This window comes from Cupriavidus numazuensis (genome assembly GCF_905397435.1).
Classification (GTDB): Bacteria; Pseudomonadota; Gammaproteobacteria; order Burkholderiales; family Burkholderiaceae; genus Cupriavidus; species Cupriavidus numazuensis.
Genome location: NZ_CAJPVI010000007.1, coordinates 1 through 57,671, shown reverse-complemented (window position 1 = coordinate 57,671; position 57,671 = coordinate 1). Strand labels below are relative to the sequence as shown.

Here is a 57,671-nt window from a genome sequence, read left to right as displayed (position 1 = left end):
CCATGCCGGCGGCGACGCCGTTGCGCGCGGTGGCGTTGAGGATCGCGATCGTACCCGGACCGGGAATGAGCTGGAACACCAGGATTGCAAGCAGGAAGCTGTAATAGTTCTGGATGTCGAACATGAAAGTTTCCGGTGGATATTGCCGCGCAGGGGGCCGATCAGGCATGGTACTGCACACCGGCGTCGGTGTGCGCCGCGCCGTCCTGCTGTCCTACACTAAGCTGTCGGCCACGTCGTCCCACTGACCCGCCGGGCAAGCCCCGCCATCAGACAGGAGACCGCCCCCATGTGGCGTCGTTCGCTGCCGCAGCCGCGCTGGCTGCCCCGTCTTGCGGTCATGCGCCCCCATCGTGTGGTGGTCGGCTGCTTTGCCGTGGTCTTGCTGCTTGCGCTGGTGGTCGGATTGCGCGACGTGTCCTTGGTGCGCGAGCGCGACCTGCGGGCTCGCCAGCACAATCTCGAACTGCGCGCCCTCGGCGTCGAAGCGGTGCTGGAAGGCGAACGGCGACGGCTCCAGTACCTGAGCACCTATGCGGAGCGCCTGTTCGAGATCCAGGCGAGCGCGGATGCAGTGCCGCCCGATGCTGCGATACGCCAGGCCTACGCGCAGCGCAATGCGCCGGTCTGGCAGATGAAGCTGCCACTGGATGGCCCGGCCCTGATCGGCGTCGGGCCGGCGGGACTGACAGGCCTGCGCAGCTTCGATCGCCGCGACCCGGACCTCATGGTCGATCTGTACGTGGGGAGGATGATCAGCGAACTGCTGGGCCTCAGCATCCGCGCGGACCATGTTCAGGGCAACGCGATATTCATCTCGAGCAACGGCTTCTTCGTGGCCTACCCGGGGATCGACCCGGCCATGGCCGTAAGCATGATGCAACGCTTCGACAGCATGCCGTACTACCGTGGCCAGACGCCCGAGGTGAACCCTGGCCGCGAGCTCTACTGGGTACCGATGTACGACGATTTCCAGAGCAAGCGGCGCATGACCACGCTCAGTGTGCCGATCTATGCCGGCCAGCAGTTCCGCGGGGTGGTGGCGATCGACGTCGAACAGAAGCGTCTGGACGAGCTGCTGCGTGCTGCCAGCGATCCCGGCACGGTCCAGTACATGATGAACGCCCATGGCGATGTGCTGGCGATCAGCGATGACCCGGTCCGGAAGGTGCAGAAATGGCCCGACGCCGTACCCGGAAACTGGAAGGATTTCGCGCCTGCGGACTTGTTCGCGCGCGGGAGCGGCATGGTGAAGCACGACGGCGACTATCTGCTGTTCCATCGCGCGCCGCAGAGTCCCTGGCTGCTGATGGACGTGGTGCCGGCGCGCGAACTGTACGCAAGCATGTTCGCGAGCATGAGCCGGCCGCTGCTGATGATCTGGGTGCTGCTGCCCTTGCTGCTGTGGATCACGCTCAAGGTCGTGACGCAGCTATTCGACCATTACATCGCGCTCGGTGAAAAACTGCAGGAAATCGCGCGGCAGGACCCGCTTACGGGGCTGTCCAACCGGCGCCGCATGCGCGAGCTGGCGCAGTATGAGTTCGAGCGCCAGAAGCGCGACGGCCAGCCGCTGGCACTGGTCATGATCGATATCGACTTCTTCAAGAAGGTGAATGACCACTGGGGCCATGCGAGCGGCGACAAGGTACTCGTTGAACTCGCCCGCACGATGCGTGCAAATCTGCGCAACGTCGATCAGCCCGCGCGTCTTGGCGGCGAGGAGTTTGCTGTGCTGATGCCCAATACGAGCCTCGCCGAGGCCGCGCAGAGCGCGGAGCGCCTGCGACGCGCCATCGCGGCATGCGTGGTCGAAGCCGATCCCGAGGCTCGTGTCGAACCGGCCGACCGCATCATCCGCTTCACCATTTCCGTGGGTGTCGCCGAAGCGCCGGCCGAGGTTGCCGATGGCGTGCCGATGACGCTCGATGGCCTGGCCGCCATCGCCGACCGGCGTCTCTACGACGCCAAGACGCAAGGCCGCAACCGCGTGGTCAGCGACGACAGCGCGCACGCCGCAACGGTGCCGCAGGTGCAGGCGTAAGCGGGCGCAGGCGGGCCAGGCGCCGCTGCGCTCAGCGCAACAGGAACGCGATATCGTCGACGCCGATCCGCGCGACCGGAATGCCGCGGCGCCGCTGGAACAAGATGTGCTGCTGCACGCGGCTGCGTTGCTCGGCAAATTTGGTGGGATCGATCGGCGTGCCGATGCGCATGTAATGCTGCACCAGCAGCTTGTATGCGCGGTGGCGGATCTGCAGCGTCTCGGCTTCCGCACGCAGGCGCTTCATCTCGGCCGGGCTGCGGTCCACGGCCTGGTGCAGCTCGTCGACGGTGCGCTGATGCAGTTCGCGGTAGACATCGCGTTCGGCTTCGGCGTGGTGCAGTTCATCGCGCAGGGCGCGGATCTTCTGCTGCAGCTTCAAGGTCTGCGCCATCGCCTGTTGCACATTCCTTGCCGCACCCAGCGCCTGGCTGGCTGCAGCCATCGTGCTCTTCCAGATGCCGCGCTCGGCGGTGTCCGATTCCTGCGGCCAGCCGATTCCTGCTTCGGACAGCGTATCCATAGTGACCCCCAGTAGAAACAGCCTGACCCGGCCGCGCATTCTATGTACGCGATACCGATACCCGTCGTGTGTCAGGCAATCGTAGAGATATGTCTATCGACCGCCAAGTCAAAAGTTTTTAGATCTGGTTTGTGCCGGGCGAACGGATGGCCGCTTGCTGAACCTAGGGGAGGACGCAAAAACAAAAAGCCCGACTCGAAGAGTCGGGCTTTTGATGTTCTGGTGGCCTGGGACGGAATCGAACCGCCGACACAAGGATTTTCAATCCTCTGCTCTACCGACTGAGCTACCGGGCCAAAGAAGCGAAACTATAGCAACGGATTCAGCGCCCGTCAAGCGTTCGTTGCATCACTGCTCGGCAGGTTCCTGCTTGTTGCGGCCCAGCTCCACGCCAAGCTGCTTGAGCTTACGGTAGAGGTGCGTGCGTTCCAGTCCGGTCTTCTCGGCCACGCGCGTCATGCTGCCGTGTTCGCGCACCAGGTGGTACTCGAAGTAGGCGCGCTCGAACAGGTCGCGCGCCTCGCGCAGCGGCATGTCGAACGAGAAGTGCATTTCGGCTTCGGGCGGGCGCGCGGCATTGCTGCCGTTGGCCGCGGCGTCGAGGCTGGCCTCTGCAGAGGCTGGTGCCAGTGCGGCTTCGATAGCCGGCGCCGCCGGTGCGGGCACTGCCGCCGGCGCTGCGCGCGGGCGCTCGATACCACGGGCCAGGCCCTGCTCCACCGCCGACAGCAGTTTCTGCAGCGCGATCGGCTTTTCCAGGAAATTCAGTGCGCCGATCTTGGTGGCCTCGACCGCGGTGTCGATGGTGGCATGGCCAGACATCATGATCACCGGCATTGTCAGCTGACCTTGCGCGGACCACTCCTTGAGCAATGTCACGCCGTCGGTGTCGGGCATCCAGATATCGAGCAGTACGAGATCAGGGGTCGTGCCCGCACGGTATTCGCGTGCCTGCTGCGCGTTCTCGGCGACTTCGACCACATGGCCTTCGTCGCTCAGGATTTCCGAGAGCAGTTCCCGGATTCCCATTTCGTCATCGACTACGAGGATCGTTGCCATACTTCCCCTCTTAACCCCACCAAAGCGTTCCGTGACGGACCGCCAAGTTGACTATGCCAGTTTAACGAACAGGATCGAGATCTGTGCACCGACGATCTCGGCACCTTCCATTCGATTGCGCAGTTCTATGCGCGCGCCGTGTTCGTCAATGATCTTCTTTACCATCGCCAGCCCGAGCCCCGTACCCTTGGCCTTGGTGGTCACATAAGGCTCGAACGCACGGCTCAGGATGCGAGGTGCAAAGCCCGGACCATTGTCCGCAATGGTTAGCTTGACTGCCTGGCGGTTTTCGCCGGCAGAATCTTTATATTCTACCGTCTCGGTGTGTAGAGCGATATGGGGCGCCGCCCTACCCGCCGCGACGTTCTCGGTCGCGGCATCCTGCGAGTTCTGCAACAGGTTGTGGATCACCTGGCGCAGCTGGGTCGGGTCTCCCTTGATCTCGGGGAGGTCCGTGTTCAGCGTCGCATGGATCACCGGATGTTCATGCACCGCCGGGTCATCGATGCCATACAGGTGCAGCACTTCAGTCACCAGCGCATTGATCTGCAGCGACTGCAGCACCGCGGGCGGCGTGCGCGCATAGTCACGGAAATCGTCCACCATGCGTTTCATCGCCGCCACCTGGTTAACGATCGTGGCCGCGCCGCGCTTGAGCACTTCGGCGTCTTTATCTTCGAGTTTCGGCGAAAGCTTCATCTGCAGGCGCTCGGCCGAGAGCTGGATCGGCGTGAGCGGGTTCTTGATCTCGTGCGCGAGGCGCCGCGCGACTTCGCCCCACGCCACGGAGCGCTGCGCCGAAATCACGTCGGAGATGTCGTCGAACACGACCACGTAGCCGGGCTCGTCGCGCTCGCCGCCGGGCAGGTGCGCGCCGCGCACGAGCAGCGTCAGCGGCTGCTCTTCATGGCCCTGCGGCAGCTCGATCTGCTTCTGCCAGTGCTCGGCGCCGCCCAGCACTTCGCGCGTGCTCTGATCGGAAAACGCCTGGCGCACGATCTCGCCGAACGGCCCCATGCCTGGAATCTGCTCGACCGGCAGTCCCAGCACGGCCACGAACGGCTGGCGGAAGATGCGTTCGGCGCCGGGGTTGGCGGTAATGAGTACAAAGCGCCGGTCGAACACCAGCACGCCTGCAGTCAGGTTCTGCAGCACGCTTTCCAGATACGCCTTGGATTGCTCCAGCGCCACGCGGTTTTCTTCAACGGCCAGGCGCGCCTCCGCAAGCTGGCGCGTCATCTGGTTGAACTGCTGCGTGAGCATGCCGAGTTCGTCGCGGCTCTTCAGCTCGCGCTTGGGCGAGAGGTCGCCCTCGGCCACTTCCTTGGTTCCCTGCAGCAGCATCAGCAGCGGGCGCGCAAGCTGGCCGCCGAGCAGCAACGCGAGCATCACTGCGATGAATACGGCGAGGAACAACGTGAGCGTCAGCGTGCCGATATACATCTTGCGCAGGCCAGTGCGGCCCAGCGCTTTTTCCTGGTATTCCTGGTAGGCACGCTGCACTTCGTCCGCATTGCGCGCGAGAACGGCCGGCACGGGATGCACCACCTGCAGGTAGCGTTCCTCGCGCACGGTGTCGCCCACCAGGCCGAAGCCGCTCGATGGCGAGTCTTCGGGCCGGCGTTCCACCGACAGGCCGGAACCCGCCCAGCGCGCCTTTGGCGCGGCGGCGACACGTGGGGCGCTGGCCTCGGCTGCGGCTGCGGTGGTGTCGCCCGCTGGCGCTGCGCCGAGCGGAATGATGACGCGCAGGCGGTACAGGTGGCTGCTGTCGGCGCGCGGATCGGGATGGTTGCCGTCCACGGATGGATCCGTACCGCCTTCCACTGCAGCGTAACCGCCGGCCAGCCGCGCCTGCTCGGCAAGCACGCCGGAAGGCAGGTCCGGCACCAGCGTGGCATAGTTGCTCGACGCCGTGGCCAGCACGCGTCCGCTGCCCGTGAAGATCGCCGCTTCCTGCACGCCGTATTGTTCGCGAAGGCGGTTCAGTTGCAGCGAGGTGGCCATGCCCGACGGGCCGCTCAATTGCTCCGCCATCAGGCGAGCCTTGCCCTGCAGGTCGGCCAGCGCGCTGTCGATCGTGGAGCGGCCCAGGTTCAGCCCTGCTTCGAGCGCGGTTTCCACGCGCACGTCGAACCACGATTCGATGCTGCGTGAAACGAATTGCAGCGACACCAGGTAGATCAGCACACCGGGCAGCACGCCGACCACGCCGAAGAACACGGCGAGCTTGGTCATCAGGCGCGTGCCGAACTTGCCCCGGCGATAGCGCAGCCATAGCGTGACCGCGAGCGCACCGACAGTGATCACCAGCAGTGCGCCGATCACCAGGTTGACCTTGAACAGCAGCGTGAAGTAGCGATCGAAGAATTCCGTGTTGGCCGATGCGCCGGCCAGCAGGCCGACCAGCACAAGAGCAAGGAAAACAATGATCCCGGCTACCACCCGGTAGAGCACGCGGCGGAACCGGCTGTCCCAGAGACTGCTGGTGTTCATGGCTGGCCCGGCACCGACTGCACGAGCGTGGCAGGCGACAGCGCCGTCGACACCGTCTGGACGAAGGGGCCGATGCGCGGATCGGCCGATGCGGACGGCGCCGAAGCGGGCATCGGTGGCGATGCCGGCATGGCCGGCGAAGCTGGCAGCGCGGGCGCCGTCACAGGTGGTGACGGCGGCGGAGGTGGCGGCGCGTTCAGATCGGTCGGCACGGTATAGATGAAGCGGCGCCAGTCCGACGCGAGGTTCCATTCACGCGTATTGACCGCATTGATCTGGAACGGTTTGGGCAATTGGGACAGGTCGAGCTTCATGCGCACTTCCGCATGGTAGGACTCGCCGGGTTTGACCGCGTTGCGGTCGAATACGCGCCAGCCATGCACGCGCTGGATAAACTGCAGCGCGCTCTTCAGGCGCGGGAACGGAAGCTGCAGGCCGCCGGTGGAAACGCGGTACTGGCGCGTCAGCGGCTGGTATGACAGTCGAATGGTACGGCTGGTATTGACGGGCTTTTCGTCGAACCAGTACCAGCGCGGACGGCTCAACTGGAACTCGACCGTGAAATACAGCGAGATGCCCTTGTTCAGCGCGTCTTCCAGTGGCGGGGGCAAGTCGAAGTCAAAGCTTGCCGTCAGTTCGAAGCCGTTGTCCTGGTATTCGATGCGCGCCTCGGTGGCCTCGATGACTTGCGCGCCGACGGCGCCGGGCCACAGCACCAGGCAGGCCAGCACCAGCATCAGGCCCGCGCACGCGCGCCGCAACAGGCTGGCAGTATCACTGCACCACGCCCCGGCAACCGTGTGCGCTTGGTCGGCAGGGGCGCGGAAGGCTGACAGGCGCAGCGTGCTCACCATCGGATCGGATCAGGCGCGTAATCAGGCGCGTTTCTGGAAGCGGGCGTAGAAGAAGCCATCATGATCAGATGGCAGGCTGACCTGGCCAGCATGGTTGTCGCCGGCAGGCTGTGTTGCATGCGTGCCGGGCAGCAGCTGCCCCGGCGCCTGCAATCGTATCGCATCTGCCAACTGTGCACCAAACCAGCGCGCCTGCTCCTCCCCTTCCGTTGGGAAAATAGAACAGGTGACATAGACCAGAATGCCGCCAGGCTTGAGCAGCGGCCAGAGTTGCGAAACGATGCGCCGCTGTTCATTGACAAGCCGGGCAATATCGGCTTCACGGCGCAGCCAGCGAATATCGGGGTGGCGCCGCACGATGCCCGATGCGGAGCACGGCACGTCGGCCAGGATGCGGTCGAACTGCTGGCCGTCCCACCAGTCGCCGGGGCGGCTTGCGTCGCCCACGACGATGCTCGCGCGCTTGCCGAGGCGCGACAGGTTCTCGTCGATGCGCGATGCACGTTGCGCGTCGCTCTCCACGGCAGTCACGTCGATATCGGCCAACTCCAGCAGATGCCCCGTCTTGCCGCCGGGCGCGGCGCACGCGTCGAGCACGCGCATGCCGTCGGCAACCTCGAGCAGCGGCGCGGCGAGCTGCGCGCCGGCATCCTGCACCGAGACATCGCCGCGCTCAAATCCCGGGACTTGCGAGACGGGTACGGCGCGAACCAGTCGCACGGCCTGCGTACCGATGGCCTGCCCGGCCAGTCCGGCATTGGCGAGATCCGTCAGGTATTGCTGCAACGGGATGCGTGCCGTGTTGACGCGCAGTGTCATCGGCGGACGCACGTTCGCGCTTTCGGCGAGCGCTGTCCACTGGTCGGGATAGGCTTCGCGCAGCATGCGCAACCACCATTCGGGCAGGTTCCAGCGCGCCTGGTCGTCGCGGCTGACTTCGGCGAGCAGCGCCTTGCGTTCACGCAGGAAACGCCGCAGCACGGCGTTCACGAGGCCGCGCGCATGCGCAGTCTTGGGTTCGGATGCCGCGGCGCTGACGGCCTGGTCCACCACCGTAAATGCGTTGTAACCGCCGCGGCCGGCCTTGGCCGCATCGCCCTCCTCGCCTTCGAGCAGCAGCGACAACGCTACGGCGAGCAGCGAATCGACCTGGGAGCCGGGCGGACGTGTGACCAGTTGCGTGACCAGCGCGCGCGCGGTGCCGAACTGGCGCATGGTGCGGTAGGCCAGGTCCTGCACGGCGCCGCGCGTGGCGGCATCGCGCACGCGATCCAGGCGCAGGTGCGCGGCGGTATCTTCAATGGCCTGCGGCAGGGCGGTACCTTCATTGACGGCACGCACGGCCATGGCGGCACCGAGCATCTGGAAGGCAAGCGATTCGTGGGGCAGGCGCATATCGGTAAGGCTTCAGACTTCAGACAATAGAACAAAGCAGGCGCGGCAACGGCCGCCTGGCCATGCAGGCGCAGGCGGCGCCACGCAGGCAAGAAAAAGCCCGCTGGCTTGACGGGCAAGACAGCGGGCAGTTTACCTTGTGTGCGGATCGGCCCCGGATTTGCATCCCGGCGTGCCGGGATTTTGCGGCCTTCAGGCCGGATAAGTACCGGTCTGCGCCATCTGCATCAGCCGGGCGATGCGCTCCTCGGTCGCCGGGTGGGTCGAGAACAGATTCGCGATGCCGCCGCCCGACAGCGGGTTCATGATCATCATCTGCGCCGTGGCCGGGTGCTCTTCCGCGGCCTGGAACGGGATGCCCTGCGCATAGCGGTGGATCTTGTCGAGCGCGCTGGCCAGTGCCTGCGGATCGCCGCTGATCTCCGCGCCGCCCCGGTCGGCTTCGAACTCGCGCGCACGCGAAATCGCCATCTGGATCAGCGAAGCGGCCAGCGGCGCGAGGATGGCTACGGCAATGCTGGCAATCGGATTGGTGCGGTTGCCGTTTTCGTCGCGTCCGCCAAAGAACATCGCCATGTTCGCGAGCGCCGAGATCGCACCGGCCATGGTCGCGGCGATGGTCGAGGTCAGGATGTCACGGTGGCGCACGTGCGCGAGTTCATGCGCCATCACGCCGCGCAGTTCGCGCTCCGACAGCACGCGCAGGATGCCTGTCGTCGCGGCCACGGCAGCGTGTTCGGGATTGCGGCCCGTGGCGAACGCGTTCGGCGCGTCCTCGTTGATCAGGTACACGCGCGGCATTGGCAGGCCTGCGCGCTGCGCCAGTTCCTGCACCATGCCGTAAAACTGCGGCGCGCTGCCTGCGTCGACTTCCTGCGCGTTGTACATGCGCAAGACCATCTTGTCCGAGAACCAGTAGGAGAAGAAGTTCATGCCCAGCGCCATCAGCAGCGCGAACATCATGCCGTTGCGTCCGCCGATCATGCCGCCGATGACGATGAACAGCGCCGTGATGGCGGCCATCAACATGAAGGTCTTGACCCAGTTGAACATTGACGTGATCTCCGAGTAGTCGTATACCGCGCCACCGTCGCAGCGAGGCGCGCTGAGCATTAGATAGGGGCGAAACGCTGAAAATTCAACGGATCCGCACGACTCGGCCAACTGGGCGCTGCGTCGGGGCTAGCGCGAAGTGCTCGATTGTGCCCACCGTGGTGTCTTATGCGGGCACGACAAAGCGTGTTCCCGGCGGTAGCGGCGTGCCTTGCAGGAACTGTTGTGCCGGCTGGCGGCGGCCGCCGGGTTTCTGCAGTTCGGTGACCTGCAGCGCACTGCCATTGCCGCAGGCGATGATCACGCCGCTGGCGTCCGAGGCCAGCACCGTGCCCGCCGGGTGCGGCAGGCTGGTGCCGGCGGACAGCGGCACGGCTTGCCAGCATTTGATCACCGTGTTGTCGAGCTGCAGCGTGGCGCCCGGGAACGGGTTGAACGCGCGGACCTGGCTGGCAAGTTCAGCGGCCGGGCGGCGCAGATCCAGTGGCGCTTCGTCCTTGCCGATCTTTTCGGCGTAGGTGATGCCGGCTTCGGGCTGCGGCGTGGCCGGCAGCGTTTCGCCGGCAGCGAGCTTGCGCAGCGCCTCGACGATCATGCGCCCGCCGAGCGCTGCAAGCGTGTCGTGCAGCGATCCGGTGCTGTCATCCGCTGTAATGGGTACGGCTTCGCGCGACAGCATCGCACCGGTATCGAGGCCTTCGTCCATCTGCATCAGCGTGATGCCGGTCTCGGCGTCGCCGGCCTCGATCGCGCGGTGGATGGGGGCAGCGCCGCGCCAGCGTGGCAGCAGCGAAGCATGGATGTTCAGGCAACCCAGCCGCGGCAGCGTCAGGACTTCAGTCGGCAGGATCAGGCCGTAGGCGGCCACGACCATCACGTCGGGCGCGGTCTGCGCAAGCGCGTCGATGGCCGTGGCGGCATCCTCGGGATACTTACCCGCTCGTCGCAGCGAACGCGGCTGCAGCACCGGCTCCAGGCTATTGGCAACCGCATACAGCTTGACGGGGCTCGCCTGCAGTTGCATACCGCGGCCGGCCGGGCGGTCCGGCTGGCTGAGCACCGCGACAACCGGGAAACCGGCGGCATGGATGGCTTCAAGCGCGACACGCGCGAATTCGGGCGTGCCGGCAAAGGCGACACGCAGGGACTGGGCTTCGGACATGGCGGGCTCCCTGAATGCAGGACCAAGAATGCAGGGCCAAAAGCAGAACCGGCCGCATAGCGGCCGGTACGTTTTTGACTTTGGAAGCCGTAACGATAGCAGACACGGCGCGGCTGTCCAGCCGCGCAGGCGCTTGTTACATGCGCGCGCGTTCGCGCTTGTGCAGCTTGGACTTGATGCGGGTCTGCTTGAGCGGCGACAGATACTCGACAAACACCTTGCCGAGCAGGTGGTCCATCTCGTGCTGGATGCAGACGGCCAGGAGGTCGTCGGCGTCGAGCTCGAAGGTCTCGCCCTTTTCGTTGAGCGCGCGCACGCGCACGCGATCCGGGCGTTCGACGCGGTCATAGACCTCAGGCACCGACAGGCAGCCCTCTTCCCAGACCTTGCGGTTGTCGCTGGCCCAGACGATCTCCGGGTTGATAAAGACCTGGAGCGCGTCGCGCGTTTCGGACACGTCGATTACCACCACCTGCTCATGCACGTTGACCTGCGTCGCGGCCAGGCCGATGCCGGGCGCTTCGTACATGGTTTCGGCCATGTCCTTCACCAGCTGGCGGATGCGGTCGTCCACTTCTTTGACGGGCTTCGCCACGGTGTGCAGACGGGGATCGGGGTAGGTCAGGATGTCGAGTTTTGCCATGATGCTCGGGCGCAACGCCGGCTGCTCTGGGCTATCCGGCCGCGTTGCGGCGGCGGGGGTTTACATGCAGAATCGGGGCGCTAGTACAAAAATTCAAGGCGCGCCGCAGCAGGCACGCTCTCCAGGGTCAATCCGGTTGTTCTACCAGCCGGTTCACGAAAATGCGCGATCTTACCAAAGAACAGGCGGCGTCGGGCCGCAGGCTGTACGCGTTCACCCATGCCATGTTGTGTGCTGTAGGCGTCACTGCCACAGCCAGTGTTCCGGCCCTGGCGGCTGACCTCACGGTCACGCCCGCGCAGCACGCCGAGGCGCAGCGCGTGGCGCAGCAAGGGATTCCCACTTCCGCTCTGGCACCCAATGCGCCATCGCAGTATACGGTGCGCAAGGGCGATACGCTGTGGGGCATCTCCGGCCAATACCTGCGCCAGCCGTGGCGCTGGCCCGAGTTGTGGGGCATGAACCGGCAACAGATCCGCAATCCGCATCTTATCTATCCGGGTCAGGTCCTGTACCTGATCCAGCGTGACGGCCGCGCCTGGCTGTCGACCACGCCGGGCGCCAATGACACCGTCAAGCTCACGCCGCACGTGCGCGGCGACGCCGAAAATGCCGCCATCCTCAGCATTCCGGCCAAGGATATCGAGCCGTTCCTGATCCGCCCGCTGGTGGTGGACGAGGGCACGCTGGCCACGTCGGCGCGAATCGTCGCCGTGCCCGAATCGCATGTCTACCTCGGTCGCGACGATACCGCCTATGCGCGGGGAATCGCGCCCGATGCAGCTGCGGTCGGCGGCGACTGGCAGGCGTTCCGGCCGGTCACGCCTGTGTACGATCCGGTCACCGGCAAGGTCCTTGGCTATGAGGCCGAGTACGAAGGCAATGTACGCCTGACCCGTGGCCCCGAAGGTCCGAGCGGGGTTTCCACGCTGCGCGTGACGCAGGCCCAGCAGGAAATGGGGGTAGGCACGCTGCTGCTGCCCCAGCCGATGCGCGAGTCCGTGCGCTACATGCCGCGCGCGCCGGAGACGCAGGTCGACGGCCGTATCGCCAAGGTCTACGGCGGCGTGCAGTACGGTGGCGCCAAGCAGGTAGTGGTGCTCAATGTCGGTTCCAATGCCGGGCTGGAGCCGGGACACGTGCTTGCCCTGTCGCGTACCGGCGAAGTGGTGCATGACCGGACCGACCGCAACCGCAATATTGTGCTGCCTGACGAGCGCTACGGGCTGGCATTCGTGTTCCGCGTATTCGCGGGCGTGTCCTACGCGCTTGTCACCGATGCCTCGAACGTGATCGAGGTCGGCGATCGCGTCATTTCCCCGCGTTGACCGCCAGCCAGGCGCCGGCCGCCGAATGGCCGGACGTGGCGCGGAACCCGGATGACACGCTGGCGTGGTTGCGCCTGGTGGCAGCGCCGGGTATCGGCCCGGTAACGGTGCGACTGCTGCTGGCGGCGTTTGGCCTGCCGCAGCAGGTGTTCGCGCAAAGCATGGAGGCGCTGACGTCGGTCGTGCCGCGCAAGCTCGCCAGCGCGGTGCTGGCCGCGCCCGGCGCCACCATGAGCCACGCGCTGGCAAAAACCATGGCGTGGCTCGAACAGCCCGGCAATTATCTGCTGACGCTGGTCGATCCGCGCTATCCGGTTCGCCTGCTCGATCTGACGGATCCGCCGCCGCTGCTATATATCAAGGGCGACCCTGCTGCACTGTCGCGGCCGGCGCTCGCCATTGTCGGCGCGCGCGAAGCCACGGTACAGGGCAAGGTCGATGCGGAAGCGTTCGGGAGGTCGTTCTCGGAGGCGGGCCAGACAGTGGTGTCAGGGCTGGCGCTTGGCGTCGATGCCGCGGCCCACGAAGGCGGACTGGCGGGCGCCGGTGGCACGGTCGCAGTGATCGGCACCGGCATCGACCGTGTCTATCCGGCCAGCAACCTTGAACTGGCGCGGCGTATCGCCGAGCAAGGCGCGATCATCAGCGAATTCCCGCTGGGCATGCGCGGGTTCAAGGAAAACTTCCCCAGGCGCAACCGGCTGATCGCGGCGCTGGCGCGCGGCGTGCTCGTGGTGGAGGCTGCTGCCAGGTCGGGGTCGCTGATTACGGCCCGACTTGCTGCGGAACTTGGCCGGGAAGTGTTTGCCATCCCGGGTTCCATTCACGCACCGCTCTCGCGCGGTTGCCATGTGCTGATCCGTCAGGGCGCCAAGCTGGTCGAAACACCGGAAGACGTCATGGAGGAGTTCGGTCTGTCATGCCAGCCGGGAAAGGTGGCGGATGCAGTGCAGCCAGCACATAGCGCCCCGGACGATCCGCTCCTCGCCGTCCTGACGCACGATCCGGTCACCCTCGACACGCTGTGCGAGCGTAGCGGCCTGGCACCCGAGACGCTGGCCACCCGGCTGCTCGAACTGGAACTGGAGGGCCGCGCGGAGCGTCTACCGGGGAACCTCTTCCGCAGTCTGTCCTAGACTTCGCCAGTGGCCTCAGGCCCATTGCCGATACAATCGGCGGTCCCTGGTGCCCGAAGAGGCTCATGTTTGAACCGCCATGACCGTTTACTTTCCCGAACGTGACGTTGCCGCCATCAGCGCAGCGCTGTCCGCCCGCCCGCAGGGCCGGCTGGTGGCCTGCCTGTGCGCGCAGTGGTGCGGGACATGCCAGGATTACCTGAAGGCATTCTCCGCCCTCGCCGTGCGCCATCCGGAGGACTGCTATGTGTGGATCGACATCGAGACGCACGCGGACCGGCTGGGCGACATCGATATCGAGAATTTCCCCACGCTGCTGGTCCAGCCCGTAGCAGGGGGGCCGGTGCAGTTCTACGGGACACTGCTGCCGCACATCGAGGTGCTCGAGCGGATGCTCGCGCGTGGCGCTGCCATGCCTGGTGCGCAGGAGGATGTCCCGGAAGTGCTGGAGTGGTTGCTTTCCGAGGGGAGGCGCGCGGCATAGCGGCGGATTCGCCGCATTCGGCGGTGCCTGTGCTGGCTTGCACCGCCGTCGAAACCGCGCTTATGATTGGCGCCTCAAAGCCCTCCGGGGCGTTTGTCTACTTAGTTTGCAGTGCAATTCGCGTGTTGCCGGAAGCAGCCCGCAAGGACCCGTTCAATGTCAAAAGCCCTCATCATCGCGGAAAAGCCATCGGTCGCGGCCGATATCGCCCGTGCCCTCGGGGGCTTTACCAAGCACGACGAGTACTTTGAAAGTGACGACTTCGTGCTGTCGTCCGCCGTGGGCCACCTGGTGGAGATCGCCGCGCCCGACGAATACGAGGTCAAGCGCGGCAAATGGAGCTTCGCCAACCTGCCGGTGATCCCGCCGCACTTCGACCTGCGGCCGATCGCCAAGACCGAGTCGCGGCTCAAGGTGCTCAACAAGCTGATCAAGCGCAAGGACGTGACCGGCCTGATCAACGCCTGCGACGCGGGGCGCGAAGGGGAACTGATCTTCCGCCTGATCGCGCAACAGGCCAAGGCGAAGCAGCCGGTGCGCCGGCTGTGGCTGCAGTCGATGACGCCGCAGGCGATCCGCGACGGCTTTGCGAGCCTGCGTGCCGACGAAGACATGCTGCCGCTGGCCGATGCCGCTCGGTGCCGCTCCGAAGCCGACTGGCTGGTCGGCATCAACGGCACGCGCGCCATGACCGCCTTCAACAGCAAGGGCGGCGGCTTTTTCCTGACCACCGTGGGCCGGGTGCAGACGCCGACACTGTCGATCGTGGTCGAGCGCGAAGAGAAGATCAAACACTTCGTGCCGCGCGATTACTGGGAAGTGCACGCTGAGTTCATCGCTGCCGCCGGCCTGTACGAAGGCCGCTGGTTCGACCCGAAGTTCAAGAAGAGCGAATTCGATCCCGAGGCGCGCGAATCGCGCCTGTGGAGCGAGGCCGAGGCCAAGAGCATCGTCGCCGCGTGCCGCGACAAGCCGGGCACCGTCACCGAGGAATCGAAGCCGTCGACGCAGCAGTCGCCGGCGCTGTTCGACCTGACCACGCTGCAGCGCGAAGCCAACTCGCGCTTCGGCTTCTCGGCCAAGAACACGCTCGGCCTGGCGCAGGCGCTGTATGAAAAGCACAAGGTCCTGACCTACCCGCGTACCGACGCGCGCGCACTGCCCGAGGACTACATGGAAACGGTCAAGCAGACCATGACCATGCTGGCCGACAGCTCGCCCAATTACCTGCCGCACGCGAAGAAGATCCTGTCGCAGGGCTGGGTCAAGCCGAACAAGAAGATCTTCGACAACAGCAAGATCAGCGATCACTTCGCTATCATCCCGACGCTGCAGGCGCCCAAGAACCTGTCGGAGCCGGAACAGAAGCTGTATGACCTGGTCGTGCGCCGCTTCCTGGCGGTGTTCTTCCCGGCCGCCGAATTCCAGGTCACGACCCGCATCACGGAAGTTGCCGGGCACCACTTCAAGACGGAAGGCAAGGTTCTGGTCAATCCGGGCTGGCTCGTGATCTACGGCCGCGAGGCGCAGGGTGACAAGGATGCGGCCAACCTGGTGCCGGTGGCCAAGGACGAGAAGGTCAAGACCGACAAGGTCGAGAGCGTCGGCCTGACGACCAAGCCGCCCGCACGCTACAACGAAGCGACGCTGCTGTCCGCCATGGAAGGCGCCGGCAAGCTCGTCGACGACGACGCGCTGCGCGAAGCCATGGCCGGCAAGGGTCTTGGTACGCCGGCCACGCGTGCGGCCATCATCGAAGGCTTGCTGACGGAAAAATACATTATCCGCGAAGGCCGCGAACTGATCCCGACCGCCAAGGCGTTCCAGCTGATGACGCTGCTGCGCGGGCTGGGCGTGCTGGAGCTGACGCAGGCCGAGCTGACCGGCGAGTGGGAGCACAAGCTGTCGCAGATCGAACGCGGGCGCCTGAAGCGCGACGAGTTCATGCTCGAGATCGCGCAGATGACCCAGCAGATCGTCAAGCGCGCCAAGGAATACGACAGCGACACGATCCCGGGCGACTACGCCACGCTGGACACCCCGTGCCCGCAATGCGGCGGCCAGGTGAAGGAAAACTACCGCCGCTTTGCCTGCACGGCGTGCGAGTTCTCGATCAGCAAGATCCCGGGTGGCCGCCAGTTCGAGATCGAAGAGGTCGAGGAACTGCTGCTGAAGCGGGAAATCGGCCCGCTGCAGGGCTTCCGCAGCAAGATGGGCCGGCCGTTTGCCGCCATCCTCAAGATCGCCAAGGACGACGAAGGCCATTTCAAGATGGAATTCGACTTCGGCCAGAACGATGACGAGGGCGATGGCGAGCCGGTCGACTTCAGTGGCCAGGAGCCGGTTGGCACCTGCCCGAAGTGCAGCGGTGCGGTGTTCGAGCACGGCATGAAATACGTGTGCGAAAACAGCGTGGCCAGCCCGAAGAGCTGCGACTTCACCACCGGCAAGATCATCCTGCAGCAGGAAATCAGCCGCGAGCAGGTCGGCAAGCTGCTGAACGATGGCCGCACCGATCTGCTGACTGGCTTCAAGTCGTCGCGTACGGGCCGCAACTTCAAGGCTTTCCTGGTCAGGCAGGCGGACGGCAAGATCGGCTTCGAATTCGAGGCCCGCGAGCCGAAGGCCGGTGCCAAGGGGTCGGGCAAGACCGCATCTCGCGCGGCAGCCGAGACTGGAGAGGCCGAAGCAGTTCCGGCGAAGGCGCCGGCCAAGAAGGCTGCGGCAACGAAAACCGCTACCAAGACTGCGGCGACAAAGACCGCCGCGAAGAAGGCCCCCGCCAAGACGGTAGCGGCCAAGAAGACCCGCGCCGCGGGCAAGGCGACGGTCGAAGCCGAGGAATAAGCGGCGAGGCGGTGCGGGGGCGGCGGCGTTTCAGCCGTAGCGCCCGCCCGCTCAGGAAAACGGCTCGTCCCGACCTCTGACTTGGCCTTCTTCCAGCAGAAAGTCAATGAACGCGCGGACCTTGGTTGGCAGGAACTTGCGGCTCGGATAGACCACGCTGACATCGCGCCGCGGCAGCTGGTACTGCGGTAGCACACGCACGAGATTGCCGGCCTCGATGTTTTGCCGGGCCAGGTACGATGACAGCATGGCCACGCCCATATTGGCCAGTGCGGCCTGGTGCGCCAGTTCGGCATTGCTGCATAGCAGCCCGGGGCGGATCGGCACGGTCACTTCGCCCTCCGGGCCCAGCAGTGTCCATTCGTGTTCCACGTTCGGCAGGCGCATCGCGATGCAGCGATGGCTGGTCAACTCATGCGCGTGGCGCAATGGCGCGTGCGTGCGGACGTATTCCGGCGAGGCGCACAGCACGATCTCCGCCGAGATCAGCGGACGGGCGACCAGGTGCGAACCGAGGCCCAGGTCCGACAGCATGACGGCGACGTCGCGTCCCTCTTCGACGATGTCCACGTTCCGGTCGGACAGGAGCACGTCGAATACGACGTCGGGATATAGCTGCTGGAAGCGCGACATCAGATTCGGCAACAGGTGCAAGCCGAACATCACTGGGGTCACGAGCCGTAGCGTGCCGGACAACGACTGGCTGCGGGCCGTCACCACGCCCTCGGCCTCTTCCACGTCTTCAAGGATCTGCTGGCAGCGCTGCAGGTAGGTCTCGCCGGCGTCGGTCAGGGAAAGGCTGCGCGTCGTGCGGTTCAGGAGCCGCGTACCCAGGTGACTCTCCAGGTCCGCGACATAACGTGTGACCACCGCATTGGACATCTCCAACTGCTGCGCTGCACGCGCGAAGCTGCCGAGTTCCACAACTTTGGCGAACACGCGCATCGATTGCAGGCGATCCATGACATAGTCTCCCGTCGTTTCCCTGAATTTTTCCCGGTTCAGGCGACTTTATTGTTGGAATCAGAACTAATCATTGTGGCAACCGATATTTATTGATATGAGGGAAACGCCTAATATCTAGTCATCGGATGCCGCGATGCAGCAAGTCAGACTGCCGAGACAGGCATCCCAGCTTGAAGAAATTGAACTGAGCCATGAAAACTACCCGTCACACCCTGATCGCCGTTGCCACCCTCGCCGCCGCCCTGTGCTCCGCACCGGTGTTCGCCAAGGCCGGCAAGTTCGACCCGTACGCTGACGGTGCCAAGGCCACCAAGTTCGACGTCTACAGCGACGGTGCTAAGGCCACCAAGTTCGACGTCTATAGCGACGGTGCCAAGGCCGCCAAGTTCGACACGTACAGCGACGGCGCCAAGTACGATCTGTCGTCGGACCGCATGCCCCTGTAAGCAGGGACTGCCGCTACGGTCCGGGGCCGTATCTCCCCTATGCGGCCCCCCGCTTCAACCTGGTCTCCACAGGTCGTTTGGAGAGTGTCTGAAAGACCTCTCCGTATTTATTGGAGAAGAAGCCCGCACTGGTTGCGGGCTTCTTTGTTTCTGCGCCCGACCAATACTACTCCCGTTGCCCTGGCATTATGCCAGACGATGCAAAGAAAAACGGGCCAGAGCGGCCCGTTCCTGCGTCTTGCCCGGCTGAGCGTCTGCTCAGTCGTCGTAGTGGTGGTGGTGCTTGTGCTTCTTGTGCTTGTAGTAGCCGCCGCGATAGTTGCGGCGATCATCGTCGTAGGAGTTGCTGCGCGAGACATTGCCGCCCAGTGCCGCACCTGCGCCGCCACCCACTGCAGCACCCAGCAGCCCGCCGGTGCGCCCACCCATGGCATTGCCCGCTGCCGTACCCGCACCACCGCCGAGCGCGCCGCCAATGATGGCACCGGTGCGCTCGCGACGATTGGAAGTCACCGCACCGCCCGCGCCGCCGCCCACCGCGCCACCGATCACGGCACCGGTGCTGCCGCCCAGCGCGCCGCCGACGGCCGCCCCTGCCACGCCACCGAGGGCGCCGCCAAGGGCATTGTTCATGTCGCTCGCGAACGCCGGCAGCGCCGACGCCGCAAGGGCGATAGCCAGGGTCATATTGCGAACGGGATGGCGAGACATATCTTTTCCTTTGTTTGCCATGATGTGCCGCAAGTGTAGAGAGCGATTCCCGGGCTTGCTGTAACCACGTGTAAAGGCATGTAACCCCCTGCAGAAACGTCTTATTTGAGCGACAAGGTGGTTGAGCGAAGGCTTTGCCACGGCAAACGAAAAACGGGCAACCCGAAGGTTGCCCGTCCCGTCAGCCACTCACCGCCGGCCGCGGCCAGCGGGTGGCGGGATCAGCAGCACTTGCCCTGCCCGCCGCCGTAGCGCGCTTCCTGGCGTTCCCGGAAGAATTCCTCGTAGCTCATTGGCTCGCGGTCGGGGTGGGTACTCTCCATGTGGGCCACATAGGTCTGGTAGTCGGGCAGGCCGACCATCAGCCGCAGCGATTGCCCGAGGTAGCGGCCCATCGTTCCGAGTTGTTCCAGCATGGCAGGCTCCTTGTGCTTGCGCGAGATCAGGACTGTGCCGAAGCAGCCGCCGGCAGCGGCTCGAACGGTGTTTCACTGTCGGTCGGGCGGTTCACGGCACGTGCCTGCATGGCGGTCTTGAAGCCGTAAGCCACGATCGACAGCACCACGAACATGAACAGCGCGCACAGGCCGGCGTCCAGGTAGTCATTGAAGACGATGCGCTGCATCTGCTCCAGGCTCTTGGCCGGGGCCAGCACCTTGCCTTCGGCGATGGCGGCGCTGAACTTGCTCGCGTGGGTCAGGAAGCTGACCTTCGGGTCGGCGTCGAACAGCTTCTGCCAGCCGGCCGTCAGTGTGCAGACCAGCAGCCAGACAGTCGGCACCAGCGTGACCCAGGCGTACTGGCCGCGCTTCATCTTGACCAGCACGCAGGTGCCCAGCACCAGCGCCACGGCGGCCAGCATCTGGTTGGAGATGCCGAACAGCGGCCACAGCGTGTTGATGCCGCCCAGCGGATCGACCACGCCCTGGTACAGGAAGTAGCCCCAGGCCGCCACGGTCAGCGCGGTGGCGATCAGGTTGGCCGGCAGCGAGTCGGTGCGCTTGAGCGAGGGCACGAAGCTGCCCAGCAAGTCCTGCAGCATGAAGCGGCCGGCGCGGGTGCCTGCGTCGACGGCGGTCAGGATGAACAGCGCTTCGAACAGGATCGCGAAGTGGTACCAGAACGCCATCATGGCCTGGCCGCCCACCACCTGGTGCAAGATATGGGCGATGCCTACGGCCAGCGTCGGCGCGCCACCGGCGCGCGAGATGATGGTGTTCTCGCCGACGTCCTTGGCAGTCTGGATCAGCACGTCAGGCGTGATCACGAAGCCCCAGGTCGACACGGCTTGCGCCACGGCTTCCGGCGAGGTGCCGATCACGGCGCTCGGGCTGTTCATCGCGAAGTACACGCCAGGCTCGATTACCGAAGCGGCCACCAGCGCCATGATCGCGACGAACGACTCGGCCAGCATCGCGCCGTAGCCGATGAAGCGCGCGTGCGATTCGTTTTCCAGCAGCTTGGGCGTGGTGCCCGACGAGATCAGCGCATGGAAGCCAGACACCGCGCCGCAGGCGATGGTGATGAAGAGGAACGGGAACAGGTTGCCCGACCACACCGGGCCGCCGCCCTGGGCGAACTGCGTGAAGGCCGGCATCTTCAGTTCCGGCGCGACGATCAGGATGCCGATGGCCAGCGCGATGATGGTGCCGATCTTCAGGAAGGTCGACAGGTAGTCGCGCGGCGCCAGCAGCAGCCACACCGGCAGCACGGCGGCGATGAAACCATAGATGATCAGCATCCAGGTCAGCGCCTTGCCATCGTACGTGAACAGCGGCGCCAGCACGGCGCTTTCGTGCACGTACTGGCCGCCGAGGATGGCCAGCATCAGCAGCACGAAGCCGATCACCGACACTTCACCGATACGGCCCGGGCGGATGTAGCGCGTGTAGACGCCCATGAACAGCGCGATGGGAATGGTCACCGCGACGGTGAACGTGCCCCAGGGCGAGCCGGCCAGTGCCTTCACCACGATCAGCGCCAGCACCGCCAGGATGATGATCATGATCATGAAGCAGCCGAACAGCGCGATCATGCCCGGCACCGTACCCATTTCGGACTTGACCAAGTCGCCCAGCGAGCGGCCGTCGCGGCGCGTGGAGATGAACAGGATCATGAAGTCCTGCACTGCGCCGGCGAACACCACGCCGGCCAGGATCCACAGCATGCCCGGCATATAGCCCATCTGCGCGGCCAGCACGGGGCCGACCAGCGGGCCGGCGCCGGCGATGGCGGCGAAGTGGTGGCCGAACAGCACCGCCTTGTTGGTCGGCACGTAGTCGAGCCCGTCGTTATGGCGCCAGGCCGGCGTCATGCGTTTCGGGTCGAGCTGCATCACCTTGTCGGCGATGAAGCGGCTGTAGTACCGATAGGCGATCAGGTAGATGCAGAGCGCGGCAACCACGATCCACAACGCGCTGACGGCCTCGCCGCGCGCGAGCGCGACGGTGCCGAAGGCAAACGCGCCAAGGATGGCGACGGCCAGCCACACCAGGTGTTCTCCGATGCGATTCATAGTGAGGTCTCCTCAGACCGGGGTATCGAAAGCCTGCGGCGTCGAATGGCGGAGGCTGGCAAGGGGTGGCAGCAAACTGCGTGCCGGCGGGCGCACGGGGTGCGGACAATCCTGCGGGATGTTGTCTCCTGGATCGTGCTGCGTGCGCCCGGTTTTGCCTTGTTGGCTCCGGATCTCGTCTGGCAGGCGGGCGGTGCGCCGTTCGGTCTGCACGGCCCACCCACTGCGTCGATGCATTGGCCACTGGGGCTGCATGCATCCGGCGTGTAGTATTGACACCCGCCATACCCCGCACAAGCGCGAAACTACGCAGCACTTCTGCGTAGTACTACGCAAATCGACGGTGACATGCCGCCTGCGCGGCATCGGTGTTTACCCCCGGCCAAGATGAAACTCCGCCAGAAGATCCTGTTGCTCGCCGTCGCGCCGCTCGCGGTGGCCATGCTCGGCATCGCGCTTGCCGTGCGTTTCCAGGCGACGCAACTGGCCCGGCACGAGCGCGCGCTGGTCGAGGCCGCCTATATCCAGAGCAAGGAAACCGAACTGCGCCACTACGTAGAACTGGCGCAAAGCGCCATCGCGCCGATGGTGCGTTCGGGCCGCACGGATGCCGGCACGCGCCAGGCCGCCATGGAAGCGCTGGCCCGGCTCGACTACGGACCGGACGGCTATTTCTTTCTGTATGACATGCAGGGCCGCAACCTCATGCACCCGCGCCAGCCGGAGCTGGTCGGCCAGGACTTGTGGACGCTGCGCGACCCGCAGGGAGCACTGACCATCCAGAAGCTGATCGCGGCGGCCAAGGCGGGCGGCGGCTCGGTGCGCTACCTGTGGAAAAAGCCGTCGTCGCAGCAGCTCGCGCCCAAGCTCGGCTATGTGGTGGCCGTGCCCGAATGGGGCTGGATGCTCGGCACCGGCATCTACCTGGATGACGTGGAAAGCACGCTGCGCCAACTCGATGCTCGCGCCGAGACCGATATCCGTGAAACCATGGCCTGGATCGGCGTGATCGCCGCGGTCAGCATCTTGCTGGTGGCGGCCAGCGGCCTGGCGCTCAATATCAGCGAACACCGCGAGGCCGATGCCAAGCTGCGCCAGCTCGCGCAGCGCGTGGTGCAGTCGCAGGAAGAGGAACGCGCGCGGCTGTCGCGCGAGCTCCACGACGGCATCAGCCAGCTGCTGGTGTCGGTCAAGCTTGTGCTGGAAGCCGCCGCCAACCGGCTGCGCCTGGCGCCGTCCGAAGGCGCGGCCGTGGCGCCGGTGCTCGGCATGGCGCTGAACCGGCTCGATACGGTGTTCAACGAGGTGCGGCGCGTGGCCCGCAACCTGCGCCCTGCGCTGCTCGACGATCTCGGTATCTTTGCGGCCCTGCAGCACCTTGCACGCGAGATGCAGGGCGGCAGCCAGCTCGAAATCACCGTGGCGCAGCGCGGCACGCCGCGTGAACTGCCCGACGAACAGGCCACCGCGCTGTACCGGATCGCGCAGGAAGCGCTGACCAATGTCGAGCGCCATGCCGGCGCGCGCCAGGTGACCGTCGCGCTCTCCTTCGATGCGGATGCCACCAGCCTGACCGTGCGTGACGATGGCCGCGGGTTTGACGTGGCCCGCATGCAGGTCGATCCGCAGCGCGGCATCGGCCTGCGCAACCTGCGCGAGCGCATCGCGGCGCTGGGCGGGCAGTTCGGCATTGTTTCGGGCATTGGCGGTACCGAGCTGGTGGCCACGCTACCGGTCATGAAGGCGGCCGCCCGCCCCGCCACTCCCCTTCCCGCAGAATCTTCGCAGTCATGACCCAGATATCGGACCCCGACGAACCGGAAGGCCATTCCATCGATGCGCCCGCGCGCGTGCTGCTGATCGACGACCATGCGCTCGTGCGTGACGGCATGCGCATGCACCTGACGCTGCAGCCCGACCTGCGTGTGGTCGGCGAGGCCGACGGCGGCGAGGCGGCGCTGGCATGGCTCGACCGTGCCGGTGCACGCGAGCGCCCGGACCTTGTCATCACAGACATCGGCATGCGCGGCATGGGCGGCATCGCGCTGACCGCCGCGCTGCACGAGCAGTACCCGGAAATCGCCGTGCTCGTGGTCAGCATGCACGACAACCTGGAATACGCACGCCAGGCGGTGCGTGCCGGCGCGCGTGGCTACGTGCTCAAGGATGCACCCGCGGACGAGCTGATGGCCGCGATCCAGGCGGTGCTGGCCGGACGCGTGTTCTACAGCGCCCGCATCGCGCGCGGCATGGCGGAACAGACGCCGGCAGCGGGTCCGCTCGACGCGCTGACGCGGCGCGAGCGCGACATCCTCGGCTGCATCGGCCGCGGCATGGCGAACAAGGAGATTGCGACGCAGCTGGGGGTATCAGTGCGCACGGTGGAAACGCACCGGCTCAATCTCAAGCGCAAGCTCGGGATCGAGGGCCGCGCGGGGCTCGTGAAGTATGCGGTGGAGCAGTCGGGCGAAACCGAAGGCGGATAGAAAAACAAAAACGCCCGTCTCCGGAGCGGGACGGGCGTTGTCTTGCTGTCCCCAAATCAGCGGGACTGCAACGTGACAGCGAGCCTTCAGCCTTCCAGCCGCTTGCCCAGTGCTGCGCGCGCTTCGGCCAGCGCCTGAGGCAGGTTGTGCTTCAGCTGCGTGAACAGCTCGTCGTGCAGTGCCAGTTCCTGCTTCCAGGCATCGGCGTCGATCGACGTGACCTGCGTGAATTGCGCCACCGAGAAATCGACGCCGTTCCAGTTCAGGTCTTCATAGCGCGGGCTGGTGCCGAACACGTGCTCGGCGCCCTGGCCCTTGCCTTCCACGCGGTCGATCATCCACGACAGCACGCGCATGTTCTCGCCGAAGCCCGGCCACACGAAGCTGCCGTCGGCGTCCTTGCGGAACCAATTCACACAGTAGATCTTCGGCAGCTTCGCGCCCGCGGCTTCGAGCTTCTGGCCCAGGGCGAGCCAGTGGCCGAAGTAGTCGCTCATGTTGTAGCCGCAGAACGGCAGCATGGCGAACGGGTCGCGGCGCACCACGCCCTGCTGGCCGGCGGCCGCGGCGGTGGTCTCGGAGCCCATGGTCGCGGCCATATAGACGCCTTCGGTCCAGTTGCGCGCCTCGGTTACCAGCGGCACGGTGGTCGAACGGCGGCCGCCGAAGATGAACGCATCAATGGGTACGCCGGCCGGGTTGTCCCAGTTCTCGTCGATCGACGGGCACTGCGACGCCGGCGCGGTGAAGCGGGCGTTCGGGTGCGCGGCCTTGGCGCCGGAGGCCTTGGCGATTTCCGGGGTCCAGTCCTTGCCCTGCCAGTCGGTCAGGTGCGCCGGCGCTTCCTTGGTCATGCCTTCCCACCACACGTCGCCGTCGTCGGTCAGCGCCACGTTGGTGAAGATGACGTTTTCCTTCAGCGTCGCCATGGCGTTGAAGTTGGTCTTCTCGCTCGTGCCCGGGGCCACGCCGAAGTAGCCGGCTTCCGGGTTGATCGCGTACAGTCGGCCGTCCTTGCCCGGCTTGATCCACGCGATGTCGTCGCCGATTGTCGTGACCTTCCAGCCTTCGAAGCCCTTGGGCGGGATCAGCATGGCGAAATTGGTCTTGCCGCAAGCCGACGGGAACGCGGCGGCGACGTGGAATTTCTTGCCCTCGGGCGAGGTCACGCCCAGGATCAGCATGTGCTCGGCCAGCCAGCCTTCATCGCGGCCCATGGTCGACGCAATACGCAGTGCGAAGCACTTCTTGCCGAGCAGCGCGTTGCCGCCGTAGCCCGAGCCGAACGACCAGATCTCACGCGATTCCGGGAAATGGACAATGTACTTGGTCGGGTTGCACGGCCACGCCACGTCCTTCTCGCCGGCGTCGAGCGGCTTGCCGACGGTGTGCACGCACGGAACGAAGTCGCCTTCGGTGCCCAGCACGTCATATACCGCCTTGCCCATGCGCGTCATGATGCGCATGTTGACGGCCACGTACGGGGAGTCGGACAGTTCCACGCCGATGTGGGCGATCGGCGAACCCAGCGGGCCCATCGAGAACGGCACCACGTAAAGCGTGCGGCCGCGCATGCAGCCGTCGAACAGGCCGTTTAGCGTCTGGCGCATCTCGGCCGGGGCGATCCAGTTGTTGGTCGGGCCGGCGTCTTCCTTCTTCTGCGAGCAGATAAAGGTGCGGTCTTCGACACGTGCAACGTCGGACGGATCGGACAGGGCCAGGTAGGAGTTCTTGCGCTTGGCGGGGTTCAGTTGCTTGAGCGTGCCGGCGGCGACCATCTGTTCGCAGAGGCGGTCATATTCTTCCTGCGAACCGTCGCACCAGTGAATGCGCTCCGGCTTGGTCAGCGCGGCGATCTCCGCAACCCAGGCCACCAGCTTCTGGTTCTTGACCCAGGCCGGGACGTTCAACGCCGTCGTGCCTTGCATCGATGGGTGGTTCATACTGCAACTCCAATGTGTAAAGGGAAGGAAGGGGGAAATCTTTTCAAAGCCCGGTCCTTGGCCGGCAAGGCCGGCGTGTCCTGTGGCTCACACCGGTCGTCACATCCCGTTACAACTCCACTGCGGCCCAGGCAACGCAAAGGGTCGCGGCATTCCCCGCGGCTGCGCTAAAGTTGCGCTTCGCCCGCGCGGGGCTTGCTGCACGGGGCCATGCGGGCTTTGTCCGGCGACACGAGGTGTCGGGAGCAAGGCTCGACCGACGATCCCTGGCGGCACCGGAACGGGCAAGGATACCACTGCTGCACCCCGCTGTTTTTTGCTGCGCAGCATTGCCGGCCCGGGATTTACGCAGCAATTGTGCCGGCACGCAATGCCCGACAATAGCGCCTGGCGCTCGCGGTTTCCGTTGCCGTGCGCACCATTCCCGATCCCCAGGCCAGCCGACAATAAAGAGTTACTGATGAAGATTGCCGTACTCGACGATTACCAGGACGCCGTGCGCAAGCTGCCCTGCTTCAGCCTGCTGGAAGGGCACGACGTCAAGGTGTTCAACAACACCGTCAAGGGCGTGGGCCAGTTGGCCGCGCGCCTCTCTGATGTGGAGGCGGTCGTGCTGATCCGCGAACGCACCCGTATCACGCGCCAGCTCCTCGAAAAGCTGCCCAAGCTGAAGATCATCAGCCAGACCGGCCGCGTCGGCGCCGCGCCGAACACGCATATCGATGTCGAGGCGTGCACGGACCGCGGCGTGGCGGTGCTCGAAGGCGTGGGCTCGCCGGTGGCGCCGGCCGAGCTGACCTGGGCGCTGATCATGGCGGCCCAGCGCCGCATCCCGCAATACGTGGCGAGCCTGAAGCACGGCGCCTGGCAGCAGTCGGGCCTGAAGTCGACCACCATGCCGCCGAATTTTGGCCTCGGCCAGGTATTGCGCGGCCAGACCCTCGGTATCTGGGGTTACGGCAAGATCGGCCGCCTGCTGGCCGGATATGGCCGCGCCTTCGGGATGAATGTGCTGGTGTGGGGGCGCGAGGCATCGCAGGAAGCCGCGCGCGCGGATGGCCTGGCGGTGGCGGAGTCCAAGGACCAGTTCTTTGCCGACAGCGATGTGCTGTCGCTGCACCTGCGCCTGAGCGACGACACGCGTGGCCTGGTCAAGCTGACCGACCTGACCCGCATGAAGCCGACCGCGCTGTTCGTCAACACCAGCCGCGCCGAGCTGCTGGAAGAGAACGCACTGGTCGCCGCGCTGAACCGCGGCCGTCCGGGCATGGCCGCCGTGGATGTGTTCGAGTCCGAGCCGATCCTGCAGGGCCACGCGCTGCTGCGCATGGAAAACTGCATCTGCACGCCGCACCTCGGCTACGTCGAGCGCGACAGCTACGAGCTGTACTTCCGCACGGCGTTCCAGAACATCCTCGATGTACTGGCCGGCCAGCACGACAGCATCGTCAACCCGAAGGCGCTGACGCCGGCGCTGTCGCGCTGAGGGGACGGTCCGCTCGGTTTGCACCCCTCTCCCACTTCGCGGGAGAGGGGTGCCTGGTTCCTCAGCGCAGGCAACATCTCGCGCCCCCTGATTCCGCCTCCGCGGACGCGAATCTAGCGAAACCGCTACACTCGGGACTTCCCTGACCGCCGGCCGTCCATGGTCCGCGGCGCACCCCGACAACAACAAGGCGCCTGCGCGCCGCCCCTCCAGCAAGGCCGGAATGGACCCCAGGCTCGTGACGCTTTGCGTCGGCAATTTCATTATTGGCACCGGCGCGATGATCGTTACCGGCATGTTGAACGACATTGCCGCCGATTTCGGCCTGGGCGTGGCCAGTGCCGGCCAGTTGATTTCGGTGTTCGCGCTGGCCACGTGCGTGGGTGCGCCGCTGTTCGCCACGCTCGGTTCACGCATCGATCGCCGCCTGCTGTTGGCCGGTTCGCTCCTGATCTATGCGGTGATGCATCTGGCCGCGGCGCTGGCGCCAAGCTTCGCGACGCTGATGGCGATCCGCTTCCTGACGGCGATCGGCGCCGCCATCTATACGCCGCAGACCGCGGCCACCCTGCCCCTGCTGGTCAACGCGCAGACGCGCGGCCGCGCCATCAGCTTCGTGTTCCTTGGCTGGAGCATCGCCAGCGTGGTCGGCATGCCGCTGGGCACCTGGATTGCCAGCACGCTGGGCTGGCGCTTCAGCATGGCGGTCGTCGGCGTGCTGGCGTTGGTGGTGTCAGCGGCGGTGTGGCGTGCGTTGCCGCGCGGGCTGTATGTGCCGGCCGTGGGGCGTGAAGCCTGGGGCGCGGTGCTGCGCCACCGGCCGATCATGCTCGTGGTGGCGGCCACCATGATCCAGTCGGCTGGCATGTTCACGATGTTTACCTACATTGCGCCGCTGATGCGAGATGTTCACGGTATCACCGGTGCCGCGCTGAGCCTGATGTTTTTGGCCTATGGTGCCTGCGGGGTGCTGGGCAACGCGGTGGCGGCCTCGCGCATGGACCGGATCACGCCGAGCCGGATCGTCCAGTTCACGCTGCTGACGTCGATCACGGCGATGGTGCTGTGGCCGCTTGCGGGCCTGGGCAGCGTAGCGCTGGTGCTGTTGTTCATGCTGTGGGGCATTGGCGGGTTTGCCACCAACAGCGCACAGCAGGCCCGGCTGGTGATGATTGCGCCCGATAGTGCATCGGTATCGATCTCGCTCAACTCATCGTCGATCTACCTCGGACAGGCGCTGGGCGCCATGGCTGGTGCGGCCATCTATACGGTGGCGGGCACCGGCTCGCTGCACTGGGGTGCCGCGGCGCTGACGCTGGTGGCGCTGGCGGTTTCGCAGTGGGCGCGCGCGCTGGGCCGCCAGTGGCCGCGTCGTCAAGCGCCACAACAGGCCTGAACCGGGCCGTGCCGTTGCCCGCAACCCTCTGAGTGGCGTCTCGCTCCACAGCTTTTCCACAGTGTTGTTCAACGCACTGTCCACCACCTGTTCCCTGCGTTATCCACGGAGTTATCCACAACTCCTGCAGCGGGGGCATCGTGAGCGAAACCCATGGAGCTCTGGCCGGCGCGCGCGTGCTGGCAATCAGCATCGGCAAGGCTATCCCGTTGGTGGTGGCGCGGGCCGGCACCGAGGCCGTGGTGATGTCTGGCATCCGCAAGCATCCGGTCAGCACGCTGGTCCACCCGCTGGGCGTGCAGGTGCGCCCGCTCGGCGTAGCCGGTGACGAGCAGGCGGACCTGACTGCACACGGCGGCCTGGACAAGGCCGTCTATGCGTACCCGGCCGAGCACTACGCGTGGTGGAACGCGCGCCGTCGCGCCGCGGCACAGCCCGAGGCACACCGTGGCCTGGCCTTCGGCGCCATGGGCGAAAACCTGACCATCGAAGGCCTGGAAGAGACCGAGCTGTGGGTCGGCGATGTGCTGCGCATCGGCACCGCAGTGCTGTGCGTGGCGTCGCCGCGGGAGCCGTCTTGCAAGTTCAATGCGGTCCTCGGCTATCGCCACGCCGCGCGCGATATGGTCGAGAGCGGCTATTCCGGCGTCTACCTCAGCGTGGTCCAGACCGGAGAAGTCCGGGCCGGCGACTGCATTTATGTGCAGCATGGGCCACGAAAACTATCGATCGACAGCATTAACCGCTGGCGCCGCGATGGCCGGCGGCATCTTTTCTGATAATGTTTGTCTATCGATACAAGCAATCGCCCCCGCGACCGCCACGCTAAGCCCCACTCCTCGTTTGCCCGTCAAGCCACGCCCGGAGCACGCCGTTACTGTTGCTGTAACGCGCTGTAATTTTCGGCGCTGGCTCTGCGGGGCGAACCGCTGTACTAGTAGAGGTTTGCGCGACACGTACCCGCCCCGACCCCCGGGCCGCCCGTCGTGGGCGGCCACGGCAGGAACAGAGGCAGGACGTCCCCGGGGAGGGCGCGCTGCGGCTAAGAGGGTCCACACAAGATGAAGACAGACAGGATCGACCAGCCCAAGGGGTTTGTCGACAGCAACTGGAGCGCGTCCACGGGAACCGGCCGGGGCCGGGTATCGCCGTGGGCGGTGGTGGTGACTGTGCTGGTGCTTGCCGGCCTGGGGTGGTTTGCCTGGCGTACCTGGTTTGCACCCAAGCCCGTTGCCAAGGGGCCGGCGCCAGTGGCGGTCGCCACCGCGCTCGTGCAGCAAGGCGACGTGCCCTTGCAGTTCACCGCCAACGGCAATGTGACGGCGTTATCCACAGTCGAAGTGCGCCCGCAGGTCTCGAGCACAGTCCGTACCGTCCATATCAAGGAAGGCCAGACCGTGAAGCCGGGCGACCTGCTGTTCTCGCTCGACACACGCATGGACGAAGCCAACCTGGCCAAGGCCCAGGCGCAGTTGCTGCGCGATCAGGCCGACCTGTCCGATGCGCGCCGCAACCTGGCGCGCAGCAAGGAACTGCTGGAACGCAATTTCATCTCCAAGAGCGCGGTCGATACGGCCCAGGCCAAGGTCGACGGCTTTGAGGCGACTATCCGTGCGGACCAGGCGGCCATCGAGGCCAGCCGCGTCGCGGTCAGCTACGGCGCGATCCGCGCGAGCATCGGTGGCCGGACCGGCGTGATCAACGTGTTCCCGGGATCGATGGTGCTGCCCAACAGCACCGGGCCAATGGTGACCATCGCCCAGATCCAGCCGATCGCGGTGACCTTCAGCCTGCCCGAGCGGCAGCTCGCCTCGTTGCGCGAGGCCCTGCGCGGCGGTCCCGTGCAGGTCACGGCCCAGCCCAACGACGGCAGCAAGACGCCGGTGACCGGCAAGATCACGTTCATCGACAATACGGTCGATCCGCAGTACGGCACCATCCGCGTCAAGGCGCAGTTCGACAATGACGAGCAGCGCTTGTGGCCGGGGACGTATGCCAATGTCAGCGCCGTGGTCCAGACGCTGAAGGATGCGCTGTCGGTGCCGCCGCAGGCCGTGGTGACGGGTCCGGAAGGCCGCTTCGTCTACACAGTGCAGCCTGATAACAAGGTCGCCCGCGTGCCCGTGAAGATGGTGACCACCACCGCAACGTCGGCGGTGATCGAAGGCGTGCAGCCCGGCACGCGCGTGGTCGTCGAAGGCACCCAGAACCTGCGTCCCGGCACCGTGGTACGGGAGGTTCCGCGAGCCTCTGCCGCCTCCGCCGGGCCTGCCAGCGCGCCCGCCGCCCAGGGGCACTGAGCCATGACGCTGTCCGAGCTCTGTATCCGCCGTCCGGTGATGACGGTGCTGCTGTGCATTGCCGTCATCGTGACCGGCATCGTGCTGTACCCGACCATCCCGATCGCGGCGCTGCCCAGCTTCAATTCGCCGGTGATCCAGGTCACCGCTACGCTGCCCGGGGCGAGCCCTGAAACCATGGCCGCTTCGGTGGCCACGCAGCTCGAAAAGCAGTTCGCGACGATTCCGGGCGTGACGGTGATCAGCTCGTCGAACACGCTTGGCAATTCGAGCATCACCATCGAATTCAACAGCGACCGCGACATCGATGCCGCAGCCGTGGACGTGCAGGCCGCGCTGTTCCGCGCGCAGCGTTCGCTGCCGATCGAGATGACGGTGCCGCCGTCGTACCGCAAGGTCAACCCGGCCGATGCGCCGGTGCTGCTGCTGGCGATCAACTCGCCGGCCATGAGCCTGGCCGAACTCAATGCGTTCGGTGACAACCTGATCTCGCCGACGCTGGCCACGCTGCCCGGCGTGGCGCAGGTCCAGGTGTTCGGCCAGAAGCGCTTCGCCGTACGTGTGCGCGCCCACCCGGATGCGCTTGCCGCACGTGGCCTCACGCTCGACGAGCTCGCCACGGCGCTGAACCGCGCCAACGCGAATACGCCGGTCGGTACGCTCGACAGCGCGCGCCAGACGCTGACGATCCAGGCCAACCGGCAGCTCGCCAACGCCGACGCGTTTCGCAACATCATTGTCGCCAGCCAGGCCAACGGCGTGCTGGTGCGGCTGTCCGACGTGGCCGAAGTCGAGGACAGCGTCGAGACCATCAAGACCGGCAGCTGGCTCAACAACGAGCGCTCCATCGTGCTGGCCGTGCTGCGCCAGCCGGACGCCAACACCGTGGCCGTGGTGGACGCCATCAAGGGCGCCCTGCCCCGCCTGCTCGCGCAGATGCCGGGCTCGGTCAACGTGTCGGTGGTCAACGACCGCTCCAACTCGATTCGCGAATCGATCCACGACGTGCAGTTCACGCTGGCGCTGACGGTCGCGCTGGTGGTGATGGTGATCTTCCTGTTCCTGCGCCGCGCCGCCGCCACGCTGATCCCGACCGTGTCGCTGCCGATCTCGCTGATCGGCACCGTGGCGCTGATGAAGGCGTTCGGCTACAGCCTGGACAACGTCTCGCTGCTGGCCATCACGCTGGCCGTGGGTCTGGTGGTGGACGATGCCATCGTGATGCTCGAGAACATCGTGCGCCATATCGAGGAAGGCGTGCCGCCGCTCAAGGCCGCGCTGGTCGGCTCGCGCGAGATGGGCTTCACGATTCTGTCGATCTCCATTTCGCTGGTGGCGGTGTTCATCCCGATCTTCTTCATGCCGGGCGTGATCGGGCTGCTGTTCCACGAATTCGCCGCGGTGGTGTCGCTGTCGATCCTGGTGTCGGCGCTGGTGTCGCTGACGCTGATCCCGATGCTGTGCGCGCGCTTCCTGTCGGCCGAGAACGTGCCGGTGGACGAATCGCAGCATGCGTACGGCGACCATGCGGGCCACGCGCCGGCCGTCGTGCAGAAGCAGACGCTGGGCATGCGCTCGACGCAGTGGTTCGAAGACTTGTTCGAATGGACGCTGCACAAGTACGCGCGCGGGCTCGACTGGTGCCTGGCGCACCGGCGCGTGGTGCTGGTGGCCGCGGGCCTGACTTTCGTGGTGACCGCGGTGCTGTTCGTCAAGATTCCCAAGGGCTTCTTTCCCGAGGAAGACATCGGCCAGATCCAGGTCAACGCCGAAGGTCCGCAGGATATTTCCTTCGACGCCATGGCCGAGCGCCTGCGCGATGCTGCCGAGCGCATCCGCGCCAACGCGGCGGTGAAGAGCGTCGTGGTCTCCATTGGCGGCGGCCCGTCGCCGGCCATCAACACCGGCCGCATGTTCGTCGAACTCAAGCCGCTCGGCGACAGGCCGAAGATGCAGCAGGTCGTCGAGTCGCTGCGCAAGGACGTGTCGGCTGTGCCCGGTTTGGCGGTGTATTTCTCGCCGGTGCAGAACCTGCGCCTGGGCGGCCGCCAGAGCAAGAGCCGTTACCAGTACACGCTGCAGAGCGTGAAGGCCGGCCAGCTCCAGGAGTTCAGCGACAAGCTGATGGCGAAGATGCGCGCGGACACGCTGTTCCGCGACGTCACCAGCGACTCGCAGCAGTCGGGCCTGGAGGCACAGCTTTCCATCGACCGCGACAAGGCCAATGCGCTCGGCGTGCAGATGCAGGACGTGCGCACCGCACTGTACTCGGCGTTCGGTGAGCGCCAGGTGTCGACCATCTACACGCCGATCGACAACTACTACGTGATCCTGCAGGCGGCCGACGTCGACCGCCAGGACGAAAGCGCGTTCACCAAGCTCTACGTGCGCAGCAAGACCGGCCAGATGGTGCCGATCTCCGCGTTCGCCACCACTGAGCGCCGCGTCGGGCCGATTGCCGTGAACCACCAGGGCCAACTGCCTTCGGTGACAGTGTCGTTCAATCTGGCGCCCGGTGCGGCGCTGGGCGAGGCGTCGGCGAAGATCGACCGCTACCGGCAAGAGATCGCCATGCCGACCTCCATCTTCACGAGCTGGGGCGGTGACGCGGCGGTGTTCCAGTCGTCGCAGGCCACGCAGATCGTGCTGCTGGTGGCGGCCATCGCGGTCATCTACACGCTGCTGGGTGTGCTGTACGAAAGCTACATCCACCCGCTGACGATCCTGGCCGGCCTGCCGTCGGCAGCCATCGGCGCGCTGCTGACGCTGTTCCTGTTCGACGTGGAGTTGTCGCTGATCGCGACCATCGGCGTGCTGATGCTGATCGGCATCGTGAAGAAGAACGCCATCATGATGATCGACTTCGCGCTGGCTGCGCAGCGCGAACAGGGCATGCCGCCGGCGCGCGCCATCCGGCAGGCCTGCCTGCTGCGCTTCCGGCCTATCATGATGACCACCTTCGCCGCCGTCATGGGCGCGCTGCCGCTCGCGCTGGGGCTCGGTGCGGGCGCCGAACTGCGCCAGCCGCTGGGTCTGGCCGTGGTCGGCGGCCTGCTGTTCTCGCAGGTCATCACGCTGTTCATCACGCCGGTGATCTATCTGGCGCTGGACCGGTTCTCGGGCACGGGTCCGTTGCAGATCGATTCGGAAGGGAATCGGTTGCCGGAAGCGGTGCAGGGTGAGGTGGTGCACCAGCATTGAGGCAATGGCCGCGGCTTCGGGCGCGGCCTTGAGTTTTCGGTCTTGTAGTCTGTCCCTCTCCCGTTCGGTGGGAGGGGCCAAAGCGCGTTCGCACTTGTCGAACCGTATCCGTTGATGAATCGCCGTACCCCTTCGGCATCGTTCACGTCATAAAACATTCTGAGATGAGATTTCGATAAATCGATATCACATTCGGAATCGTTCCATATATTTCCGTAGCTGCTTTTGAAATCCTGTGGGGGCCGGTGCGCCTTGTGCCGGTTCACGGAGTTTTTGCGATCGCAATGCCGCCCGCCTTGACACCCTCATAACCGCAGGAGGGCGATGAGATCTGCCACAAGAGGGTATGTCGCTGGCAGGGCGATTACCGGCCCGCAAATCGACGACAGTTCCCTTTTCCAACCACCACTCATGATCATTAGCCCACCGTTCCTGCCACAGAATGGTCTGACTTCAACCGATCCGGCCAAGGACGATCCAATGATGGATGCCGTCGATCAGTTCGAGTTGGGACACCACGGCGTCTACCCCATTGCCTTTGACCGCCGCTGGCACTGCGGCATGCACCTCGCGCCAACCGAACAGACCGAATGCGTGCGGGCCATTGCCGACGGCGAAGTAATCGCGTACCGCGTGAGCCAGAAGGCCATTTCGGACGGGCAAACGAAAAGAGATGGAAGCCCGGATCTGAACTCCAATATCGGTTTCGTTCTGCTCAAGCACAAGACCGACACTGGCGAAGGAAGGACGATCACTTTCTACTCCTTGTATATGCACCTGCTGGACATCAACAATCAGCAGCGCATCGCGCCACAGCCAACGAATCCGCCGGCTGTCGGCACCTCTAGCGCCTTGCCTGCCTGGTTGTTGTCTCCGGCCGATGGGGTGCAAGCCGGTGGGGGCAAGAAGGTCTATCGGAAGGACATCCTGGGGTATTGGGGTCATTGCCATGGACAGCCGCACCTGCACTTCGAAATCTTCATGACGGAGGAGGATTTTCGTGCTTGGTTTTCTCAGGCCGGGCATACCGTGCAGCTTGGCGAGAAGAATCCAGCCACGCCAGTGTCGAAAGACTACTGGGGCCACAGCTACTTCGTGATTCAGGGCGGCGAAGCTATTGTTAGCGTACCTCCTGGGCATGACCGTTCACCCTATTTTCCGCCGCTGATAGCCGGCGCTCTTAGTGCCCAGAACAAGCTATATGTAGAGGCCTACTTTTATAAGGGACAGCGTTATACGCGCTCATGGATCGAGAAGAACGGCAAACTTGAAGCGTTGACGCCTGCTCCGGTCAGAGATCCCTACGCCGACTACGAATACAAGCTGTACCAGCGGGCCACCGACCTATATCCCAAGTGCCCAAGCGCCGGATACGAACTACTTCGTTTTGGTCGCGTCCTGAGTACCGAATTACCAGCACTCTCCCGTGCGGAAAGCCGTACATGGATTGCCATTACGTATGACGCCAATGGCGCGCAAGGATATATCGACATCAGCCAGGATGCTATCAAGAAGCTCTCGGACGCGGATTTCCCGTTCTTCATGGGCTGGCAAAAGATTGCGGAGGCAAACACGCCGTTCAGCCAGGATGGTGTGTGCGACTTCGATGAGCTTCGCAGAATCGTGGATCTTGTGGAGGAATCAGAGACTCCCGAGCAACGGAGGGAAGCCGAATACAAGCAAGAAGACCAATTGACTGCGTACGTGTACGGCAATGATGCTGTGCGGGGAAAACTCAGGGGATTCGTCTGCCATGCGCCGAGCGAATGGGATGCGAGTGGTAATGAATCCCGGTACTCTCGGCTGAACCAAGCTGACGGTTTCTTCGGCAAGCGCAAGAATTTCGATCCGCAAGGGTATGAGAACTTCATCAGGTTCGTGAGACAACTACAGTTCCTAGATCAGACGTCGCTTGGCCCCGGCAAGAAATTTTGGTTCTTCCATCCGCTCGCCTTCATTCGGCATTTCAGAAAATGCAGGTGGTTGAGCTTCGCAGAACTGAAAAGGATGTTTCCACCAACCGCTCTGCGAAAAGCGGCCGGCTCGCAATGGGTTTCAGAGCCGGTACACCCGCAGATGAATACGGTGGATGAATATGGCATCGAACTGAACAAGGCGATGCGAAAGTTCGGCATCGGGACGTCTTTGCGGCAAGCAGCATTCCTCGGCAATGCAATACAGGAGACGCAATGGCTTCGATTGCTGGCAGAGGGTGCGCCGCAGCAATCACGATATTTTCCGTGGTTCGGCCGTGGATTCCTGCAACTAACCTGGCCAGATAACTATGTCCGGTACTGGCGCTTCAGTGGTAGACAGGTCGATCAGGCACTGGCAAGCCGCCTTCACGAGGCTGCACGCGTGTCGGATCAAGCGCGCACCAATGCGGCACTGGTCGCGGCTGAAGCTCATGTGCCCTCCACCTTAAAGAGTTGGCGGGACGATGTGGCGACGAAAAAATTTGAAGCTTCTGATAGTGCTGGCGCGTACTGGGCGTGGTCGGATGCGGCTCGACCTGCCGACCAGCCGCCGATTCTGCGACGTGAAACGAAGCAGGTGGGTAACACGTCCAAGCCGTTCTACAGCAGTGAGCCATTTGGGAGCGTCGCGGCCACCGTAAATGTGGGGTATCCATCAAATAGCTTCGCCGCAATTAATGGTCTTCAGGCGCGATATCAGGCCTATACCGCGGCGCTTGTCATGTTGACGGATGGAATTCGGTTCCCCGACGCGCACGGGGCGCAAAAAGAACTTCCTGACTGGTAATGTAGAAAGGATTAACCAGATGAAAAAACTGATCCTTGGCCTATGTGTAACAAGCTTGGCAGCCGCCCAATCCGTCAATGCTGCTGGAGCACTGGACTCCGGCCGGGATATGCCCAAGTGGAGAGGAGCGACGGCAGAACAGATTGTCGGACCATGTCGCTTTAGAATTGCGAACATGTATGGCGGGGAATTTCGGGCGCCTCGTCCTGATAGCTCACCACCGCATCAGGGGACGTACTATCTCCCCGTAACGGGCCCGACAGCTTTTCTGGCAGGTGGCTTCGGCATGTTTTGCGTTGAGGCTACCAATGATCGGATTACTTCTGCCCTGAACGCGAAGTATGTTGACGGTCGCTGGCAGAGGTACAGATTGGATGGTGGCCCTGAATTTGTTCCATTCGAGAAGGAGGCGAACGCTCGAACGGTCTCGATGAAGGGGAGAAACTGGACTGGAATTGCATACATTGAGGACGACACCACTGGCGACGAACGGCGCCGGGCTCGTATTTTTCACTTTTGCCTGATCCACAATGTCCGTGCGTTGTGTGGAAATGCGCCGGTTAAATGGCTCGCGGATCGCAAGGCGCGAAGTGATCTTGATCGGATGAGGACGATCCTTGAGTCGGTCGAGTTTGTCGATCCCCCGCCGCTACGCGGTGCGAGTGCCGCGGACACGTCCGACGCTCCTCCGGCCGCTCGCCCCGCGCAACCATGAAGTCCAAGGAAAACCGTCCATGCCATGCCGCGCCTTCAGCTCCATTCGCTCCGCCATCGCCGTCACCGCAGTCCTCGCCGGCTGCACGACCACGCCGCAATCGCCGTCCCCCGACACCCTCAGCACAACCTTCCCCGGCAACTCCTACATCCTCCTGGGCGAAGTCCACGACAACCCCGCCGGCCAGCAGCAGCGCCTTGCCGCCCTGACCCGCGCCGTCGAGCAAGGCTGGCGCCCCGCCATCGCGATGGAGCAGTTCGACCGTGAACGCCAGGCCGATATCGACCGCGCGCGCCGCGAGCGCCCTACCGATGCTGACTACCTGATTGCGCAGGCCGGCGGTGGCGGATGGCAGTGGCCACAATACCGGCCGGTGGTTGCGCTGGCGCTGCAGTACGACCTGCCGTTGCTGGCCGCGAACCTGTCTCGCGCCGATGCCGCGAAGATCGTGCGTGGTGGCCTCGATGGTCTGTTCACGCCGCCGCAGCGTGCGCAACTCGGCCTGACCGGTGCGTTGCCACCGGACCTGGTCGCCGCACAGACAGCAGTACTGGACGAAAGCCATTGCGGTAACTTCCCCAAGGCCATGCTGCCCGGCATGCTCGACGCACAGGCAGCGCGCGACGCCGTGATGGCGGCCACGCTGCGCCCGTACGCGGCGCGCGGCGCGGTGCTGATTGCCGGCAACGGCCACGTGCGCAACGATATCGGCGTGCCGCGCTGGCTCGGCGGCGGCGAAGGCAAGGCGATCAGCGTGGGTTACCTTGAGCGCGGCCGAAGCAATCCGGCCGGCTTTGACCGCGTCGTTACGGTGGCGCCAGTCGAGCGCGGTGATCCCTGCCGCGATGCCGTCGTGGGCAAGGCCATGCCGGCCGCCGCATCGGCGCCTGCGGCGCGTTGAATGTCTTATGTATCCACGTAAACCCCGATGCCAAAGCTGTCAATCTGACAGCCTTTTGACAGTTTGCAACGCCTAGAATCCGGCTCATGATCCGCCAGCGGGTCACGCAGAAGTCAAACAACAATGCCGGCATGCAACGCGTGCAACGGCCAGGAGACAGCGAGCCGACGGTTGCTTTGTGACCGCGTGGGGCGGTGTCTTCCCGGTTTCGCATCGATGCCATGACGGCCAGCCGAAGATACGGCAACACAATCAAGGAGACCGTTATGCGTCGCTCGATTCACCGTTTCGCCCACGTCGTCATGGCCTCGGCCGCCGTTGCCGCCACTGTCGCTGCCGCGCCGGCTTTCGCGATGGACACCGTCAAGTTCATGATCGGCGCCAACCCGGGCGGCGGCTATGACCAGACCGGCCGCGGGCTAGGCGCGGCGATGATCGCCTCGGGTGTCAGCAAGACCGCCACCTATGACAACAAGGGCGGCGCGGGTGGCACCATCGGCCTGACCCAGTTCGTCAACACCGACAAGGGCAACCCGAACGCGCTGATGGTCGTCGGCGCGGTGATGGTCGGCGCGATCGAGACCAACCATCCGCCCGTTACGCTGAAGAACGCCACGCCGATCGCGCGCCTGTACGCCGATACGATGGTCATCACCGTGCCGGCCAACTCGCCGCTGAAGTCCATCAAGGACCTGACCACGCAGCTTAAGGCCAACCCGGGCAGCGTGAGCTGGGGCGGCGGCTCGAAGGGTTCGATCGACCATATCCTGGCCGGCCTGATCGCCAAGGACATCGGCGTGGATCCGAAGAAGATCAACTACGTGCCGTTCCAGGGCGGCGGCGAGGCCTCGGCTTCGATCCTCGGCGGCCACGTGACCGTCGGCATTGCCGGCGTGTCGGAATTCCTGCCGTTCATCAAGAGCGGCAAGATGCGCGCGCTGGCGGTGACCTCCAAGGACCGCACCGCCGATATCCCGACGCTCAAGGAGCAAGGCGTGAACGTCGAGATCTATAACTGGCGCGGTGTCTACGGCGCGCCGGGCACGACGCCCGAGCAGCGCAAGGCCATGGTCGACGCCGTCGTGAAGGCGACCGAGAGCAAGGCCTGGAAGGAAACGCTGCAGAAGAATGACTGGACCCCGTTCCTGCTGACCGGCGACGAGTTCGGCAAGTTCGTCGACAGCGAATCGGCCCGCCTGGGCGGCACGCTGCGTGAACTGGGCGTGGCCAAGTAAGTCGCTCAAGCTTTAGCAACCGTCTTAGCAGTAAGGATCCGCAGTCTTGCGGATCCGAGCAGTACTGAAGCGTTACCTGTCGTGCCTGCCGAAGCCACCGATGTAGAAGGTGGCCGGGAAACGGCACGGGGCCCGGTGTCTGCCACCTGCGATACCCAAACCAAAATTACATGTCGCCGGGCCCCGTGACCGCGCGGGAAATCGAACGCCAGCGTCGCGGACGCCAGCTAACCCGTGCTGGCGACAAAGGCCAAGGAGTCTCCATGAAACCCTCCCATCTCGCCATCGGCATTGCCGTGCTGGCGATCTCGCTGTTTTTCTTCCTGGGCCTGTCGGGCATCTCGGGTGAAGAAGGCTATGCCGGCCTGTCGCCGCGTTTCGCGCCCACGCTGGTGGCGATTGGCCTGGCCGTGTGCGGAGCGCTGCTGACCTGGCAGGGCGTGCGCGGCGGCTTCCGCAACATGCCGGAAGAAGATGCCGAACTGCCCGACGCCCCGCACAACTTCAAGGGCTTCCTGTGGGTATCCGCCGGCCTGGTGCTGAACATGGCGCTGATCGGCACGCTCGGCTTCGTGCTGTCGTCCACGCTGCTGATGATCTGCGTGGCGCGCGGCTACGGCAGCCGCCGCATCGTGCGCGACGCGCTGATCGGCCTGTGCATCACGGTGCCGATGTGGGCGCTGTTTGAATTCCTGCTCGGCATCAACCTGCCGCTGCTCCCCATCGCCGGCTTCTGAGCCCGCCTGACCAGCTAGGAGTCACGAATGGATACCCTGAACCAGTTGATGCACGGCTTTGCCGTGGCCATCACGCCGATCAACCTGATGTGGGCCCTGGTGGGCTGCTTCCTCGGCACCGCCATCGGCGTGCTGCCCGGTATCGGCCCGGCCCTGACGGTGGCAATGCTGCTGCCGCTGACGGCCAAGGTCGAACCCACTGCTGCGCTGATCATGTTTGCCGGCATCTACTACGGCGCCATGTACGGCGGCTCGACCACGTCGATCCTGATGAACACGCCGGGCGAATCGTCCACCATGGTCACAGCCATGGAGGGCAACCTGATGGCCAAGAACGGCCGCGCCGGTCCGGCGCTGGCCACTGCCGCCATCGGCTCGTTCGTGGCCGGCACCATCGCCACCGTGCTGCTGTCGATGTTCGCGCCGGTGGCGGCGGACGTGGCGCTTGAGTTCGGCCCCGGCGAGTACTTCATGATCATGCTGCTCGCGTTCACCACGGTCTCGGCCGTGCTGGGCTCGTCGCTGCTGCGTGGCATGACGGCGCTGTTCCTGGGCCTGGGCATCGGCCTGATCGGCATGGATTCGCTGTCGGGCCAGACCCGCTACTCGATGAACGTGCAGGAGCTGTACGACGGCGTCGACATCGTGGTCGTTGCAGTGGGCCTGTTCGCCGTGGGCGAGGCGCTGTTCAACGCGTTCTTCCCGCAGCCGGAAGGCACCTTCAACAAGCTGAGCTCGGTCCACATGAGCAAGTCCGACTGGAAGCGTTCGGTCCCGGCCTGGATCCGCGGCACCATCATCGGCTTCCCGTTCGGCCTGATTCCGGCCGGCGGCGCCGAGATCCCGACCTTCCTGTCGTATGCGACCGAGAAAAAGCTGTCGGACCACAAGGAAGAGTTCGGCAAGGTTGGCGCCATTGAAGGCGTGGCTGGTCCCGAGGCCGCCAACAACGCTGCGGTGACCGCGACGCTGGCCCCGCTGCTGACGCTGGGCATCCCGACCTCGAACACCACCGCGATCCTGCTGGCGGCGTTCCAGAACTACAACCTGCAGCCGGGCCCGATGCTGTTCCAGACCTCGGGCGACCTGGTGTGGGGCCTGCTGGCGTCGCTGTATATCGGCAACGTCATGCTGCTGGTGCTAAACCTGCCGGCCATCGGCCTGTGGGTGCGCATGCTGCGCGTGCCGACGCCGCTGCTGTATGGCGGCATCCTGATCTTTGCCGGGCTGGGCGCCTACGGTATCCGCCAGTCGTGGTTCGATCTGCTGCTGCTGTTCGTGGTCGGCCTGCTGGGCATGGTGATGCGCCGCTTCGACTTCCCGACCGCGCCGGTTATCGTCGGCCTGATCCTGGGGCCGATTGCCGAGAAGCAGTTGCGTAACGCGTTGTCGATTGGCCAGGGCGACTGGAGCCTGTTCGTGAAGCAGCCGATCTCGGCCACCATCCTGGCGATGACCGTGGCGGTCGTGATCGTCCCGCGCCTGCTGCGCTGGCACGCCAACCGCTCTTCGGCGCACGCGCAGGCGGACAATGCGGCCTGATAGGTTGTCCACAGCCATGAGATGATCGAAGCCCGGCGCGTGCGTCGGGCTTCTGTTTGCTGGCAAGGACAGAATGCCAGATTGTTTGCTCCCCTCTCCCGCTTGCGGGAGAGGGGCTGGGGGAGAGGGAAGGCGTGTGGCAAGCACCGTGACGCCTCACTTCGTGGAGGCTCCTGCCCTCTCCCCCGCCCCTCTCCCATAAATGGGAGAGGGGAGACAACAATCGCAGCGTTGGTAGTGACCACAACAAAGGCGCCGGCGCCCCTGCCAGGCCGCTGCATCATGAATCTCTCCGCCCACCGCTGGCTGCCGGTCGTGCTGACGCTGTTGCTCGGCCTGGCGGCTGCCCTGCTCTGCACCTTGCTGCGCACGCCGCTGCCGTGGATGATCGGTCCGCTGCTGTCCGTGGCGAGCGCGCGCATGGCCGGCGCCGACCTGCGCGCCCCAACGCAGGCACGCAATGCCGGCCAGTGGGTGATCGGCGCATCGCTCGGGCTGTACTTCACGCCAGACGTGGTGGCGAGATTGCTGGAGTTCCTGCCCTATATCGTCGCGGGCTCGCTGTTCGCACTGGCGCTGGGCGCGGGTGGCGCGGTGCTGCTGCGCCGGACCACGGGCGTGGCGTTCAAGACGGCATTCTTCTCCACAGCGATTGGCGGTGCATCGGAGATGGCCAACCTCGCCGAGCGCAATGGTGCGCGCATCGATCAGGTTGCCGCAGCGCATTCGCTGCGCGTGCTGATGGTGGTGGTGACGGTGCCGGCCATCTTCCAGTACGGCGGCATCCATGGATTGGACCCATACATTCCAGGACCGCGCACAGTGGACGCCGTGGGGCTGCTCGTGCTGATCGGTATCACGCTAAGTGTGGCCCTGCTGGTGCGTCGGTTGAACATGCCGAACCCGTTCGTGATTGGCACGCTGATCGCGGCCGCGGTGCTGACCGCTTCGGGTATCGAGCTGTCCGCGATTCCCACGTGGATGAGCCGTGCCGGGCAGTTGCTGATCGGCGTGTCGCTCGGCTCCCGTTTCTCGCGCGACTTCCTGCATACCGCGCCGCGTTTCCTGTCGGGCGTGGCCCTGTACACGGTGGTGGCGCTGCTGGTGTCGGCGCTGCTCGGCTGGGCACTGGCAGCGATATCCGGCGCGCATCCGGCTACGGTCATTCTCGGCACCACGCCGGGCGGTATCGCCGAGATGTGCATTACCGCCAAGGTGCTGGAACTCGGCGTGCCGCTGGTGACCGCCTTCCATGTGATCCGGATGGCCTTCGTGGTGCTGGCCACCGGCCCCCTGTATCATTGGCTCAAACATCGCGTCGCGCCGGAGGAGACGGAGTAGCGGCCAGCCCTGCACAAAACGGGCGGCCACCGGGCGACATCCCGCGGGACAACAAGACCAGGATCGCCATGTCCGAATCCGCCGAACGCCGCCTGACGCTTGCCGATATCGATGCCACGCTGGAACGCGTGCTTGCCCCCTGGGTGCGCCAGCTCGGCTTGCGCGCCGAGGCCGTTGATGACGCCGGCATCACGCTGCGGCTGCCGTTCCAGGAAATGTTCCGCCATGCGGGCGGCGTGGTGTGCGGCCAGGTGCTGATGTCGGCCGCCGACACGGCGATGATCGTCGCCGTGGCCAGCGCGCTGGGCGGATTCCGCCCGATGACCACCGTCACCCTGAACACCAACTTCATGCGTCCCGTGATCGACGGCGATGTGCTGGTGCGCGCCAACGTGCTGCGCCTCGGCAAGACCGTGGTGTTCGGCGAGATCGAACTGACCGGCACTGACGGCAAGCTCGCCGTGCAGGCCACTACGACCTACGCGCTGCTCTGAGCGCGCCAGGCCCGCACCCCCTACACGCAAAGCGCAGCATGAACGCAGGCATCGCCACTCCGTTTGACCAGATCGTATTCGCCGGCGGCGGCAACCGCTGCTGGTGGCAGGCGGGCTGGTGGGACACCGTGGCACCGGAGCTGCACCTGCGGCCGCGCGTGATCACCGCGATCTCTGCGGGCGCGGCCACAGCCTGCATGGTCTATGCGCACGACTCGCAACAGACCATGGCGTACTACCGCGAGGTGCTGTCCGGCAACAAGCGCAACGCGTACTGGGGCAACCTGCTGCGCAACGAACGCGTGTTTCCGCATTACGGCATCTACCGCACGGCGCTGCTGTCGATCTTTGGCGACGGCCGGCTCGAACACCTGCGGCAGGCGCCGGAGATCCGCATCGGCGTCGCGCATATTCCGCGCTGGAGCGGTCCACGCCTGGCAGTGGCGGCGGGACTGCTCGCGTACAACATCGACAAGCACGTGCTCAAGACGCTGCATCCGCGGCTCGGGCGCAAACTTGGCTTCCGGCCGGAGTTCGTGCGCGCGCAGGACTGCGGCTCGCCCGAGCAGCTTGCGGACCTGCTGCTGCAGTCGGCTTCCACGCCACCGTTCACGCCGGTGCTGCGCCGTGGCGGACGTGCCGTGCTCGATGGCGGCCTTGTGGATAACGTGCCAGTGGACGCGCTCGACGCCACGCCGGGCAATGTGCTGGTGCTGGTGACGCGGCTGTATCCGCGCCCGCGCCGTTTCGTGATGCAAAGCGGCGGCCAGCGCCGCCTGTACCTGCAGCCTTCGCAGCGTGTGCCGATCTCGAGCTGGGACTACACCCGGCCCGACGCGATGACGCACGCCTATGACCTGGGCCGCCGTGACGGGGAAACTTTCCTGCGCGAGTGGCCGTCGATCCTGAATACGGAACTGAAGCCCGGCGCCTAGCCTGCCGCATGGCGCTGGCCTGATCGTTTGTCGATGCGGCCGCGGCCGCGACAGGAGGCATGGATGAGCAAGCGCCAGACAACAACCGCCACGTCCGACAACGGACCAAGGCGGGCCCGTCAAGTCAGTGCCGAGCCGGCGATGGAGCGCGTGCCGCGCTCACGCGGCAAGGGTGGCAAGCCAACGCGTGCGCGCAAGGCGGATTTCGTCGTGATCGGCGGCGGCTCGGCCGGCGTCGCCTGCGCACGGCGCGCGGCGTCGCATGGCGCCAGTGTCGTGCTGATCGAGCGCGACGAGATCGGCGGGACCTGCGTCAATCGCGGCTGCGTGCCGAAGAAGATGCTGTCGTACGGCGCCACCTGGGCGGCCATCTTGTCCGGTTGCCTGTCCCACACCGGCGGACATGAGGACTGGCGCGACGCGATCGTGCGCGTCAATGCGGAAGTGGCACGGCTGAACGTGGTCTACGCGCAGCGCCTGCTGGAGGCCGGCGTCGACATCCTGCGCGGCGACGCGGTTGTGACGGCGCCCGATGAAGTGCGCGTGGGCGACGAAGTCATCCGCGCCAAGCGCATCCTGATCGCCACGGGCGCGCGGCCGAAGACGCTCGACATTCCCGGCGGCGAACTCGCGAGCAATTCCGACGATGTGTTCACGTGGCAGACCGTGCCGGGATCGATCGCGGTGATCGGCGGTGGCTATATCGGCGTGGAGCAGGCGTCGATCCTGTCGCGCTACGGGGTCAAGGTAGACCTGCTGGTCGCCGGTGACAGGCTGCTGCCGCATTTCGATGCGGAAATCGCCGAAGCGCTGGCGGGCGCACTGGAAGCCAAGGGCGTGCGGCTGCACCTGAATGCCGGCGTCAACCTGATCAGCCAGGCCAATGGTGCGCTCGAAATCTGCTATCGCGCCGGCAACAAGTCCGGACAGACGGAGTCGGTGCGCGCGCAAGCGGCGCTCGCGGCGGTGGGGCGTATTTCCAACGTGGATGGGCTTGGCCTCGATGCAATCGGCGTCAAGTTTGGCGACAAGGGTGGCATCAAGGTGGATCGCCAGTTCCGCAGCTCGGTGCGCTCGATCCATGCGATCGGCGATGCCATAGAGGGCCTGCACCTGACGCCGGTCGCCACCTCGCAGGGCCGCTGGCTGGCGGACCGGCTGTTCGGCCGGCGCGGCGAACGCTCGGACTTCGACTTCGTGCCGACCGCGGTGTTCTGCGAGCCGGCGATCGGTGCAGTGGGGCTCACCGAAGCGCAGGCCATTGAAGAGGCCGGCAAGCCCGAGCGCGTCCGTACCGTGGTGAAGCGCTTTGTCTCGCTGGAGAACCGCTTCGGTGGCAATGGCATGCAATCGGTGTTCAAGCTCGTGCTCAATGCGCGTACCGGGCGCGTGCTCGGCCTGCATCTGATGGACAACGCGGCGCCGGAGATCGTGCAGGCCATGGCCGTTGCACTGCGGCTCGGGGTGAGGGAGTCCCATCTGGAGACAACCCTGCAACTGCATCCGACAGTGGCCGAAGAGCTGTTCGGTTGAGAGTAAGGTGAATGCAACAGGCCGTGGCGTGCGCGGGCGTCACAGGTCCTGTTCGCTGACCGGCAGCTTCAGCAGCGCTCTGACACCCTGCCCCTGCGATCCTTCGGTCAGCGTCACCGTGCCGCCGAAGCGCGCCGCCATCTCGCGCGAGATCGCCAGTCCGAGGCCCGAGCCCGGCTCGGTGTTGCCGACGCGCCGGTAAAAGCGCGCGAATACCTTCTCGCGCTCGCCGGCGGGAATGCCGGGGCCGTCGTCCTCGACCATCAGGCACGCGGTCTGGTCGATGCGCCGCGCCGACAGCGTGATGCGGCTGCCCTTGGGCGAATACTGGATGGCGTTGTGGACAAGGTTGGCGAGCGCCTCGCGCAGCAGCGCCGCATCGGCGCGCACGGGCAGCTTCAGCCCCGGCGTCGGCTCCCAGCCGAAGTCCTGCTGCTTGCCGCGCGCGAGCGGCAGGTAGTCGAGCGCGACCTGTTCGGCCACGGTGACCGCATCGAAGACTTCGACGGTATCTGCGGCTTGCGCGGCCGCTTCGCCGTGGTGCTGCCGTACCCGTGCCAGCGCCAGCAGCTGGTTGGTCAATCGCGCGGCCTGCTCCAGTTGCGTAACGATGCCGCCGACCGCTTCGCCGGCCGCCTGGCGAGATGCGGGATCGTCACCATCCGCACACAGCTGCCGCTGTGCAAACTCCGCCTGCGTTTTCAGGATGGCCAGCGGCGTGCGCAACTGGTGGGCAGCATCGGCGATGAACTGCGCCTGCGCCTGCGCCATCGCTTCTGAGCGCGCGACATGCAGGTTCACGGCGTCGACCAGCGGACTCACTTCGATCGGTACGCGGTCGAACGCGAGCGGTGTCAGGTCTTCGGGCGAGCGCGCCTCCACATCATCGCGTACCCGTCCCAGCGGACGCAGCACGTAGGTGATGCCGCCGACGAGGATCGCCGCGCTCAGCACGATCAGCAGCAGGTCGCGCGCCAGCGCGCTGCGCCAGACCGTGCCGATCAGCGCCGTGCGCGGCTCGGCGGTTTCGGCCACCTGGATGATGACGCGCATGCGCGCATCGGGCCGGTACACGGGCCGCGCCATCGCGGCGATGCGCACGGCATCGCCGCGGTAGTCGTCATCGTCGTAGAAGCGCGGCTGGTTGTTCGTGAGCGGGCCCTTCGGCAGCGGCAGGTCTTCGTAGCCGGTGACGGTTTCGATCGTGCCCGCGCGCTCCAGCGAGACGCGGTAGTACACATGGGTCTGTGCCGCGGTTTCGAACATTTCCATGGCGGCGTCCGGCAACGAGAGTTGCAGGCTTTCGCCGGTCATGCCGATGGCGTTGTCGATCGCCCGGATCGAGCCGTACAGCGAGCGGTCGTACGCGGTGTTGGCGGCATCGCGCAGCGTGCCGTAGGTGAGCCATGTGTCGATCGCCATCATGGCCGCCAGCGCGGGCACCAGCAGCAGGAGCAACTGGCGGCGCAGGCTGCCGCGCCGCCACAGCGGGATCGGGCGCCGCGCGCCCTGGCGCGGCTTGCGAGGCCACATGTCAGGCGGCCGGTGTCTCGGGCTCGAGCAGGTAGCCGAAGCCGCGCAGCGTGACGATCGTCACACCATGGCCGGCCAGCTTCTTGCGCAGGCGGTACACGAGCACCTCGATGGCGTCGGGGCTGACATCGGCGTCGAGCGAAAACACCTTGTCGAGCAACTGGGCCTTGGTGAGCGGTTGCCCGCTGCGCGCGAGCAGCGCGCCGAGCAGCGTGGATTCGCGCGGCGTCAGCGCGAGCGGCTGGCCGTCGAGCGTAAAGCCGCGGGACTCGCCATCGAACACTAGCGTGCCGCATTGCAGGCGTGGGTGCGCGCGGCCGCGGCTGCGGCGGATCAGCGCGAGGATGCGCGCTTCCAGTTCGGCAATCGCAAAGGGCTTGGGCAAGTAGTCGTCGGCGCCCAGGTTCAGGCCGCGCACGCGTTCGTCGAGCGTGTCCTGTGCCGTCAGGATCAGCACCGGCGTGCGGTCGTCGCGCGCGCGCATGGCCTTGAGCACGGCCAGGCCGTCCTTGCCGGGCAGGCGCAGGTCGAGCACGACCACGTCATACTCTTCAGCCACGAGCCGCGCCTCGGCCTGCAGGCCGTCGGCCACGTGTTCGATCACGAAGCCACCCTGCTCCAGCGCGCGGGCCACCCAGCGCGCCAGTTCCACTTCATCTTCCACCAGCAGAATGCGCATGCTGGTTCTCCTCCGCCGGTTTTGGCCATGCGGTCCACAGACCGCGGGCGCCTATAATAACTCCGCCCTGCCGTTACCGGAGCGCGTTGCGCCCCGTCCATCCGTTGCCGCTCCGCACAATCTTGTCCCAGCGCCTGACATCACCGTCCGAACCCGATACCGCGAGTGCCCCGGCTTCCACGCTGCGCCGCCGCCTGCTGGCCGGTGCCGCGCTGGCCCCGCTTGCGGGCCGGACGCTGGCGCAGGATGCCATGCCGGCGCCGCCGGCCAGTTACCCTTCCGAGTACGAGGTAATCGTGTCACGCGCCATGCGCGAGGGCGCGGTGCATGTCTATGCCTCGACCGACCTGGATGTCGCGCAGCCGCTGATCCGCGCTTTCGAGGTGCGCTACCCGGGCATCCGCGTGCGCTATGAGGACCTGAACACGATCGATCTGCACGAGCGCTTCCTGGCCGAAAGCGCGGCACTCGGCAAGGCGCAGCCGGCCCCGGACGCCGCCTATGCCGATGTGCTGTGGAGCACGGCCATGGACCTGCAGATCAAGCTCGTCAATGACGGCTACGCGCAGCGCTATCACTCGCCGGAACGCAGCGGCCTGCCAGGCTGGGCGGTGTGGCGCGATGAGGCATGGGGCACGACGTTCGAGCCGGCGGTCATTGTGTACAACCGCAAGCACTTTGCCGGCAACCGGCCGCCGGGCAGCCGCAGCGGCCTGGCGCGCGTGCTGCAGGAGCACGCGCCGCGCTGGCGCGGGAAGGTCGTCACTTACGATGTGGAGCGGTCCGGCGTGGGCTACCTGCTGGCGCAGCAGGACGCGCGCATGGGCAGCGAATTCTGGTACCTGGCCCAGGCGCTGGGGCGCACGCAAGCGCGGTTGTCGGCGTCGACAGCCGACATGATCGAGCGCATCGCCAGCGGCGAATACGTGCTCGGGTACAACCTGCTGGGGTCTTACGCGCTGTCGCTGATGGAGCGCGGTGCGGGCATCGACGTCATCGCGCCGCGCGACTACACGCTGGTAATGTCGCGCGTCGCCTTCATCGCCCGGCGCGCGCCGCGGCCGAACGCGGCGCGGCTTTGGCTCGATTTCCTGCTCTCGCGCGAGGGGCAGGCGCTGCTCGGCAAGTCCACCTCGCAGCTCTATACGGTGCGTACCGACACCGACAGTCCGCATACGGCGTCGGCGCTGTCGGAACGGCTCGGCTATGCACTCCGGCCGATCAGCGTCGGCCCCGGACTGCTGGCGGCGCAGGACACGCTGCGCAAGCGTGCCTTTCTGGAGCGCTGGCGCGAAGCCATGCGCGGTTAGTCGGCCAGCGAGCGCCGTTACGGCGCACCGTTGGCTTCCTGGCAGGCTTTTTCGCAAAGCGTGCTCAGCTCGCGATCGAGTTCGGCCATCGGGCGCGGCACATAGCCATGGCGCAGCGCCGGGGAAAACCTGAGCGTATCGATGAAGGCGTCCGACAGGCGCTCGGCATTGGCGTCGAGGTCGAAGTCCTGTGGCGAGAACAGCCAGTGCGCAAGCACGCCGCCAATTGCCGCATGGAACGCGTTCACGGCCAGGTCCAGGTCCAGGTCGGCCGGCAACTGGCCGCGCTCCACCGCGAATCGGAGGTGTTCGCGGATTTTCACCATGCCTTCCTGATGCGACTGGCGCTGGCGTTCGAAGATGGCGCCGTTGTCCTGCACCATCTCGCACTTGTGGAAGATGATCTCGAACACCCGGCGCCAGCGCGGATTGACCACGGTCTGGCGCATCACGAAGGCGCAGATGTCGCGCACGCCGCCCAGCGGGTCTTCCTGGCGCGCAATGCGCTCGGGATCGCATAGCGCTTCCACGGGCAGGTTCACACGGTCGCACATGGCGGCGAACACGTCGCTCTTGTTCTTGAAGTGCCAGTAGATGGCACCGCGCGTGACGCCAGCCGCCTCGGCAATGTCCGCCAGCGACGGGCGCGCCACGCCGCGCGCGTGAAACACGGTTTCGGCCGCGTCGAGAATCCGGTGGCGCGTTTCGAGCGCCTCTTCCTTGGTGCGTCTGACCATTTCTATCTCTGGTGCCGGCCTTGACGATGCATGAGTGCGTCAATGACCAGTCCGTTTTCCTCCCCCTGGCGTGACTGCGGCAGCAGCCCAGCGTTTTGGTGCCCTGCACCGGCGGGTCGTTATCGTCACTTCGATTTGCTTCAAGACTGCTGCTTGCCTGAGCCTGCCGCGGGCGACCGGCGCGCATCCTAACCCGTCAGGAACGCGCCGTGCTTGTTTTCAACGCCTGAATTCGGATTCCGTTGCACACAGTCTCCCGAAATACGCAAGCCAGGCGCCGAAAAGCCCGCTTTGCGGAATAGGCTTAACATACATGCTTGAATGTATATATAATACTCGCCTGCCCGACATTCGGCCAGCACGCCAGGTATGTGCACAAAGACGCACCAGCGTCGTTGCTGACTGGTCGGTCATTAATGCTGTTCATCAAAGAAAAGGCCACGTTCGTCGCTTCGTCCTTGTCGCGACATACCGTTTGGCTAGCATCACGCTTTTTCCGCTGCCAGGCACGCAGCGGACCGCATCGCGCCCCGATTGCCCCCTATTTCCACCAGGCATGCCGGGCCGGCGCGGCAGATCTCAAAATTTCATCATGGGGTTATCGATGAGGAAGTCCCAACGTATCCATTGCGTTGCCGTCGCCGCGTTGTCGGCGCTGGCGCTGACCGCTTGTGGCGAGAAAAAGCCTGAAGGCGGCGCCATGCCCCCGCCGGAAGTGGGCGTAGTCACCGTGACGCCATCGGCCGTCGCCATCGTCAATGAATTGCCGGGCCGCCTGGAAGGCGTGCGTACCGCGGAAGTCCGTGCGCGTGTCGAAGGCATCGTGCTGTCGCGCAACTACACCGAAGGCGGTGAAGTGAAGGCCGGGCAGGTCATGTTCCGCATCGATCCCGCCTCATACCAGGCGCAGCTTGCGTCGGCCAAGGCCCAGCTCGAGCGTGCCGAGGCCAACGCCGTGTCGGCACGCCAGAAGGCCGAGCGCTACAAGCCGCTGGTGGCCGCCAACGCCGTCAGCAAGCAGGAATATGACGACGCCGTTGCCGCCGCGGGCCAGGCCAATGCCGACATCGCCGCGGCCAAGGCCGCGGTGACTACCGCGCAGATCAACCTGGGCTACACCACCGTGACTGCCCCGATCAGCGGCCGTGCCGGCCGCGCGCTGGTGACCGAAGGCGCGCTGGTTGGCAAGGGCGAAGCCACCAAGCTGACCCTGGTCGAGCAGGTGGACCCGATCTGGGTGACGTTCACGCAGCCAGCCGCCGAAGTGACGCGCCTGCGCCGTGCCATCGAATCCGGCGCGGTCAAGGGCGTGGACGGCGGCGCCAAGGTGCACCTGTATGTCGAGGATGGCCGCGAGTACGAACAGACCGGCAAGCTGCTGTTCTCGGACATGACCGTGGACCCGACCACCGGCGCCATCACGCTGCGCGCGCAGTTCCCGAACCCGAAGCGCGAGCTGCTGTCGGGCACCTTCGTGCGCGTGAAGATCGAGCAGGGCGTGGATGAGAACGCGATGACCGTGCCGCAGCGCGCGCTGATCCGCAATGCCCAGGGCGCCAGCGTGCTGGTGGTGGGCAACGACGGCAACGTGGCCGCGCTGCCGGTGAAGGCGCCGCAGGCGATCGGCGACCGCTGGATCGTGACCGAAGGCCTCAAGGGCGGCGAGAAGGTGATCGTCGAGGGCCTGCAGAAGGTCAAGGTCGGCGCGCCGGCCAAGGCCGTGCCGTTCCAGCCGGCCGGTGCTCCGGCGCCTGCCAAGCAGGCTTCGGAGCCGCAACCGGCTTCGGGCAGCAAGGCCGGTGCCAAGGCAGAAGCCCAGGCTGACGCCAAGTCCGACGCCAAGCAAGGCTAAACCCAGCGCATCAGACAGAGGGAGCCAGTTTTATGGCCAAGTTTTTCATCGACCGGCCGGTGTTCGCGTGGGTGCTCGCGCTGATCATCGTGCTGGGCGGGTTGCTGTCGATCGCGCAGTTGCCGATCGCGCAGTACCCGAATATCGCCCCGCCGACGATCTCGGTCACCGCGACCTACCCGGGCGCATCCGCCAGGACGCTCGAGGACTCGGTCACCTCGGTGATCGAGCAGGAGCTCAACGGCGCGCCCAACCTGCTGTACTACCAGTCGACCAGCGAATCGTCGGGGCTGGCGTCGATCACCATCGCCTTCGCGCCGGGATCGAACGTCGACCTGAACTCGGTCGAAGTGCAGAACCGCCTCAAGCGCGTCGAGGCGCGCCTGCCGGCGGAAGTGCGCCAGCAGGGCGTGCGCGTCGACAAGGCGGGCAACAACTACATGATGTTCCTGACGGTGTCGTCGAAGTCCGGCGAGGCCGACGCCATCCAGCTGGGCAACTACGTCTCGTCGCAGGTGATCGACTCGATCCGCCGCGTGCCGGGCGTGGGCCAGGCCGATCTGTTCGGCACGGAATACGCCATGCGTGTCTGGCTGGATCCGGCCAAGCTGACCGGCTTCAACCTGACGCCGCTTGACGTCACCGCCGCGGTGCAGGAGCAGAACATCCAGGTCGCCGTGGGCGAACTGGGCGGCACGCCGTCGCCGAAGGGCACGGAGCTGAACGCCACCGTCACCACCGAAAGCCGCCTGACTACGCCGGAGCAGTTCGGCAATATCCTGCTGCGCACGAACCCGGACGGTTCGTCGGTGCGCATCAAGGACGTGGGCCGCGTGGAACTCGGCGGCGCCGATTACTCGACGCTCGCACGCACCAACGGCAAGCCGTCGGCGGCCATCGCCATCAAGCTGGCCCCGACCGGCAACGCGCTGGCCACCGCCACCGCCGTGCGCGCCAAGATGGAAGAGCTGTCCAAGTACTTCCCGGCGGACTACCAGTACAGCGTGCCTTACGACACGTCGGCCTTCGTCAAGATATCGATCGAGGAAGTGATCAAGACCCTGCTCGAAGCCGTGGTGCTGGTGTTCCTGGTGATGTACCTGTTCCTGCAGAACTTCCGCGCCACCATGATCCCGACGCTGGTGGTGCCGATCGCGTTGCTGGGTACCTTCGGCGCGCTGCTGGCGTTCGGCTTCTCCATCAACGTGCTCACGATGTTCGGCATGGTGCTGGCGATCGGTATCCTTGTGGATGATGCGATCGTCGTGGTGGAAAACGTCGAGCGGATCATGAGCGAGGAAGGACTCTCGCCACGCCAGGCCACACGCAAGGCCATGGGCCAGATCACGGGCGCCATCATCGGCATTACGCTGGTGCTGACCGCCGTGTTCATCCCGATGGCGTTCTTCTCGGGCTCGGTCGGCAACATCTACCGCCAGTTCTCGCTGTCACTGATCGCATCGATGGCGTTCTCGGCGCTGCTCGCGCTGACGCTGACGCCGGCTCTGTGCGCAACGCTGCTCAAGCCGGTCGAGGCGGGTCACCATCACGAGAAGAAGGGCTTCTTCGGTTGGTTCAACCGCACCTTCGCGCGGGCTTCCACCAGCTACCAGGGCGTGGTGGGCCGCATCCTCGCGCGCAGCGGGCGCTACCTGATCATTTACGCGGTCATCATCGTCGGCGTGGTGGTGCTGTTCAAGCGCCTGCCGTCGTCGTTCCTGCCTGACGAAGACCAGGGCTACATGATCACCGTGGTGCAGCTGCCCAATGGCGCGACGCAAGACCGTACCATCGGCGTGCTCAAGCAGATCGAGGACTACTACCTGCAGAAGGAAAGCAAGGTCGTGGACCAGATGATCACCGTGGCGGGCTTCTCGTTCTTCGGCCGCGGCCAGAACGGCGGTATCGCGTTCGTGCGCCTGAAGGACTGGAAGGAACGTACCGGCGCCAACGAAACCGCGCAGGCGCTGGTGGGCCGTGCGTTCGGCGCGCTGTCGTTCATCAAGGACGCCATCATCTTCCCGTTGAACCCGCCGGCGATTTCCGAACTCGGCAACTCGTCGGGCTTCGACTTCCGCCTGCAGGACCGCTCGGGCCAGGGCCACGCCAAGCTGATGGAAGCGCGCAACATGATGCTCGGCATGGCTGCCAAGAACCCCGTGCTGGTGGGCGTGCGCCCCGAGGGCCAGGAAGATGCGGCGCAGTTGCAGATCGACATCGACCGCGAGAAGGCCAAGGCGCTCGGCGTGACGGTGGCGACCATCAACTCGACGCTGTCGATTGCGTTCGGCTCCAACTACGTCAACGACTTCATCTATGAAGGCCGCGTGCGCAAGGTGATCGTGCAGGCAGAAGGCGCCGACCGCCGCCTGCCCGACGATCTCACCAAGCTGCGCGTGCGCAACAGCAATGGCGACATGGTGGCGTTTGCCGCGTTCGCGACCTCGAAGTGGGTCATGGGCTCGCCGCGCCTGGAGCGCTACAACGGCATGCCGGCGGTGAAGATCGCGGGCCAGGCCGCACCGGGCCACAGCACGGGTGAAGCGATGCGGGTGATGGAAGAGAACTTCGCCAAGCTGCCGCCGGGCTTCGGCTTCGAGTGGTCGGGCCAGTCGTACGAAGAACGCCTGGCCGGTTCGCAGGAACCGATGCTCTACACGCTGTCGCTGATCATCGTGTTCCTGTGCCTGGCCGCGCTGTATGAGAGCTGGTCGATCCCGTTCTCGGTGCTGCTGGTGGTGCCGCTTGGTGTGCTCGGCGCGCTGCTCGGCGTGACGCTGCGCGGCATGCCCAACGACGTGTACTTCAAGGTGGGCCTGATCGCGACGATTGGCTTGTCGGCGAAGAACGCCATTCTGATTGTGGAATTCGCCAAGGACCTGCAGGCGCAGGGCAAGGGCCTGGTCGAAGCGACTCTCGAAGCGGTGCACCTGCGGTTCCGCCCGATCCTGATGACGTCGATGGCGTTCATCCTGGGCGTGCTGCCGCTGGCGATTGCCACCGGCGCGGGCTCGGGCAGCCAGCGCGCGATTGGTACCGGCGTGATGGGCGGGATGATCACGGCCACGGCGCTGGCGATCTTCCTGGTGCCGGTCTTCTTCGTGGTGGTGCGCAAGCGCTTCAAGGGCAGCGAGCGCCAGCACGAGTTCGAACGTGCGCGCCTGTCCGCAGCGCAGGAGGACAACTGATATGACCAAGACACTGACCACACTGCTGCTGGTGGCCGGCGTTCTGACGGGCTGCACGCTGGCGCCGAAGTATGAGCGCCCGGTGCCGCCGGTGGCCGCTGGTTTCCCGGCCGCGCCGGAAGGCTATGCCACGGCCGAAGTGAAGAGCGGCGAGACGCGCCGCGCCACCGACATCGGCTGGCGCGAGTTCTTCCGCGACCCGCGCCTGCAGGCGCTGATTGGCACTTCACTCGAAAACAACCGCGACCTGCGCCAGGCCGCGCTGCGCATCGAGGAAGCGCGCGCGCTGTACCAGGTTCAGCGTGCGGACCTGCTGCCGACGGTGAATGCCAATGCGGGCTACACGCGCGGCAGTACTAGCGCGCTCAGCTCGTCGACCGTGCTCGGCCAGCCCAGCGTGACCGAGGTCTACACGGCCAATGTCGGCATCTCGTCCTACGAGCTCGACTTCTTCGGCCGCGTGCGCAGCCTGTCGAACGCAGCGCTGGCGCAGTACTTCTCCACAGAAGAAGCGCATCGTTCGGCGTACATCTCGCTGGTGTCGGAAGTCGCCAAGGCTTACCTGTCCGAGCGTTCGTTCGCCGAGCAGTACGAGATCGCACGTGACACGCTGAAGGCGCGCGAGAGCACGTACGCACTGGCCAAGCAGCGCTTCGACGTCGGCGCGACGTCCGCGCTGGACCTGCGCGACAACGAATCGCTGGTGGCGCAGGCACGCGTCTCCGCGGCGCAGCTTGCACGCCAGCGCGCGCAGGCGCAGAACGCGCTCGAAGTGCTGGTGGGCAAGCCCATCGGCTCGATCGAAAACCTGCCCGAGCCGATGCGGCTGTCGGACGAACGCATCATCAGCGACATCCCTGCAGGTATGCCTTCGGATCTGCTGGAGCAACGTCCCGATATCCGCCAGGCCGAGCAGCAACTGCTGTCTGCCAACGCGAACATCGGCGCGGCACGTGCGGCGTTCTTCCCGCGCATCACGCTGACCACGAGTATCGGCACCATCAGCCCGACGTTCTCGAACCTGTTCGATGCCGGCACCAAGGCATGGTCGTTCGCGCCGCAGCTGACGCTGCCGATCTTCGACTACGGTCGCAACAAGTCGAACCTGGACCTGGCCAATGTGCGCAAGAACATCCAGGTGGCGAACTACGAGAAGACCATCCAGACGGCCTTCGCGGAAGTGGCTGACGCGCTGGTGGCACGTGGCACGCTGGAAGACCAGGTGGCCGGCCAGGAGCAAGTGCGCAATGCGGAAGCGGCGCGCTATGAGCTGGCGCGAATGCGTTTCCGTAGCGGCGTGGCGAGCTATCTGGATGAACTCGATGCGCAGCGTCAGCTGTTCACCGCTGAGCAGGCGCTGATTCAGGCGCGGCAACTGCGGTTGAACAACTCGATTGATCTCTATCGTTCGCTTGGCGGCGGGCTCAAGGAGAACGGCGAGGTGGCGCAGGCGCCGGCTTCGGCTTCGGCAGCACCGGTGGGAACGGTCACGCAGTAAGGCTGGGCCTGGCTGGCTCACGAGCGGCGCACTTCGGTGTGCCGTTTTTTTTGAGGGGTGCTTTGGTGAATTGCGGGGGTGTCGTTCTTGGCAGGCGCGGCTGTTTCGCCGGCGTAGCCGGCGAGTCACTTTTGTCCGAGCGACAAAAGTAACCAAAAACGCGTTTTGGTTGCCCCAAAGGGGCGAATTTTTATCGTAGTGTGC

At 65.4% G+C, this 57,671-nt stretch carries 44 protein-coding genes and 1 tRNA gene (1 of these 45 running past the window's edge); 27 read left to right on the top strand and 18 right to left on the bottom strand.

Going from position 1 to position 57,671, the window contains the following annotated elements; translation table 11 throughout:
- Positions 1-124, bottom strand: partial view of a LysE family translocator gene (locus KHO41_RS07730; RefSeq protein ID WP_211952698.1) — the 5' end (the start) only. The gene continues 497 nt to the left of window position 1, outside the view; only the first 124 of its 621 coding nucleotides appear in the window; it begins with the start codon at positions 122-124; the stop codon falls past the left edge of the window.
- A 165-nt stretch (positions 125-289) separates the two neighbouring features.
- On the opposite strand from KHO41_RS07730, the gene KHO41_RS07725 reads away from it, so the two are divergent.
- Positions 290-2,044 (top strand): cellulose biosynthesis regulator YedQ, encoded by a 1,755-nt coding sequence (locus KHO41_RS07725; protein ID WP_211952697.1) that lies wholly within the window; start codon positions 290-292, stop codon positions 2,042-2,044.
- 31 nt (positions 2,045-2,075) lie between these two features.
- Here KHO41_RS07725 and KHO41_RS07720 read toward each other — a convergent pair whose 3' ends face one another.
- From KHO41_RS07720 to def, 9 genes are all read right to left on the bottom strand, one after another.
- Positions 2,076-2,567 (bottom strand): hypothetical protein, encoded by a 492-nt coding sequence (locus KHO41_RS07720; protein ID WP_211952696.1) that lies wholly within the window; start codon positions 2,565-2,567, stop codon positions 2,076-2,078.
- A gap of 220 nt (positions 2,568-2,787) precedes the next feature.
- Positions 2,788-2,863 (bottom strand) — tRNA-Phe (locus KHO41_RS07715).
- 52 nt (positions 2,864-2,915) lie between these two features.
- On the bottom strand, positions 2,916-3,626 hold the full coding sequence (locus KHO41_RS07710) for a response regulator (RefSeq protein ID WP_211952695.1): 711 nt from the start codon (positions 3,624-3,626) through the stop codon (positions 2,916-2,918).
- A 51-nt stretch (positions 3,627-3,677) separates the two neighbouring features.
- Positions 3,678-6,122 carry a sensor histidine kinase gene (locus tag KHO41_RS07705; RefSeq protein ID WP_211952694.1) on the bottom strand — a complete coding sequence of 815 codons (2,445 nt, stop codon included), beginning with the start codon at positions 6,120-6,122 and terminating at the stop codon, positions 3,678-3,680.
- A complete protein-coding gene (locus KHO41_RS07700; protein ID WP_211952693.1) occupies positions 6,119-6,976 on the bottom strand; it encodes a DUF4390 domain-containing protein in 858 nt (285 codons plus the stop codon). Before KHO41_RS07700 ends, KHO41_RS07705 begins: the two co-directional genes overlap by 4 nt.
- Before the next feature lie 21 nt (positions 6,977-6,997).
- Positions 6,998-8,371, bottom strand: coding sequence for a 16S rRNA (cytosine(967)-C(5))-methyltransferase RsmB (rsmB, locus tag KHO41_RS07695; protein WP_211952692.1), 1,374 nt, complete (start codon positions 8,369-8,371; stop codon positions 6,998-7,000).
- 192 nt (positions 8,372-8,563) lie between these two features.
- Positions 8,564-9,424, bottom strand: coding sequence for a zinc metalloprotease HtpX (gene htpX, locus KHO41_RS07690; protein WP_041680095.1), 861 nt, complete (start codon positions 9,422-9,424; stop codon positions 8,564-8,566).
- Positions 9,425-9,590: 166 nt separating this feature from the next.
- Positions 9,591-10,586 (bottom strand): methionyl-tRNA formyltransferase, encoded by a 996-nt coding sequence (fmt, locus tag KHO41_RS07685; RefSeq protein ID WP_211952691.1) that lies wholly within the window; start codon positions 10,584-10,586, stop codon positions 9,591-9,593.
- A 136-nt stretch (positions 10,587-10,722) separates the two neighbouring features.
- Positions 10,723-11,229: a peptide deformylase gene (def, locus tag KHO41_RS07680; protein WP_211952690.1), complete on the bottom strand. Its 507-nt coding sequence runs from the start codon at positions 11,227-11,229 to the stop codon at positions 10,723-10,725.
- Between the two features lie 161 nt (positions 11,230-11,390).
- Here def and KHO41_RS07675 point away from each other — a divergent pair, with 161 nt between their 5' ends.
- The 4 genes from KHO41_RS07675 (at position 11,391) to KHO41_RS07660 (ending at position 17,024) form a co-directional block, all read left to right on the top strand.
- A complete protein-coding gene (locus KHO41_RS07675) occupies positions 11,391-12,557 on the top strand; it encodes a LysM peptidoglycan-binding domain-containing protein (protein WP_211952689.1) in 1,167 nt (388 codons plus the stop codon).
- Positions 12,554-13,693 carry a DNA-processing protein DprA gene (dprA, locus tag KHO41_RS07670; protein ID WP_211952688.1) on the top strand — a complete coding sequence of 380 codons (1,140 nt, stop codon included), beginning with the start codon at positions 12,554-12,556 and terminating at the stop codon, positions 13,691-13,693. The genes KHO41_RS07675 and dprA overlap by 4 nt, the downstream gene beginning before the upstream one ends.
- Before the next feature lie 79 nt (positions 13,694-13,772).
- Positions 13,773-14,177, top strand: a complete 405-nt coding sequence (locus tag KHO41_RS07665) for a thioredoxin domain-containing protein (protein WP_211952687.1) — start codon at positions 13,773-13,775, stop codon at positions 14,175-14,177.
- Between the two features lie 156 nt (positions 14,178-14,333).
- The gene (locus tag KHO41_RS07660) at positions 14,334-17,024 is read left to right on the top strand and encodes a DNA topoisomerase III (protein ID WP_211952686.1); all 2,691 of its coding nucleotides are present in this window, start codon (positions 14,334-14,336) and stop codon (positions 17,022-17,024) included.
- Positions 17,025-17,075: 51 nt separating this feature from the next.
- Here KHO41_RS07660 and KHO41_RS07655 read toward each other — a convergent pair whose 3' ends face one another.
- Entirely contained in the window at positions 17,076-17,987 is a 912-nt protein-coding gene (locus KHO41_RS07655; RefSeq protein WP_211952685.1) for a LysR family transcriptional regulator, read from the bottom strand.
- A gap of 194 nt (positions 17,988-18,181) precedes the next feature.
- On the opposite strand from KHO41_RS07655, the gene KHO41_RS07650 reads away from it, so the two are divergent.
- Entirely contained in the window at positions 18,182-18,436 is a 255-nt protein-coding gene (locus KHO41_RS07650) for a hypothetical protein (RefSeq protein WP_211952684.1), read from the top strand.
- A 258-nt stretch (positions 18,437-18,694) separates the two neighbouring features.
- Here KHO41_RS07650 and KHO41_RS07645 read toward each other — a convergent pair whose 3' ends face one another.
- The 3 genes from KHO41_RS07645 to KHO41_RS07635 form a co-directional block, all read right to left on the bottom strand.
- Positions 18,695-19,147 carry a hypothetical protein gene (locus KHO41_RS07645; RefSeq protein ID WP_211952683.1) on the bottom strand — a complete coding sequence of 151 codons (453 nt, stop codon included), beginning with the start codon at positions 19,145-19,147 and terminating at the stop codon, positions 18,695-18,697.
- A gap of 221 nt (positions 19,148-19,368) precedes the next feature.
- Positions 19,369-19,563 (bottom strand): YbdD/YjiX family protein, encoded by a 195-nt coding sequence (locus KHO41_RS07640; RefSeq protein ID WP_010811333.1) that lies wholly within the window; start codon positions 19,561-19,563, stop codon positions 19,369-19,371.
- 26 nt (positions 19,564-19,589) lie between these two features.
- Positions 19,590-21,662, bottom strand: coding sequence for a carbon starvation CstA family protein (locus KHO41_RS07635; protein ID WP_211952682.1), 2,073 nt, complete (start codon positions 21,660-21,662; stop codon positions 19,590-19,592).
- A gap of 387 nt (positions 21,663-22,049) precedes the next feature.
- On the opposite strand from KHO41_RS07635, the gene KHO41_RS07630 reads away from it, so the two are divergent.
- Together KHO41_RS07630 and KHO41_RS07625 are read left to right on the top strand one after the other, a co-directional pair.
- A complete protein-coding gene (locus tag KHO41_RS07630) occupies positions 22,050-23,456 on the top strand; it encodes a cache domain-containing protein (RefSeq protein WP_211952681.1) in 1,407 nt (468 codons plus the stop codon).
- Positions 23,453-24,148: a response regulator gene (locus KHO41_RS07625; RefSeq protein ID WP_211952680.1), complete on the top strand. Its 696-nt coding sequence runs from the start codon at positions 23,453-23,455 to the stop codon at positions 24,146-24,148. Before KHO41_RS07630 ends, KHO41_RS07625 begins: the two co-directional genes overlap by 4 nt.
- Before the next feature lie 86 nt (positions 24,149-24,234).
- On the opposite strand, the gene KHO41_RS07620 is transcribed toward KHO41_RS07625, so the two are convergent.
- Positions 24,235-26,091 carry a phosphoenolpyruvate carboxykinase (GTP) gene (locus KHO41_RS07620; RefSeq protein WP_211952679.1) on the bottom strand — a complete coding sequence of 619 codons (1,857 nt, stop codon included), beginning with the start codon at positions 26,089-26,091 and terminating at the stop codon, positions 24,235-24,237.
- Between the two features lie 460 nt (positions 26,092-26,551).
- Between KHO41_RS07620 and KHO41_RS07615 the strand changes: the two genes are divergently transcribed.
- The 15 genes from KHO41_RS07615 to KHO41_RS07545 all read left to right on the top strand — a co-directional run bounded on the left by KHO41_RS07615 (position 26,552) and on the right by KHO41_RS07545 (position 46,670).
- Positions 26,552-27,577, top strand: a complete 1,026-nt coding sequence (locus KHO41_RS07615) for a D-2-hydroxyacid dehydrogenase family protein (RefSeq protein WP_211952678.1) — start codon at positions 26,552-26,554, stop codon at positions 27,575-27,577.
- A 223-nt stretch (positions 27,578-27,800) separates the two neighbouring features.
- Positions 27,801-28,973 (top strand): MFS transporter, encoded by a 1,173-nt coding sequence (locus KHO41_RS07610; protein ID WP_211952677.1) that lies wholly within the window; start codon positions 27,801-27,803, stop codon positions 28,971-28,973.
- A 140-nt stretch (positions 28,974-29,113) separates the two neighbouring features.
- The gene (locus KHO41_RS07605; RefSeq protein ID WP_211952676.1) at positions 29,114-29,752 is read left to right on the top strand and encodes an MOSC domain-containing protein; all 639 of its coding nucleotides are present in this window, start codon (positions 29,114-29,116) and stop codon (positions 29,750-29,752) included.
- 282 nt (positions 29,753-30,034) lie between these two features.
- On the top strand, positions 30,035-31,273 hold the full coding sequence (locus tag KHO41_RS07600) for an efflux RND transporter periplasmic adaptor subunit (RefSeq protein WP_211952675.1): 1,239 nt from the start codon (positions 30,035-30,037) through the stop codon (positions 31,271-31,273).
- A gap of 3 nt (positions 31,274-31,276) precedes the next feature.
- Positions 31,277-34,474, top strand: coding sequence for an efflux RND transporter permease subunit (locus KHO41_RS07595; RefSeq protein WP_211952674.1), 3,198 nt, complete (start codon positions 31,277-31,279; stop codon positions 34,472-34,474).
- A gap of 411 nt (positions 34,475-34,885) precedes the next feature.
- On the top strand, positions 34,886-37,237 hold the full coding sequence (locus KHO41_RS07590) for a lysozyme family protein (protein ID WP_211952673.1): 2,352 nt from the start codon (positions 34,886-34,888) through the stop codon (positions 37,235-37,237).
- Positions 37,238-37,256: 19 nt separating this feature from the next.
- Positions 37,257-37,952, top strand: coding sequence for a hypothetical protein (locus tag KHO41_RS07585; protein WP_211952672.1), 696 nt, complete (start codon positions 37,257-37,259; stop codon positions 37,950-37,952).
- Between the two features lie 19 nt (positions 37,953-37,971).
- On the top strand, positions 37,972-38,853 hold the full coding sequence (locus tag KHO41_RS07580) for a ChaN family lipoprotein (protein ID WP_211952671.1): 882 nt from the start codon (positions 37,972-37,974) through the stop codon (positions 38,851-38,853).
- A gap of 266 nt (positions 38,854-39,119) precedes the next feature.
- Positions 39,120-40,088: a tripartite tricarboxylate transporter substrate binding protein gene (locus KHO41_RS07575; RefSeq protein WP_211952670.1), complete on the top strand. Its 969-nt coding sequence runs from the start codon at positions 39,120-39,122 to the stop codon at positions 40,086-40,088.
- A 263-nt stretch (positions 40,089-40,351) separates the two neighbouring features.
- On the top strand, positions 40,352-40,825 hold the full coding sequence (locus tag KHO41_RS07570; protein ID WP_211952669.1) for a tripartite tricarboxylate transporter TctB family protein: 474 nt from the start codon (positions 40,352-40,354) through the stop codon (positions 40,823-40,825).
- 27 nt (positions 40,826-40,852) lie between these two features.
- A complete protein-coding gene (locus KHO41_RS07565) occupies positions 40,853-42,367 on the top strand; it encodes a tripartite tricarboxylate transporter permease (RefSeq protein ID WP_211952668.1) in 1,515 nt (504 codons plus the stop codon).
- A gap of 282 nt (positions 42,368-42,649) precedes the next feature.
- Positions 42,650-43,708 (top strand): AbrB family transcriptional regulator, encoded by a 1,059-nt coding sequence (locus tag KHO41_RS07560; RefSeq protein WP_211952667.1) that lies wholly within the window; start codon positions 42,650-42,652, stop codon positions 43,706-43,708.
- Positions 43,709-43,776: 68 nt separating this feature from the next.
- The gene (locus KHO41_RS07555; protein WP_211952666.1) at positions 43,777-44,202 is read left to right on the top strand and encodes a PaaI family thioesterase; all 426 of its coding nucleotides are present in this window, start codon (positions 43,777-43,779) and stop codon (positions 44,200-44,202) included.
- A gap of 38 nt (positions 44,203-44,240) precedes the next feature.
- Positions 44,241-45,137, top strand: a complete 897-nt coding sequence (locus KHO41_RS07550; protein ID WP_211952665.1) for a patatin-like phospholipase family protein — start codon at positions 44,241-44,243, stop codon at positions 45,135-45,137.
- Positions 45,138-45,200: 63 nt separating this feature from the next.
- Positions 45,201-46,670 (top strand): dihydrolipoyl dehydrogenase family protein, encoded by a 1,470-nt coding sequence (locus KHO41_RS07545; RefSeq protein WP_211952664.1) that lies wholly within the window; start codon positions 45,201-45,203, stop codon positions 46,668-46,670.
- A 39-nt stretch (positions 46,671-46,709) separates the two neighbouring features.
- Here the strand turns inward: KHO41_RS07545 and KHO41_RS07540 are convergent, their stop codons facing one another.
- Together KHO41_RS07540 and KHO41_RS07535 are read right to left on the bottom strand one after the other, a co-directional pair.
- Positions 46,710-48,203, bottom strand: a complete 1,494-nt coding sequence (locus KHO41_RS07540; protein WP_211952663.1) for a sensor histidine kinase — start codon at positions 48,201-48,203, stop codon at positions 46,710-46,712.
- A gap of 1 nt (position 48,204) precedes the next feature.
- Positions 48,205-48,882 carry a response regulator gene (locus KHO41_RS07535; RefSeq protein ID WP_211952662.1) on the bottom strand — a complete coding sequence of 226 codons (678 nt, stop codon included), beginning with the start codon at positions 48,880-48,882 and terminating at the stop codon, positions 48,205-48,207.
- Positions 48,883-49,133: 251 nt separating this feature from the next.
- Between KHO41_RS07535 and KHO41_RS07530 the strand changes: the two genes are divergently transcribed.
- Positions 49,134-50,192: an ABC transporter substrate-binding protein gene (locus KHO41_RS07530; protein ID WP_244873748.1), complete on the top strand. Its 1,059-nt coding sequence runs from the start codon at positions 49,134-49,136 to the stop codon at positions 50,190-50,192.
- Positions 50,193-50,209: 17 nt separating this feature from the next.
- On the opposite strand, the gene KHO41_RS07525 is transcribed toward KHO41_RS07530, so the two are convergent.
- Positions 50,210-50,929 carry a TetR family transcriptional regulator gene (locus KHO41_RS07525; RefSeq protein WP_211952661.1) on the bottom strand — a complete coding sequence of 240 codons (720 nt, stop codon included), beginning with the start codon at positions 50,927-50,929 and terminating at the stop codon, positions 50,210-50,212.
- Between the two features lie 604 nt (positions 50,930-51,533).
- Between KHO41_RS07525 and KHO41_RS07520 the strand changes: the two genes are divergently transcribed.
- Genes KHO41_RS07520 through KHO41_RS07510 form a run of 3 tightly spaced genes read left to right on the top strand, consistent with a single transcriptional unit; the run spans position 51,534 to position 57,467 of the window.
- Complete coding sequence (locus KHO41_RS07520; protein WP_211952660.1) at positions 51,534-52,781, top strand: efflux RND transporter periplasmic adaptor subunit; 1,248 nt, start codon at positions 51,534-51,536, stop codon at positions 52,779-52,781.
- Positions 52,782-52,813: 32 nt separating this feature from the next.
- Entirely contained in the window at positions 52,814-55,969 is a 3,156-nt protein-coding gene (locus tag KHO41_RS07515) for an efflux RND transporter permease subunit (protein WP_211952659.1), read from the top strand.
- A 1-nt stretch (position 55,970) separates the two neighbouring features.
- On the top strand, positions 55,971-57,467 hold the full coding sequence (locus tag KHO41_RS07510; RefSeq protein ID WP_211952658.1) for an efflux transporter outer membrane subunit: 1,497 nt from the start codon (positions 55,971-55,973) through the stop codon (positions 57,465-57,467).
- The last annotated feature ends 204 nt before the right edge of the window (positions 57,468-57,671 follow it).

Excerpts from the sequence above, each read along its gene's own strand:
- KHO41_RS07545 (WP_211952664.1), top strand. The coding sequence starts at position 45,201 with ATGAGCAAGCGCCAGACAACAACCGCCACGTCCGACAACGGACCAAGG.
- KHO41_RS07565 (WP_211952668.1), top strand. The coding sequence starts at position 40,853 with ATGGATACCCTGAACCAGTTGATGCACGGCTTTGCCGTGGCCATCACG.
- KHO41_RS07705 (WP_211952694.1), bottom strand. The coding sequence starts at position 6,122 with ATGAACACCAGCAGTCTCTGGGACAGCCGGTTCCGCCGCGTGCTCTAC.
- KHO41_RS07625 (WP_211952680.1), top strand. The coding sequence starts at position 23,453 with ATGACCCAGATATCGGACCCCGACGAACCGGAAGGCCATTCCATCGAT.
- KHO41_RS07520 (WP_211952660.1), top strand. The coding sequence starts at position 51,534 with ATGAGGAAGTCCCAACGTATCCATTGCGTTGCCGTCGCCGCGTTGTCG.
- KHO41_RS07630 (WP_211952681.1), top strand. The coding sequence starts at position 22,050 with ATGAAACTCCGCCAGAAGATCCTGTTGCTCGCCGTCGCGCCGCTCGCG.
- KHO41_RS07570 (WP_211952669.1), top strand. The coding sequence starts at position 40,352 with ATGAAACCCTCCCATCTCGCCATCGGCATTGCCGTGCTGGCGATCTCG.
- KHO41_RS07610 (WP_211952677.1), top strand. The coding sequence starts at position 27,801 with ATGGACCCCAGGCTCGTGACGCTTTGCGTCGGCAATTTCATTATTGGC.
- KHO41_RS07635 (WP_211952682.1), bottom strand. The coding sequence starts at position 21,662 with ATGAATCGCATCGGAGAACACCTGGTGTGGCTGGCCGTCGCCATCCTT.
- KHO41_RS07600 (WP_211952675.1), top strand. The coding sequence starts at position 30,035 with ATGAAGACAGACAGGATCGACCAGCCCAAGGGGTTTGTCGACAGCAAC.
- KHO41_RS07525 (WP_211952661.1), bottom strand. The coding sequence starts at position 50,929 with ATGGTCAGACGCACCAAGGAAGAGGCGCTCGAAACGCGCCACCGGATT.
- KHO41_RS07620 (WP_211952679.1), bottom strand. The coding sequence starts at position 26,091 with ATGAACCACCCATCGATGCAAGGCACGACGGCGTTGAACGTCCCGGCC.
- KHO41_RS07725 (WP_211952697.1), top strand. The coding sequence starts at position 290 with ATGTGGCGTCGTTCGCTGCCGCAGCCGCGCTGGCTGCCCCGTCTTGCG.
- rsmB (WP_211952692.1), bottom strand. The coding sequence starts at position 8,371 with ATGCGCCTGCCCCACGAATCGCTTGCCTTCCAGATGCTCGGTGCCGCC.
- fmt (WP_211952691.1), bottom strand. The coding sequence starts at position 10,586 with ATGTCCGAAGCCCAGTCCCTGCGTGTCGCCTTTGCCGGCACGCCCGAA.
- KHO41_RS07675 (WP_211952689.1), top strand. The coding sequence starts at position 11,391 with ATGCGCGATCTTACCAAAGAACAGGCGGCGTCGGGCCGCAGGCTGTAC.
- KHO41_RS07615 (WP_211952678.1), top strand. The coding sequence starts at position 26,552 with ATGAAGATTGCCGTACTCGACGATTACCAGGACGCCGTGCGCAAGCTG.
- KHO41_RS07515 (WP_211952659.1), top strand. The coding sequence starts at position 52,814 with ATGGCCAAGTTTTTCATCGACCGGCCGGTGTTCGCGTGGGTGCTCGCG.
- KHO41_RS07585 (WP_211952672.1), top strand. The coding sequence starts at position 37,257 with ATGAAAAAACTGATCCTTGGCCTATGTGTAACAAGCTTGGCAGCCGCC.
- KHO41_RS07560 (WP_211952667.1), top strand. The coding sequence starts at position 42,650 with ATGAATCTCTCCGCCCACCGCTGGCTGCCGGTCGTGCTGACGCTGTTG.
- KHO41_RS07535 (WP_211952662.1), bottom strand. The coding sequence starts at position 48,882 with ATGCGCATTCTGCTGGTGGAAGATGAAGTGGAACTGGCGCGCTGGGTG.
- KHO41_RS07660 (WP_211952686.1), top strand. The coding sequence starts at position 14,334 with ATGTCAAAAGCCCTCATCATCGCGGAAAAGCCATCGGTCGCGGCCGAT.
- htpX (WP_041680095.1), bottom strand. The coding sequence starts at position 9,424 with ATGTTCAACTGGGTCAAGACCTTCATGTTGATGGCCGCCATCACGGCG.
- def (WP_211952690.1), bottom strand. The coding sequence starts at position 11,229 with ATGGCAAAACTCGACATCCTGACCTACCCCGATCCCCGTCTGCACACC.
- KHO41_RS07590 (WP_211952673.1), top strand. The coding sequence starts at position 34,886 with ATGATCATTAGCCCACCGTTCCTGCCACAGAATGGTCTGACTTCAACC.
- KHO41_RS07655 (WP_211952685.1), bottom strand. The coding sequence starts at position 17,987 with ATGGATCGCCTGCAATCGATGCGCGTGTTCGCCAAAGTTGTGGAACTC.
- KHO41_RS07555 (WP_211952666.1), top strand. The coding sequence starts at position 43,777 with ATGTCCGAATCCGCCGAACGCCGCCTGACGCTTGCCGATATCGATGCC.
- KHO41_RS07645 (WP_211952683.1), bottom strand. The coding sequence starts at position 19,147 with ATGTCTCGCCATCCCGTTCGCAATATGACCCTGGCTATCGCCCTTGCG.
- KHO41_RS07530 (WP_244873748.1), top strand. The coding sequence starts at position 49,134 with ATGCCGGCGCCGCCGGCCAGTTACCCTTCCGAGTACGAGGTAATCGTG.
- KHO41_RS07550 (WP_211952665.1), top strand. The coding sequence starts at position 44,241 with ATGAACGCAGGCATCGCCACTCCGTTTGACCAGATCGTATTCGCCGGC.
- KHO41_RS07665 (WP_211952687.1), top strand. The coding sequence starts at position 13,773 with ATGACCGTTTACTTTCCCGAACGTGACGTTGCCGCCATCAGCGCAGCG.
- KHO41_RS07720 (WP_211952696.1), bottom strand. The coding sequence starts at position 2,567 with ATGGATACGCTGTCCGAAGCAGGAATCGGCTGGCCGCAGGAATCGGAC.
- KHO41_RS07540 (WP_211952663.1), bottom strand. The coding sequence starts at position 48,203 with ATGTGGCCTCGCAAGCCGCGCCAGGGCGCGCGGCGCCCGATCCCGCTG.
- KHO41_RS07700 (WP_211952693.1), bottom strand. The coding sequence starts at position 6,976 with ATGGTGAGCACGCTGCGCCTGTCAGCCTTCCGCGCCCCTGCCGACCAA.
- KHO41_RS07595 (WP_211952674.1), top strand. The coding sequence starts at position 31,277 with ATGACGCTGTCCGAGCTCTGTATCCGCCGTCCGGTGATGACGGTGCTG.
- KHO41_RS07650 (WP_211952684.1), top strand. The coding sequence starts at position 18,182 with ATGAAAACTACCCGTCACACCCTGATCGCCGTTGCCACCCTCGCCGCC.
- KHO41_RS07710 (WP_211952695.1), bottom strand. The coding sequence starts at position 3,626 with ATGGCAACGATCCTCGTAGTCGATGACGAAATGGGAATCCGGGAACTG.
- KHO41_RS07640 (WP_010811333.1), bottom strand. The coding sequence starts at position 19,563 with ATGCTGGAACAACTCGGAACGATGGGCCGCTACCTCGGGCAATCGCTG.
- KHO41_RS07575 (WP_211952670.1), top strand. The coding sequence starts at position 39,120 with ATGCGTCGCTCGATTCACCGTTTCGCCCACGTCGTCATGGCCTCGGCC.
- KHO41_RS07510 (WP_211952658.1), top strand. The coding sequence starts at position 55,971 with ATGACCAAGACACTGACCACACTGCTGCTGGTGGCCGGCGTTCTGACG.
- KHO41_RS07580 (WP_211952671.1), top strand. The coding sequence starts at position 37,972 with ATGCCATGCCGCGCCTTCAGCTCCATTCGCTCCGCCATCGCCGTCACC.